At 44.3% G+C, this 57671-nt stretch carries 57 protein-coding genes, 6 tRNA genes and 2 pseudogenes (1 of these 65 running past the window's edge); 57 read left to right on the top strand and 8 right to left on the bottom strand.

Features of this window, described 5'->3' with window-relative positions:
• The 3 genes from BN1234_RS10030 to BN1234_RS10020 form a co-directional block, all read left to right on the top strand.
• Nucleotides 1–265, top strand: the 3' portion of a protein-coding gene (locus tag BN1234_RS10030) for a CopG family ribbon-helix-helix protein (protein ID WP_046681343.1). It extends 17 nt beyond the left edge of the window; the window shows 265 of its 282 coding nt (coding positions 18–282); its start codon lies beyond the left edge, outside the window; it ends in the stop codon at nt 263–265.
• A 3-nt stretch (nt 266–268) separates the two neighbouring features.
• Nucleotides 269–619 (top strand): type II toxin-antitoxin system PemK/MazF family toxin, encoded by a 351-nt coding sequence (locus tag BN1234_RS10025; protein ID WP_054956520.1) that lies wholly within the window; start codon nt 269–271, stop codon nt 617–619.
• A 288-nt stretch (nt 620–907) separates the two neighbouring features.
• Nucleotides 908–3115 carry a Tex family protein gene (locus BN1234_RS10020; protein ID WP_054956519.1) on the top strand — a complete coding sequence of 736 codons (2208 nt, stop codon included), beginning with the start codon at nt 908–910 and terminating at the stop codon, nt 3113–3115.
• A 514-nt stretch (nt 3116–3629) separates the two neighbouring features.
• Here BN1234_RS10020 and cmpA read toward each other — a convergent pair.
• Both cmpA and BN1234_RS10015 read right to left on the bottom strand, forming a co-directional pair.
• Nucleotides 3630–3755: a cortex morphogenetic protein CmpA gene (gene cmpA, locus BN1234_RS22230; protein ID WP_156337189.1), complete on the bottom strand. Its 126-nt coding sequence runs from the start codon at nt 3753–3755 to the stop codon at nt 3630–3632.
• A 79-nt stretch (nt 3756–3834) separates the two neighbouring features.
• Nucleotides 3835–4185: a hypothetical protein gene (locus BN1234_RS10015; protein ID WP_054956518.1), complete on the bottom strand. Its 351-nt coding sequence runs from the start codon at nt 4183–4185 to the stop codon at nt 3835–3837.
• A 205-nt stretch (nt 4186–4390) separates the two neighbouring features.
• On the opposite strand from BN1234_RS10015, the gene BN1234_RS10010 reads away from it, so the two are divergent.
• From BN1234_RS10010 to BN1234_RS09955, 12 genes are all read left to right on the top strand, one after another.
• Nucleotides 4391–4861 (top strand): SprT family protein, encoded by a 471-nt coding sequence (locus BN1234_RS10010; protein WP_170308021.1) that lies wholly within the window; start codon nt 4391–4393, stop codon nt 4859–4861.
• 44 nt (nt 4862–4905) lie between these two features.
• Nucleotides 4906–4981: transfer RNA gene (locus tag BN1234_RS10005), tRNA-Asn, on the top strand.
• A gap of 12 nt (nt 4982–4993) precedes the next feature.
• Nucleotides 4994–5082: transfer RNA gene (locus BN1234_RS10000), tRNA-Ser, on the top strand.
• Nucleotides 5083–5420: 338 nt separating this feature from the next.
• Nucleotides 5421–5495, top strand: a tRNA-Glu gene (locus tag BN1234_RS09995).
• Between the two features lie 311 nt (nt 5496–5806).
• A tRNA-Lys gene (locus tag BN1234_RS09990) sits at nt 5807–5882 on the top strand.
• Nucleotides 5883–5913: 31 nt separating this feature from the next.
• Nucleotides 5914–5996: transfer RNA gene (locus BN1234_RS09985), tRNA-Leu, on the top strand.
• 192 nt (nt 5997–6188) lie between these two features.
• Nucleotides 6189–6521 carry a KGG domain-containing protein gene (locus tag BN1234_RS09980; protein WP_054956516.1) on the top strand — a complete coding sequence of 111 codons (333 nt, stop codon included), beginning with the start codon at nt 6189–6191 and terminating at the stop codon, nt 6519–6521.
• Between the two features lie 452 nt (nt 6522–6973).
• Complete coding sequence (locus BN1234_RS09975) at nt 6974–8434, top strand: AraC family transcriptional regulator (RefSeq protein WP_170308018.1); 1461 nt, start codon at nt 6974–6976, stop codon at nt 8432–8434.
• Between the two features lie 109 nt (nt 8435–8543).
• A complete protein-coding gene (locus BN1234_RS09970; RefSeq protein WP_054956514.1) occupies nt 8544–9527 on the top strand; it encodes an ABC transporter substrate-binding protein in 984 nt (327 codons plus the stop codon).
• A 22-nt stretch (nt 9528–9549) separates the two neighbouring features.
• Complete coding sequence (locus BN1234_RS09965; protein WP_054956513.1) at nt 9550–10557, top strand: FecCD family ABC transporter permease; 1008 nt, start codon at nt 9550–9552, stop codon at nt 10555–10557.
• Nucleotides 10550–11572 (top strand): FecCD family ABC transporter permease, encoded by a 1023-nt coding sequence (locus BN1234_RS09960; protein WP_054956512.1) that lies wholly within the window; start codon nt 10550–10552, stop codon nt 11570–11572. The genes BN1234_RS09965 and BN1234_RS09960 overlap by 8 nt, the downstream gene beginning before the upstream one ends.
• 15 nt (nt 11573–11587) lie before the next feature.
• Nucleotides 11588–13141: an alpha/beta hydrolase gene (locus BN1234_RS09955; RefSeq protein ID WP_054956511.1), complete on the top strand. Its 1554-nt coding sequence runs from the start codon at nt 11588–11590 to the stop codon at nt 13139–13141.
• Nucleotides 13142–13227: 86 nt separating this feature from the next.
• Here the strand turns inward: BN1234_RS09955 and BN1234_RS22745 are convergent, their stop codons facing one another.
• A complete protein-coding gene (locus tag BN1234_RS22745; protein ID WP_245640142.1) occupies nt 13228–13626 on the bottom strand; it encodes a hypothetical protein in 399 nt (132 codons plus the stop codon).
• A 429-nt stretch (nt 13627–14055) separates the two neighbouring features.
• Between BN1234_RS22745 and BN1234_RS09945 the strand changes: the two genes are divergently transcribed.
• From BN1234_RS09945 to BN1234_RS09920, 6 genes are all read left to right on the top strand, one after another.
• Nucleotides 14056–14427 carry a helix-turn-helix domain-containing protein gene (locus BN1234_RS09945; RefSeq protein WP_054956509.1) on the top strand — a complete coding sequence of 124 codons (372 nt, stop codon included), beginning with the start codon at nt 14056–14058 and terminating at the stop codon, nt 14425–14427.
• 119 nt (nt 14428–14546) lie between these two features.
• Nucleotides 14547–14629: transfer RNA gene (locus BN1234_RS09940), tRNA-Leu, on the top strand.
• A gap of 161 nt (nt 14630–14790) precedes the next feature.
• Nucleotides 14791–15210 carry an organic hydroperoxide resistance protein gene (locus BN1234_RS09935; RefSeq protein ID WP_054956508.1) on the top strand — a complete coding sequence of 140 codons (420 nt, stop codon included), beginning with the start codon at nt 14791–14793 and terminating at the stop codon, nt 15208–15210.
• Nucleotides 15211–15339: 129 nt separating this feature from the next.
• Nucleotides 15340–15582, top strand: coding sequence for a zinc ribbon domain-containing protein (locus BN1234_RS09930; RefSeq protein ID WP_054956507.1), 243 nt, complete (start codon nt 15340–15342; stop codon nt 15580–15582).
• 85 nt (nt 15583–15667) lie between these two features.
• A complete protein-coding gene (locus BN1234_RS09925; RefSeq protein WP_054956506.1) occupies nt 15668–15946 on the top strand; it encodes a hypothetical protein in 279 nt (92 codons plus the stop codon).
• A gap of 88 nt (nt 15947–16034) precedes the next feature.
• A complete protein-coding gene (locus tag BN1234_RS09920) occupies nt 16035–16454 on the top strand; it encodes a thiol-disulfide oxidoreductase DCC family protein (protein ID WP_054956505.1) in 420 nt (139 codons plus the stop codon).
• A gap of 4 nt (nt 16455–16458) precedes the next feature.
• On the opposite strand, the gene BN1234_RS09915 is transcribed toward BN1234_RS09920, so the two are convergent.
• Nucleotides 16459–17307: a thermonuclease family protein gene (locus tag BN1234_RS09915; RefSeq protein ID WP_054956504.1), complete on the bottom strand. Its 849-nt coding sequence runs from the start codon at nt 17305–17307 to the stop codon at nt 16459–16461.
• Nucleotides 17308–17621: 314 nt separating this feature from the next.
• Between BN1234_RS09915 and BN1234_RS09910 the strand changes: the two genes are divergently transcribed.
• From BN1234_RS09910 to BN1234_RS09860, 11 genes and pseudogenes are all read left to right on the top strand, one after another.
• The gene (locus BN1234_RS09910) at nt 17622–18779 is read left to right on the top strand and encodes an AAA family ATPase (RefSeq protein ID WP_054956503.1); all 1158 of its coding nucleotides are present in this window, start codon (nt 17622–17624) and stop codon (nt 18777–18779) included.
• Nucleotides 18772–20020 (top strand): annotated as a pseudogene (locus tag BN1234_RS09905) (TadA family conjugal transfer-associated ATPase). Before BN1234_RS09910 ends, BN1234_RS09905 begins: the two are co-directional and overlap by 8 nt.
• A complete protein-coding gene (locus BN1234_RS09900; protein ID WP_054956502.1) occupies nt 20017–20847 on the top strand; it encodes a type II secretion system F family protein in 831 nt (276 codons plus the stop codon). The pseudogene BN1234_RS09905 and the gene BN1234_RS09900 overlap by 4 nt, the downstream one beginning before the upstream one ends.
• A gap of 15 nt (nt 20848–20862) precedes the next feature.
• Nucleotides 20863–21735, top strand: coding sequence for a type II secretion system F family protein (locus BN1234_RS09895; protein WP_054956592.1), 873 nt, complete (start codon nt 20863–20865; stop codon nt 21733–21735).
• Between the two features lie 20 nt (nt 21736–21755).
• Entirely contained in the window at nt 21756–21944 is a 189-nt protein-coding gene (locus BN1234_RS09890) for a Flp1 family type IVb pilin (RefSeq protein WP_054956501.1), read from the top strand.
• The gene (locus tag BN1234_RS09885) at nt 21904–22608 is read left to right on the top strand and encodes a TadE family protein (protein WP_245640141.1); all 705 of its coding nucleotides are present in this window, start codon (nt 21904–21906) and stop codon (nt 22606–22608) included. Before BN1234_RS09890 ends, BN1234_RS09885 begins: the two co-directional genes overlap by 41 nt.
• Nucleotides 22605–24839, top strand: a complete 2235-nt coding sequence (locus tag BN1234_RS09880; protein WP_054956499.1) for a TadE/TadG family type IV pilus assembly protein — start codon at nt 22605–22607, stop codon at nt 24837–24839. The genes BN1234_RS09885 and BN1234_RS09880 overlap by 4 nt, the downstream gene beginning before the upstream one ends.
• 10 nt (nt 24840–24849) lie before the next feature.
• Nucleotides 24850–25836 carry a TadE/TadG family type IV pilus assembly protein gene (locus tag BN1234_RS09875; protein ID WP_245640140.1) on the top strand — a complete coding sequence of 329 codons (987 nt, stop codon included), beginning with the start codon at nt 24850–24852 and terminating at the stop codon, nt 25834–25836.
• A 40-nt stretch (nt 25837–25876) separates the two neighbouring features.
• Nucleotides 25877–26389 (top strand): A24 family peptidase, encoded by a 513-nt coding sequence (locus tag BN1234_RS09870; protein ID WP_054956498.1) that lies wholly within the window; start codon nt 25877–25879, stop codon nt 26387–26389.
• Between the two features lie 12 nt (nt 26390–26401).
• Nucleotides 26402–28171, top strand: coding sequence for a DUF6382 domain-containing protein (locus BN1234_RS09865; protein ID WP_054956497.1), 1770 nt, complete (start codon nt 26402–26404; stop codon nt 28169–28171).
• Nucleotides 28172–28475: 304 nt separating this feature from the next.
• Nucleotides 28476–28769: a hypothetical protein gene (locus BN1234_RS09860; RefSeq protein WP_054956496.1), complete on the top strand. Its 294-nt coding sequence runs from the start codon at nt 28476–28478 to the stop codon at nt 28767–28769.
• A gap of 34 nt (nt 28770–28803) precedes the next feature.
• Here BN1234_RS09860 and BN1234_RS09855 read toward each other — a convergent pair whose 3' ends face one another.
• Entirely contained in the window at nt 28804–29013 is a 210-nt protein-coding gene (locus tag BN1234_RS09855; protein ID WP_054956495.1) for a hypothetical protein, read from the bottom strand.
• A gap of 20 nt (nt 29014–29033) precedes the next feature.
• Nucleotides 29034–29387, bottom strand: a complete 354-nt coding sequence (locus BN1234_RS09850; protein WP_054956494.1) for a hypothetical protein — start codon at nt 29385–29387, stop codon at nt 29034–29036.
• Between the two features lie 870 nt (nt 29388–30257).
• Between BN1234_RS09850 and BN1234_RS09845 the strand changes: the two genes are divergently transcribed.
• The 11 genes and pseudogenes from BN1234_RS09845 to BN1234_RS09800 all read left to right on the top strand — a co-directional run bounded on the left by BN1234_RS09845 (nt 30258) and on the right by BN1234_RS09800 (nt 38069).
• Nucleotides 30258–31124 (top strand): hypothetical protein, encoded by an 867-nt coding sequence (locus BN1234_RS09845; RefSeq protein ID WP_054956493.1) that lies wholly within the window; start codon nt 30258–30260, stop codon nt 31122–31124.
• Nucleotides 31125–31178: 54 nt separating this feature from the next.
• The gene (locus BN1234_RS09840) at nt 31179–31487 is read left to right on the top strand and encodes a hypothetical protein (protein WP_054956492.1); all 309 of its coding nucleotides are present in this window, start codon (nt 31179–31181) and stop codon (nt 31485–31487) included.
• Between the two features lie 264 nt (nt 31488–31751).
• Nucleotides 31752–32621: a hypothetical protein gene (locus BN1234_RS09835; RefSeq protein ID WP_054956491.1), complete on the top strand. Its 870-nt coding sequence runs from the start codon at nt 31752–31754 to the stop codon at nt 32619–32621.
• Nucleotides 32622–32678: 57 nt separating this feature from the next.
• Nucleotides 32679–33386: a hypothetical protein gene (locus tag BN1234_RS09830; RefSeq protein ID WP_054956490.1), complete on the top strand. Its 708-nt coding sequence runs from the start codon at nt 32679–32681 to the stop codon at nt 33384–33386.
• A gap of 53 nt (nt 33387–33439) precedes the next feature.
• Nucleotides 33440–33985 (top strand): hypothetical protein, encoded by a 546-nt coding sequence (locus BN1234_RS09825; RefSeq protein WP_054956489.1) that lies wholly within the window; start codon nt 33440–33442, stop codon nt 33983–33985.
• Between the two features lie 35 nt (nt 33986–34020).
• The gene (locus tag BN1234_RS09820) at nt 34021–34392 is read left to right on the top strand and encodes a DUF2513 domain-containing protein (RefSeq protein ID WP_054956488.1); all 372 of its coding nucleotides are present in this window, start codon (nt 34021–34023) and stop codon (nt 34390–34392) included.
• A 40-nt stretch (nt 34393–34432) separates the two neighbouring features.
• Nucleotides 34433–34687: a helix-turn-helix domain-containing protein gene (locus tag BN1234_RS23080; RefSeq protein ID WP_054956487.1), complete on the top strand. Its 255-nt coding sequence runs from the start codon at nt 34433–34435 to the stop codon at nt 34685–34687.
• A complete protein-coding gene (locus BN1234_RS09810; protein WP_156337187.1) occupies nt 34684–34965 on the top strand; it encodes a hypothetical protein in 282 nt (93 codons plus the stop codon). Before BN1234_RS23080 ends, BN1234_RS09810 begins: the two co-directional genes overlap by 4 nt.
• Before the next feature lie 171 nt (nt 34966–35136).
• Nucleotides 35137–35277 (top strand): annotated as a pseudogene (locus BN1234_RS22740) (recombinase family protein); the annotation flags it as partial.
• Nucleotides 35278–35575: 298 nt separating this feature from the next.
• Nucleotides 35576–36685, top strand: coding sequence for a hypothetical protein (locus BN1234_RS09805; RefSeq protein ID WP_054956485.1), 1110 nt, complete (start codon nt 35576–35578; stop codon nt 36683–36685).
• A gap of 394 nt (nt 36686–37079) precedes the next feature.
• Nucleotides 37080–38069, top strand: coding sequence for a stalk domain-containing protein (locus BN1234_RS09800; protein ID WP_054956484.1), 990 nt, complete (start codon nt 37080–37082; stop codon nt 38067–38069).
• A 353-nt stretch (nt 38070–38422) separates the two neighbouring features.
• On the opposite strand, the gene BN1234_RS09795 is transcribed toward BN1234_RS09800, so the two are convergent.
• Nucleotides 38423–39040 (bottom strand): hypothetical protein, encoded by a 618-nt coding sequence (locus BN1234_RS09795; protein WP_054956483.1) that lies wholly within the window; start codon nt 39038–39040, stop codon nt 38423–38425.
• A gap of 262 nt (nt 39041–39302) precedes the next feature.
• Between BN1234_RS09795 and BN1234_RS23075 the strand changes: the two genes are divergently transcribed.
• From BN1234_RS23075 to BN1234_RS09780, 3 genes are all read left to right on the top strand, one after another.
• The gene (locus BN1234_RS23075) at nt 39303–39497 is read left to right on the top strand and encodes an FHA domain-containing protein (RefSeq protein ID WP_054956482.1); all 195 of its coding nucleotides are present in this window, start codon (nt 39303–39305) and stop codon (nt 39495–39497) included.
• Between the two features lie 117 nt (nt 39498–39614).
• On the top strand, nt 39615–40055 hold the full coding sequence (locus BN1234_RS09785; protein ID WP_054956481.1) for a hypothetical protein: 441 nt from the start codon (nt 39615–39617) through the stop codon (nt 40053–40055).
• 51 nt (nt 40056–40106) lie between these two features.
• Nucleotides 40107–40931, top strand: coding sequence for an MBL fold metallo-hydrolase (locus BN1234_RS09780; RefSeq protein ID WP_054956480.1), 825 nt, complete (start codon nt 40107–40109; stop codon nt 40929–40931).
• Nucleotides 40932–41022: 91 nt separating this feature from the next.
• On the opposite strand, the gene BN1234_RS09775 is transcribed toward BN1234_RS09780, so the two are convergent.
• A complete protein-coding gene (locus tag BN1234_RS09775; protein ID WP_054956479.1) occupies nt 41023–41499 on the bottom strand; it encodes a DUF2621 domain-containing protein in 477 nt (158 codons plus the stop codon).
• A 278-nt stretch (nt 41500–41777) separates the two neighbouring features.
• Between BN1234_RS09775 and mscL the strand changes: the two genes are divergently transcribed.
• The 11 genes from mscL to BN1234_RS09720 all read left to right on the top strand — a co-directional run.
• Complete coding sequence (mscL, locus tag BN1234_RS09770; protein WP_054956590.1) at nt 41778–42275, top strand: large conductance mechanosensitive channel protein MscL; 498 nt, start codon at nt 41778–41780, stop codon at nt 42273–42275.
• 407 nt (nt 42276–42682) lie between these two features.
• Entirely contained in the window at nt 42683–43804 is a 1122-nt protein-coding gene (locus tag BN1234_RS09765; protein ID WP_054956478.1) for a deoxyribonuclease IV, read from the top strand.
• Between the two features lie 64 nt (nt 43805–43868).
• Nucleotides 43869–44765 (top strand): formyltetrahydrofolate deformylase, encoded by an 897-nt coding sequence (gene purU, locus BN1234_RS09760; protein WP_054956477.1) that lies wholly within the window; start codon nt 43869–43871, stop codon nt 44763–44765.
• 246 nt (nt 44766–45011) lie between these two features.
• Nucleotides 45012–47372: a DUF8725 domain-containing protein gene (locus BN1234_RS09755; protein WP_054956476.1), complete on the top strand. Its 2361-nt coding sequence runs from the start codon at nt 45012–45014 to the stop codon at nt 47370–47372.
• Nucleotides 47372–48301 (top strand): ABC transporter ATP-binding protein, encoded by a 930-nt coding sequence (locus BN1234_RS09750; protein WP_054956589.1) that lies wholly within the window; start codon nt 47372–47374, stop codon nt 48299–48301. The genes BN1234_RS09755 and BN1234_RS09750 overlap by 1 nt, the downstream gene beginning before the upstream one ends.
• Complete coding sequence (locus BN1234_RS09745; RefSeq protein WP_054956475.1) at nt 48298–49230, top strand: ABC transporter permease; 933 nt, start codon at nt 48298–48300, stop codon at nt 49228–49230. The genes BN1234_RS09750 and BN1234_RS09745 overlap by 4 nt, the downstream gene beginning before the upstream one ends.
• A 30-nt stretch (nt 49231–49260) precedes the next feature.
• The gene (locus tag BN1234_RS09740) at nt 49261–50952 is read left to right on the top strand and encodes a DUF8809 domain-containing protein (protein WP_054956474.1); all 1692 of its coding nucleotides are present in this window, start codon (nt 49261–49263) and stop codon (nt 50950–50952) included.
• Between the two features lie 42 nt (nt 50953–50994).
• Nucleotides 50995–51984, top strand: a complete 990-nt coding sequence (locus tag BN1234_RS09735) for an AAA family ATPase (protein ID WP_054956473.1) — start codon at nt 50995–50997, stop codon at nt 51982–51984.
• Nucleotides 51981–52949, top strand: coding sequence for a DUF58 domain-containing protein (locus tag BN1234_RS09730; RefSeq protein ID WP_054956472.1), 969 nt, complete (start codon nt 51981–51983; stop codon nt 52947–52949). Before BN1234_RS09735 ends, BN1234_RS09730 begins: the two co-directional genes overlap by 4 nt.
• Before the next feature lie 79 nt (nt 52950–53028).
• Entirely contained in the window at nt 53029–55068 is a 2040-nt protein-coding gene (locus tag BN1234_RS09725) for a vWA domain-containing protein (protein WP_054956471.1), read from the top strand.
• The coding region (locus tag BN1234_RS09720; RefSeq protein WP_054956470.1) for a VWA domain-containing protein at nt 55052–57671 on the top strand (2620 nt) is incomplete at its 3' end. The genes BN1234_RS09725 and BN1234_RS09720, both read left to right, overlap by 17 nt.

Below are 57671 nucleotides of genomic sequence, written 5' to 3'. Positions count from 1 at the left end.
CACCAAACGAATCATGATCAGTTTACCGGATCATCTTTTGCAGGAAGTGGACGGGATCGCTCAGCTGGAAAATTCCAACCGTAGTGAGCTTATCAGGCAGGCCATGAAGCTATATCTGAATGAACGCAAGAAGCGTTACATTCGCGAATCCATGCAGCGGGGTTATATGGAAATGGCTAAGATCAACCTGACAATGGCATCTGAAGCGTTTCACGCGGAGGAAGATGCAGACAGCACTCTGGACCGCTTGGTAAGCGGGGTGTAGACAGTGATCGTAAAACGCGGCGACGTATTTTTTGCGGATCTTTCACCCGTTGTCGGTTCTGAACAGGGCGGTGTAAGGCCGGTCCTCGTCATTCAGAACGATATCGGCAACCGGTTCAGTCCAACAGTAATTGTTGCGGCCATTACCGCTCAAATCCAGAAAGCCAAGCTTCCGACTCATGTGGAAATTGATGCGGCGTCCCATGGATTTGACCGGGATTCCGTGATATTACTGGAGCAGATCCGAACGATTGATAAGCAGCGATTAACCGACAAGATTACCCATCTGGACGATGAAACGATGAATAAGGTAGATGATTCTCTGCAAATCAGTTTGGGTTTGATTGATTTTTAAGTGAGTTAACGATCAATATAGCCGCCCATTTAGGGTGCAAGTGATAGCCCGCCGAGAGCATATCGGCGGGTTATTTGCTGTTTATGTGTATTTTGCAACAAAACATATTAGAATTAAGCTGTATAATTTGTAAATAGTGATTGTTGATGTTCCGCAGCTTGCAGGTCAATAGGGAATCCCGTCCGGACAAGAATATAGGATGTTTCGATGATTGCTGGGCAAGCTGGAAATAATGCCGAAGATTTGGGATAATGGGAATATAGTTTTTTTAAGAGAGAGGGATAAATATTGTCTGAATTAGAAGCTGTCGTGGAAGTGAATGAGGAGCAGATCCGTAAAGAAGAGCATGAAAGGATCGTCAAACAAATCGCCAAGGAGCTTCAGTTGTCAGTCAAGCAGGTCCGCACAACCGTTGATCTGCTGGATGAAGGAAATACGATACCGTTTATTGCGCGCTACCGCAAGGAGATGACAGGAGAGCTGGATGAGAACCGTCTTCGTGATATTGAGGAGCGCTCCAATTATTTGCGTAACCTAGAGGTTCGCAAACGGGAAGTCATCCGGATTATAGATGAGCAAGGTAAATTGACAGATGAACTTAGAGCGTCAATTAATCAAGCTGTAAAACTTCAAGAGGTAGAGGATTTGTACCGGCCATACAAGCAGAAGCGGAAGACTCGGGCAAGCGTTGCTAAGGAAAAGGGCCTTGAACCGCTGGCAGCCTGGATCTGGGATCAACCTAAGGATGGAAATGCGCTTGTGGAAGCTGAAAAATATGTGAGTGAGGAAAAAGGAGTAGCATCTGCGGAAGAAGCGCTTCAGGGTGCTATGGATATTCTGGCGGAGAATATTGCAGATGATGCAGCTGTTCGTTCCTGGGTTCGCCGTTACAGCCTGGATCACGGTATTCTAACCTCTGAAGCCAAGGATAAAGAGGCAGAATCCGTATATGAGAATTATTATGAGTACAGGGAATTAGCCAAGAAAATGCCGCCGCACCGCATTCTGGCGATTAATCGCGGGGAACGGGAAAACATCCTCAAAGTTGGCCTGGACGTTCCGTCTGATTCGATTCATAGTTATATCGGAAAGCAGGTTCTGAAAGGGACATCGGTTGTAACGGAACTATTGAATACAGTGATCGAGGATGCTTACAAACGATTGATTGCGCCTTCCATTGAACGGGAAGTTCGAGGTGAACTGACAGAGAAGGGTGAGAATCAGGCGATTTCTATTTTTGCAGGAAATTTACGCAGCTTGCTGCTTCAGCCGCCAGTAAAAGGTCGCTGTGTTCTCGGCGTTGACCCGGCATATCGTACGGGATGCAAGCTTGCCGTTGTGGATGATACAGGTAAGCTGCTTGAAGTGGCTGTAACGTATCCTACGCCTCCAAACAACAAGAAAAAAGAAGCCGCTGCTAAATTCAAAGAACTGATTTCGAAATACGGAATTCAGCTGATCGTCATCGGTAACGGTACAGCTTCCCGGGAAACGGAGCAGTTCGTGGCAGAGGTGATTTCCGAAATCGGTGACCCTGAGCTAGCGTATTTAATCGTAAATGAGGCGGGAGCAAGTGTGTATTCAGCCTCTAAGCTGGCTCAGGAAGAGTTCCCGGATCTCGATGTAGCGGAACGAAGCGCTGCTTCCATTGCACGCCGTGTACAAGACCCTCTTGCTGAGCTGGTGAAGATTGACCCGAAATCGATCGGAGTAGGCCAGTACCAGCACGATGTATCACAGAAGCATCTGGAGGAAAGCCTGAAAGCAGTTGTCGAATCGGCGGTTAACCATGTCGGCGTTGATGTGAATACAGCTTCACCGCTTCTCTCTTACGTGGCAGGTATTAATGCTACGATTGCAAAGAACATTGTGAAGTACCGTGAAGAAAACGGCAAGTTCATTAGCCGTAAACAATTGCAAAAGGTACCTCGCCTCGGAGCGAAGACCTTTGAGCAGTGTGTTGGGTTTATGCGCATTTCAGATGGCGAGAACACGCTGGACAATACACCAATTCACCCGGAATCCTACCCGGTCGTAGACCGTCTGTTCAAAGAACTGAACGTAAACTCTGATAAAGTTGGCACGAAGGAGTTATCCGAGCTGCTGGACAGTCAGGCACCAGAAGCGCTGGCTGTTAAGCTGGACGTCGGTGTGCCGACGCTGCGGGACATTCTGGACAGTCTTCAGCGCCCGGGACGTGACCCTCGGGAAGAGCTGCCGCTTCCAATTTTCCGTACCGATGTGCTGAAAATTGAAGACCTGATGCCAGGCATGGAGCTTCAGGGAACGGTTCGGAATGTAATCGACTTTGGTGCTTTCGTAGATATCGGCATTAAGAGTGACGGTCTTGTTCATATCTCCCAGCTTAGCGATGGCTATGTGAAGCATCCAATGGATGTTGTGTCCGTCGGTGATAATGTGACGGTATGGGTACTGAACGTTGATCTGAAAAAAGGCCGCGTAGGCTTGACGATGCGTAAGCCTAAAGACCAATAAAATAGGAAGCCCCGATCCAGTAAAGGATCGGGGCTTTTTTGCTGCTTCAGGGAATATGTGCACTTCGGAAGGTTTTTTGCTTTATCAGAAGTGAGTTCGGTATGGTACCGGGATCAAAATGAGCGGCAGGATCTGGATGTGAGGATCGCTTTGTAGATGGTGAAATATATTTTAGATAGTTAGTTAGGTTTACCGAAAGGAGAAAAGACGATGAGCAGCGGAAATAATAAACGTGGTTGTTTCGGACTTATGCTGGATTTTATTCTGACCATTTGTACCGGTGGTTTGTGGCTCCTTTGGATATTGATTCGGTATCTGAGAAACAATAGCTAACGGTTCGGATAAACGGTATATAGCCGATGTTTTGTGCCTTGCTCCAGATGAGCGGGTATGAAATGTGGGCTATTTTTATGAAAAAACTGCACTACCAACGGTTAGAGTGCATCTAACCTTGGAGTGCAGTTCGGTGGGACTTGTTCTTTTACCTATTATGGATTTCATTATGCATTCTTATTTAGGTATCCGGATTTTCACCCGGGGAGCTCCTGTAAAAGAACCAGCATTCGTTCAGCAGTTTGATCTGGCGTCTGTCCTTTTTGCGAAAAGCACGTGTCAATTGATTGCAGAGCCATTGCGGCAAGGGTATCTCCTCCTCTTGCGATCCGTATGTAAGGATAGCATATGGGGAAAACGCCCAAAGCGTGCAGGTCTATTTATTTTTATACGGCTTCTTCTTCATACCACTGTTCCAGTTGCGCTTGAAGAGCGCGAATTTCCGTGAGCAGGGAGATGAGTGGATAATTTGATTCATTCAGAGACGAGAAGTTTCGCTCCAGTTCATTAATGTAGTCCAGACCGCTTATGGTGTGAGACGTTTCCTGAAGCAAATCCAGGTTATCACATTCCGCCACAGCAAGCGGCAGCTCCGGCTTGTCCTGTACCGTAAGCTTGCTGATTTCCTTATTAAGACGAAGATTAAGTGCACTTAGTTGGTAAGCATAATCTGCAGGCATTTCTATGTATTGCAGCTTATCGCTTCGTTGTAAAATTACGTAACGCATATTCGGCATGATTGTAAGTTCTCCCTCCATATTGTGCTGCTTCAATTGTTGATCATTTCATTGAACCGGTTGATGTAAGCCGTTCATTTGCATTATTCTTATTTGAGTGTAGCTTAGAAGGAAGCTAAAATTCAAGTATCTTCCTTGGCGTTTGGATATGTTTGATGAGAAAATGAGATAAGAAAAAGAAAGAAGAGGACAGATTATGCATGAAATGAGCAATGAGGAGCTGCAGGCTTGGGTTGAGGAAATATCAATCCGCAGTTTCCGCGTTCCGTTCAGACACCGTGCCACGTTTAACCGCAGACTTTCCTCCACGGGAGGGCGGTATTTTATGAAAAGCCATAATATAGAGATTAATCCTCATCAGCTTGAGATCCATGGAAAGGAAGAGGTAGAGAGGATTATCAAGCATGAGCTCTGCCATTATCATCTTCATCTGGCTGGACGGGGATATAAGCACAGAGACTCGGATTTCAAACAGCTTCTCCAAGCCGTTGGGGGCAGCCGCTTCTGTAAAGCGATTGTGAAACCGGCAGAAAAAAGACGTAAGCCTGAGCCATATCGCTACATGCTTCGTTGTGTGGATTGCGGGATGGAATATAAACGTAAACGGAAGATGGATCCTGCATGGTATCGGTGTGGTCGGTGTAGTGGAAGTTTACGTCTCCTAATGCTTGACTGATAGCTAAAATCATGATAAATTAATATTCAGTTATTATCCAACGTTCCCTGATAGCTCAGTTGGTAGAGCACTCGACTGTTAATCGAGTTGTCACAGGTTCGAGTCCTGTTCGGGGAGCCATTTCTTTTTTTTGGAGAGATACCCAAGTGGCTATAAGGGGACCCTCTGCTAAGGGGTTAGACTGCGTAAGCGGTGCGAGGGTTCGAATCCCTCTCTCTCCGTTTAGATTAAACGTCGATTAAACAACCTGCCGGACTTCGGCAGGTTGTTTTTTGTGCAAAGGGATGAGAACCCTCAGAAGAGGGTTCGTCGAAGCATAAGCATCGTTAGGAACAGCATCGGAGTCTCGACCGAAGGGAGAGTATCCCTCTCTCTCCGTGCTCCCGTTGTATAAGCGGACGGGAGCATGTTCTGTTATGTCTGCGAAGGGATATGAGACCTCCGAAGAGGGCAGAAAACAAGCATAATTTTACTGCGATTTTTTTCGAAAAAAAGCTTGTCATCAGATTTGCTTTTATGCTATACTCATTCTTGTCGTCACGGAGACATTGATTAATAAGGCCCGTTGGTCAAGGGGTTAAGACACCTCCCTTTCACGGAGGTAACAGGGGTTCGAATCCCCTACGGGTCACCACTTACTTTATTGCTTCCGGGATGAGAACCCCAAAGGTTCGTCGGAGCATAGACATCGTGAGGAATACTTCGCAGTCTCGAACGAAGAGAGAGTATCCCCTACGGGTCACCACTTACTTTATTGCTTCCGGGATGAGAACCCCAAAGGTTCGTCGGAGCATAGACATCGTGAGGAATACTTCGCAGTCTCGAACGAAGAGAGAGTATCCCCTACGGGTCACCACTTACTTTATTGCTTCAGGGGATGAGAACCCCAAAGGTTCGTCGGAGCATTCAGTTTCAGTCTAAGGCAGCAGCTTTGATTGTCATCGAGAGCCATTAGCTCAGTTGGTAGAGCACCTGACTTTTAATCAGGGTGTCGAAGGTTCGAGTCCTTCATGGCTCACCAGTTTTTTTTATAAGTTAGTCCCTTTTATTATGCGGTAGTGGTGGAATGGCAGACACGCTATCTTGAGGGGGTAGTGGGTGTATACCCGTGGAGGTTCGAGTCCTCTCTACCGCATATTAGAAAAAGTCCCTGCATTTGCAGGGGCTTTTTTTTTTGCATTTTTACGCTGAAATAAGGTGATAATTATCGCTTTATTTAAAGCAAAATTTTATTAAAAATTGAAGCACTTGTTTCAGAATGAGCATAACGGTTAATACAATATCGTGGACGAGCAACTTCAAAAATACCTATAAGGAGTGATTCAAGATGGCTAGAAATAACGATGGTAAGATGAGCCGCGAAGAAGCAGGACGATTAGGTGGAGAAGCAACTGCAAAGAACCATGACAAAGAGTTTTATCAGGAAATTGGCCGTAAAGGTGGAGATGCAACTTCGGAGTCTCATGATAAGGATTTCTATCAGGAAATCGGCCAAAAAGGCGGAGAGGCAACTTCGAACTCTCACGATAAGGAGTTTTACCAGGAAATTGGTCAAAAAGGCGGAGAAGCACGTAACAACTCCGATAATGATGGTAAGATGAGCCGCGAGGAAGCAGGCCGTAAAGGCGGTCAAGCTAGAGCTCGGCAGCGTCGCAGCTAAAGCTTTTGCTTCTCATAACAAATCAATATAGAAATTCACTTAGTTGCTTGTTGTATGGGACTTAAATAATTATAAACAGCCGTAGCCGGAATAAAATCCAGGCTATGGCTGTTTGCTGTTCGATGCTGTTTAAGTAAATATTCATGGATAGAAGTTAGTTAGAGGAGCTTATCTTTCTAGACAGAGCGGACAGGATATGCTATTTATATGATAATGATAACCATTCTCATATAAAGGCGGTATTTGTTTTGACATCGAAAAGAGTGAAGAATGCTAAAGGCATAGAACATTCACACAAATGTAGTTCTTTGACAATAAAACTGTGGAATATAGAAATATTGACATTAGAAGGCACGAATGAGGAACAACAGCAACAGCTAACATTACAGCCAGCATTGATGATTCTGCACAAGGGAAAAGCTTCGCTCAGAAGGGGGGTTCAAGAAACACGGATGAGCAGGGACACGGTTTATTTTTGTCCGGCGCATACCACCTTTGGAATCAAAGGGAATGATGAGAATCCGGTAATGGCTGTTGTTTTTTATTTTGGGATATATAAGGAATCAGAGCAGGGCCACAGAAGCCAATTAGAAGAGGTTAGTGCTGACGAACTGCTATGGGATGAGGATCATTTCACCTTAAGTTCACCAGATCGACTGAACCTGACCTGTCGGGTTATATATGATCATTTTCAAAGCGATGATGATTTTAAGAAGTGGAGAGCTCAGGCGGAGTTCCATGAACTGCTAATTGAGATATTATCGGTAAGTTCTTCAAAATCGAAGGGAGAAAAGAAGCAGGGGTTAGAACAAGCGAAAGAATATATGGATACTCATTATAATGAAGAACTATCTATCGATCAGCTTGCAAGGATTGCAGAAGTGAGTCCTAAATATTTCGGGGATATTTTCAAAAAAACATATGGTCAAAGCGTAATGGAGTACTTAGCGCAAGTGAGAATGAGCAGGGCAAAACAACTCATGCTTGGCTCAAGCCGGATTCTAAAAGATGTTGCTCACATGGTCGGATATAAAGATGAATTCTATTTCAGCCGGAAATTTAAGAAGACATTCGGTGTATCTCCTTCAGCCTACATAAAAAAGAAAAAGAATAGGATCGCCATCTATGGTTCAACCTCTCTACTCGGATTTCTTATGCCGCTTAACGTTATCCCATATGCAGCCCCGCTTCATCCTAAATGGTCACGGTATTACTACCATACTCTTGGACCCGATATACCGATCCATCTGGATGCGTACCGTGTGAATCACAATAAAATAGCTAATTTGGAAAAACTTCAGTCATCGGAGCCTGAATTAATCATTTCTGCACAGGGCTTAGAAAATTGGGAAAAAGAGCGATTGCAGCAAATAGCTCCGCTTTATGAACTGCCGCCGGATTCCGAGGGGTGGCAAAAGCAACTTCGCTGGTTAGCTCATCTGCTTAACCGAAATCAAGAAGCGGAACAATGGATTGAATCCTTTCATGCAAGACGCCTGGCTTTCTGCCGCACTAATGCGGAAACAGCAAACGGACGTACATTATTAGCGGTACGACTTTATCATCATCAATTAGAATTACATCGAAGTCCCGGTATGAGTGAAGTCCTGTTCGATTATTTACAATTTAGTTCCCCGAAAATGCTTGAGCACCCTGGAGATGATGTTTCATTATCTGTAGAGAAGATCCAGCAAATCGATACTGACAATATAGTCCTTCTGGTTCGGCAGGATTCAGAGACACTGGAATATTGGCGAAGACTTCAATCTACACCAGATTGGATGTTAATCCCTGCCGTGCGGGAAGGGAAGCTTCATCTATTATCCTCTTATCCATGGAGAGAATATTCTCCGATTGCACTGGAATATATGATGGAAGAGTCGTGCCGGATATTTTCCGGGAATCGTCCATGAAAGATCCGGTGATTGTTCATGGTGTAATGGGTGATTATCTCGTACTATAATTAATAATGATAATCATTATCAATTATATAGAGACTGGCTGAAGGGGGAACAGAAAGAAATGAAAAGAATGAAGTTGTTACTGGGAATCATGGTTGTCATGGCTATGATTTTGTCGGCTTGCGGTGGAGAGAAGCAGGGGAATGAGCAGTCCGTTAATAATGAATCAGCTCCAAATACGAATAAGAGTGATTCCTCAGCAGATACCAAAGTAGTGAAATATCTGGACCAAGAATATACACTTCCAGCAAATACGGATCGAATTGTGATCGTGGGTGCTGTTGAAGCGATGGAGGATGCTATCGTACTGGAAGTTAATCCTGTAGGGGCGATTAGTTTCTCAGGAAAGTTTCCTCCCCTGTTCGAAAGCATAACCAAAAATGCTCAATCGATTGGTGAGAAGATGGAGCCGAATTTTGAAACGATTCTGTCATTGAAGCCTGATGTGATCCTGGGTTCTTCTAAGTTTAAACCAGAGGTGATTGAGAAGCTAAGCAAAATTGCTACAACCATTCCTTATTCACACATCTCGACGAACTGGGAGAGCAACTTAAGATTGCTGGGGGAATTAAGCGGAAAGCAAGAACAGGCAGAGCAGGAAATCGCTAAATATAAGGCGGATCTGACAACGGCTAAATCCCAGATTGGGGATTCATTAAAGGATAAGAAAGTTGTTGCGCTTCGAATTCGGGAAGGAGAATTGTACATTTATCCGGAAACTGTGTTTTTCAATCCGATATTGTACGAGGATCTTGGGATCGCCGTTCCTGCTGAAGTGAAGGCGGCGAAGGCTCAGGAGTTAGTATCGAAAGAGATGCTTGCAGAGATGAATCCGAATTACTTGTTCATTCAGTTCTCTCCAGATGAGAATAGAGATACTCCAAATGCGCTGGAGGAATTTGAGAATGATCCTATCATGAAGAATATTACTGCATTTAAGAATGGACATGCCTTTGTTAATGTTGTTGATCCATTGGCTCAGGGCGGTACGGCCTACAGCAAAATTCAGTTTTTGAAGGAAGCGATCAGTCATCTTACCAAATAGATCAGTATAAGGCGTGTTGCATATGCGTTTCAAAAGTTCGCTTCCGGCGGTGATCCTCGCGATCACTCCGGTAGCGGTTATTCTTCTTATCATAGCTTCCATTTCGTTTGGAGCTAAAAATATTACCGCCCATGTCATATGGGACGCTTTATTTGCATTTGATGAGGATAGTGTAGACCATCAGATTATTTTGACGTCCAGATTACCGAGGGTTGCAGGGGCAATGCTTATCGGCGCTTTTCTTGCCATATCTGGAGCATTAATGCAGGGAATGACAAGGAATTATTTGGCGTCTCCTGCAATCATGGGAGTGTCGGATGGATCTGTTTTTGCAGTTACACTGTTTATGGTGTTTATCCCGTCTGCTGATTCGAACTGGTATATTTTCAGTTCTTTGATAGGATCTGCTGTGGGCACTTCTATAGTGTTCGGTCTGGCATGGATCATCCCGCATGGACTATCTCCGGTTCGACTGGCGATACTCGGTACAATTATCGGTACATTTCTAAGCGGAATGGCTGAGGCGATCGCAACCTACTTTCAAGTTTCCCAAAATATCAGCTTTTGGTATAATGCCAGGCTTCATCAAATGGACCCGGAGTTGATTAAACTTAGCATTCCTTTTGCCGTTGTAGGCTTGATTCTGGCCATCGGGTTATCCAAATCGATATCTATTCTCTCATTAGGGGAAGAGATCGCGACAGGACTGGGGTTGCGTACTTGGATTATAAAAGCACTTGCCATGCTTGCTGTCGTGATTCTTACCGGTATATCTGTAGCGCTCGCAGGAAAGATTGCTTTTGTCGGCTTGATCGTGCCTCATATTGTACGGTTTCTATCCGGCTCCGATTATCGCTGGGTAATTCCTGTTTCCGGGGCACTAGGCGGATTATTTTTGGCTTTATGCGATATCCTGTCACGGTTTATCAATTATCCTTTTGAAACGCCTGTAGGTGTCGTGACGGCTTTAATCGGGGTTCCATTCTTTTTATATTTGATCAAGACCAGAGGAGGAGAGCGACATGCCTAAATCCTCCCCTGTACGACTGGCAGCAGTTCTTTCAGCCGGCATCCTTATTGTAGTGATTGCATTTTATCTCAGTCTGACCAATGGCACCTTTGATATGTCTGTTACAGACGTGTTCCGTACATTATTAAGAGTGAATCCTGAGCCGGAGCATGTGCTTGTTGTGTTCGATTTCCGCCTTCCCCGTATTGTTCTTGGAGCTTTGGTGGGCTTATCTTTGGGAATCGCAGGGGCTGTGATTCAGGGAGTGACAAGGAATGGTCTCGCAGATCCTGGAATTTTAGGCATTAATGCAGGTGCTGGTCTAGCAGTAGTTCTCTTCATGTTTCTTTTTCAAGGAAATATGTCGGTAACAGGCTGGCTTGGAGTAATGATGATGCCCATGTTCGGTCTTGCAGGGGGATTAGCTGCTACAACATTCATCTATATGTTTGCTAGAGAGAACGGCAGTCTGGACCCGCAGCGGCTAATACTGGTTGGCATAGCCATTGCTTCGGGCTTCGGTGCGTTGACGATGTATATTTCACTTAAAATGAACCCGAGGGATTACGAGATGGCTGCTGTGTGGCTGGCCGGAAGTCTCCATAGCGCTATCTGGAAATTTGTTATCACCATGCTTCCCTGGATTTTGATTCTGCCGATCATCATCTGGATCCGGGCACGTGTTCTTGACCTGTTTCAGTTGAGTGAAGCAAGTGCTAAAGGGGTTGGTGTATCTATCGAACGGGAAAAGAATATCTTTTTACTGTGCAGCATCGGATTAGTTAGCGCAAGTGTAGCTGTATCCGGCAGCATTGGGTTTGTGGGCTTGATCGCCCCTCACTTGGCAAAGCAATTGGTGGGGCTTCGGCATAAACATATCATCCCGGTAAGTGGAATTACGGGAATGGCCATGGTCATGATCGGCGATTTTATTGGCAAAACCATATTTGCGCCGGCGGAGCTGGCAGTTGGTATTGTGATATCCATTATTGGTGTGCCTTATTTTATTTTTCTGTTAATTCGAACGAAAGCATAGACCTGGAGGAGAGTTATGAATCGCTTTCATAATCTAACTGTGGGACAGAGAGAGGTTGTCGTATATTTACCGCCTTCTTATGAGAGTTCAGAGCAGCACTACCCTGTTGCCTATGTTCAGGATGGTGGTTTTCTATTTACAGAGTGCTCCAACTATTTAGAGCATCTGTTTGCAAAAGGCGAGCTTCAGGAACTGATTCTAGTTGGTATCGGTACAGATATCCGGAATGATGAATACACCCCATGGCCGGCTGAATCACTTACACCGAATAAACCTCCTTTCGGCGGCAGGGGTAAAGAGTATGTGAATGAAATCACCAATATACTCAAACCTCATATAGACGAGCACTTCCGCACTAGAAAAGAAGCCGGGTATACAGCGATGATCGGTGGATCATTCGGCGGATTAATATCATTGTTCGCGGGTTATTGGCGGCCGGATGTATTTGGCCGATTAGGCCTGTTATCTGCTTCCTTCTGGTATGAAGGGCTCATGGATTATATTCGTAAAGAAGAGGGACTGAGCAAAGAATTACGGATATATATGTCTGCTGGGCTGTGTGAAGGTATCTATAAGCAAAATAAGCAGAAGAATATGGTGCCATATACACAAGAAGCTGTGCGTCTGTTTATTGAAAAAGGATTTCCGGAAGGCTCCCTTCAGATGACCTGGATTCCCGAGGGAACACATGATGATGTCTTTATGGTGAGACAATTTCCTGAGGCGTTAAAATGGTTATTTAATGACCATTCTTCATCCATCGATGAAGTTGACGAAAGCAACCAAAGGTTTAGCATTCCAGGAACCTTCATATGGAATATGCAATCTCAAAATACAGGTCGTACCTATCAGATCTCTATAGTTGAACCGGTTGGAGAACCTCCTGAAGCGGGGTATCCGGTCTTATATACATTGGATGCAAATGCTTCATTTGGAACACTGGCCGAGTCCATACGACTGCAATCCCGCCGTCCTCATGGAATATCTCCTGCAGTGATTGTCGGAATCGGTTACGAATCAAAGGAGCCTATTGTTACGAAGGAACGATTCTATGACTATACGGTATATGCAGACAATACAGAATTACCAGCTCGTCCAGATGGATTCACTTGGCCAGAAACGGGTGGAGCTGATGATTTTCTTGCGTTTATTGAAGAAGAATTGAAGCCGGTTGTTGAAAACCATTGCTTCATAGATCGTTCAAAACAGGCCTTGTTCGGACATTCACTGGGAGGATTTTTTGCATTATATACTTTGTTCACCCGTCCAGAGGTCTTTCAACGTTATATTGCGGCAAGCCCATCAATCTGGTGGGGAAATTACCACCTCCATAAGAAGTGGAATGAACGGAAAGAACAAATGGAGCAGCTTGAAATATATCCGGAGTTATTTATGGCGATAGGAAGTGAAGAAAAACCTTCTATGGTACAAGATGCGTGGGAGTTGTATCGTATTCTCACAGCAGGCAGCCAAAGAATACGTTCGGTTATGCAAGAGATAGAGGGAGAGGGGCATGTCTCACTTATTCCTTCATTAATTAGTTCATTGCTTCGTTTCGTGACGAAGTAAGCATTAATATAATAGAGAAACATAGACACTGATAAATAAACAGCCTTAGATCGAGTATGGATATACGGGCTAAGGCTGTTTCATCTTTATTTACTGTTGTTAGAGGAAGTTTGCGGGTTATCTAGAATAGACGAGTATTTGGGATAAAGCTGGCGAATACAAGCAGGACAAATATCATGTGTAAATTCAATGGTCATGCGGCTTTCCAGATAGCTTTCTACCGGTTCCCATTCTTCCGCAGTCCGGACATGTTTGCATACTGCACAGATAGGAATAAGCTCTTGCAAAGAATGATCATGTGCCAGGGCCCGTTCAAGCCGGTTGATCCGCTGTATGTATCGTGTGATATCGGTAAACGATATAACGATTCCTTGTGTGGTATGATCATTACTGGTGTTAAAAGGATGAGCTTCGCTTAATACCCAAGTAGTCTTACCGATCCAATCAATAGGGTACTCAACGGTATAGTGTTGGTTATTACCCATCAAGACATCCCGAATTGAAGGCAAAAAGGATGTTTGAAAAAAATCCCCGAATAAAGTTCTTCCGAATAAGGAGGGGGGTATTTCGAAAAAAGAGATCCCTTTCCATTCGATATCAGGAGGACCCCCATATTTCACAAGCATATGCCTAAGAGAATCGTTAATATGCTGTATCTTACCATTCGGACAGATAATCATCAGTCCCATGTCTAAGGAATGGACAGCTTGGCACCAGGGTGTGGATGGTGTGTCAGGCAATACACTCGTTCCTCCTTTAATAAAGTCTTTAGTTTTGAGACACCAACTCAATAAAAATGGTATAATTTTGATATGATTCCTCCCATCATAAACTTATATAAGTCATTAATCAAGAGAAATGCGGCGGAAATAAGTAATTATTTTCTAGCGGGATCTGTGGAAGGCGGTTATTTCATGCAGTCTATTTACCAACGAATCGGACATCTCATTGAAAGCCGGGGTATGACGAAGAAAGCTTTTTGTGAAAACCTTAGGATCAGCACAGGGAATTTTGGTGATTGGAAAAGAGGGAAGACAACACCAAGCACCAATAAATTAATTGAAATTGCAGCTTATTTTGAGGTTAGCCTGGATTGGCTTATTGTGGGTAAAGGGGATCCTGTATGGGGTGTGATGGAAGCTAGGGAAGGTTATGAAACAGACAATTACAAGATCGAGATACAGCTTCAAAACACAAGTCTGAGGGAACCTGAGAAGCAATTTATTAAAGAATATTTAGAATTTATTGAATACAGAAAGCTTAGAGAAAAAGGTTTGATTGATTAATGCAAGCGGGTAATCTATTCACCATTTAAGTTGCATCATGTTTAAAAATTCCACTTTACTTCTTAGCAAGTGAGCTATATAATAAGTAATGTTCTCTTGAAGAACGTTCCCTTATATATGCGGTAGTGGTGGAATGGCAGACACGCTATCTTGAGGGGGTAGTGGGTGTATACCCGTGGAGGTTCGAGTCCTCTCTACCGCATCCTGAATTTCAGAAACACTTCTTGCTTCCATAAGCAGGAAGTGTTTTTTTGTTGTATACCCATTCTGCATCTCATTAATATGTATTGATTTCGATTCATTTCCTCCCACAAGTTTAACTGATTACTGAGGAATAAAATTGAAAATAGGAGATGATCGAAGATGAAACCCTTATATACAGCCGATGTGAAAGTAACCGGAGGCCGGACAGGTTCGGTCGAATCATCCGATGGAATTTTGAAACATCAATTAAGCATGCCGAAGGAACTGGGTGGACCCGGTGGTGAGGGAACAAATCCAGAGCAGCTTTTTGCAGCAGGTTATGGGGCTTGTTATGAAAGTGCCCTGGCCAATATTGCGCGTAAAGAAGGCGTTGAACTCAAGGATGTGGAAATTCACTCTCAGGTTATGATTGGCAAGGATGAGGGCTCAGACGGCTTTAAGCTCGCTGTGAAGATGAATATTTCCATGCCTGGCATTGAGCGGAGTCAAGCAGAGGATCTGGCAAAGAAAGCTCATGCTTTCTGTCCTTATTCCAAAGCGACTCGCGGCAATATCGATGTGGAGTTAAACATCGTCTAAAACGCATAAACCTAGGCATAACCTATTAACTGTGATGAGGTCACTTAAAAAAATGTATCAATTAGCGACGTGAATCCCTGTGATCCGTATATATTAAGTATGATCTGTTATGAAAGGGGAAATTCACAAATGCGTATTGAAGAGATGATAGAGGAACGTTTCGTTTGCTCGAAATGTGGCGGAAATCAATGTCAGACTAAAGAGGTGTCCATGTCTGGCGCTGGACTCAGCAAAATGTTTGATATTCAGCATAATCACTTCCTGTTTGTTTCCTGTATGAACTGCGGATATGTGGAAGTATTTAATCCAGATATTTTGGAAGGGAAGAAACGCGGTCAGCTCGGCTCCATATTCGATGTCTTCTTTGGTTGACATCACCCTTAAAAATCTTTATTATGTCTAAGTACTAGAAAGTACAAGGTAATTAAGACGAAATTTAAATAAATGGGTGATGCATGTGTCATACAGACCGCAAATTTCCAACGTGACCAAAGCCGGAAGCAACGTAGAGGAAGGGCTTTACGAGTTCATTATCAGTTTAGCTGATGGAACAGAATGCCGCGTGTTTTACAATCGTTTTCCGGAATGGAAAATGACTAATGTGAGCCGACTTGGAAAAACACCTTGTCCGGTGTGCCGTAAAGATTTCATTTGCAAATGCATGGAGAAGTTTTCGGTTGATCTCGATCAGCAGATGAAAGACGGCGGATGGCTGAACAGCGCAGTTGCTGAGTAACAATCGAAAGTACGATAGAGCGCGGGAGAGTTCTCCCGCGTTTTTTTCTTATATATTAGAACAAAGCTAACGATTGGAGGGAAAGGGCATGAGCATAGATTCAGAACAGCCGGAGAAACATGTTATTGTACTGATTGACGGGGTATGTCATATGTGCCAGGGACTTACCAAGTTCATTATAAAGAGGGACCCGGATGGCGTATTTCGGTTTGCTTCCCAACAATCGGGGATTGGACAGAAGCTGCTATCGCAAGGAGGACTGCAGGAGGATCTGGTTGAGACGGTTGTAGTTATAGAGAATGGCATATACTATACAAAGTCTGCAGCTGCTCTGCGGATTGCCCGGCACTTGCCATTTCCATGGCCGCTGCTGTATGGATTTATTATTGTGCCTCGTGTATTCCGGGATTTCATATATAAGTGGATAGCGAAGAATCGTTATCGCTGGTTTGGAAAAGATGATGAATGCATGATACCGACACCGGAAATCCGGCGCCGGTTCTTGTGATGAATTACTTCGGGGCACGGAAACCGGCTTTCTTGGCTTCGCTTTCGCTGCAGAACCACTGCTCCTGCTTGGTTTTATCATAGTGTGGGGTCCCGGGAAGATGATATATTTTCTCCCCTTTGGAATTGATGTTGCCTTTAATATTGCAAGTATTCTTCGGTTGATCTGTCTCTTTCTTGGAGGTGGTGTTCGCGTTTGAGCTGCTTCCGTTCTTATGCTCTTCAGGGTGAAAGCCGTCATCCTGAGCATAGTTTTCGACACTCCAAATACCAAGTTCCTTCTTGCGGCTGTTCTTCTGGAGATCGTTGAATTTATCGACGTACCGTACATTCGGCTGGTAGATATAAGCTACACGGGCAAGACCCTGCTCAAGAAGAAGCTCCTGAACCATTTTCCCGTCAGCGTATACATAGGCAAGCAATCGGGAATATTTATCACGGCTCGGTCCAATATCGAATTCGAGTTCAAGCTTTTTGGCATTCTCCACAATATCCTTCGTGAAGGCTTTGGCTTCTGGACCAAAGGGCTGAACACCAAGTTGGGGATGGCTCGTTTCCGGAGTGTCCACTAGCAAAAAACGGACCTTTTCTGTTTTTCCTTTATATTTCACGCTGATCGTGTCCCCGTCCACTGCTTTAACAAGGGTGACCGGGACTCTGGCGATGTTAAGGTCATCGGTAGCATAGTGCTTTTGCTTGTTCGATGTTGAAGTGGATGGCTTAATGTTGTTCTGTTCTGTAACGTTGTTAGTTTGGTCTGATGAAGATCCGGTATTCGGTGTGATTCCTGAATTGCTGCAGCCGGATAATAGGAGCATTCCTGCAATCAGAATGGGTAAAATTCGTCTTATCATAAGTTGTCACTCTCCTGGCTAGATGCTGTTTATAATGACTGTAGGAGCTACTATATAGGATGACGTAATATAGAGCACTTCTTCTAAGAACGTTTGTTCCTGAGGTTCCCATTATGAAGGTATTTTTTTATTTTAGCAAGAGGATGAGGGGAATTAAATGAAGAACGAAAAATTACACTTGCTGGTTCGCCGTAATCTATGATATTCTTATGAAAATTATAACAAGACAACGGAAGCACCGTTCAATGACCGCATACAGCGGCTTGGACGGTGCTTTTTTGCGTTGTTTTGACGAAAGAAGGGGTTATCTTACTATGCTACCGGTCAGGATCATACTGGCTGTACAGGATGCGGGGTACGTTGAACCACTCCTTCATTACATACACGGAAGCGAGTATGTGAATAAGGTACAGATTACGGCATTCACCCGGATGGAGACGCTGCTGCAGTACCCGGACTTACCTGATCTGATTGTAGGTGAGGCACATATGCTTGAATCCTGGTTGTCTAAGGAAAGGTCAACTGTTCCATGGGTTGTTCTTAGTGAAGGGGGAGATTTGCCTAGTCTTCATGGAGATGGACTAATCACTGCGAAATATCAGCCTCTGCCGCAGCTGATCGATCTCTGGATTGGCCATGTCAGGGGAAAGCGTGCAGAACGGATGAGTCTATTTAATGGTAGCGCCCAGATCATTGGATTTATGTCTGCTCTTGGAGGGAGCGGGAAGACAACTGCATCAATAAATATGGCGAAACAGCTTGGGATGCTGGGCAAGAAGGTGTTCTATTTAAATTTGGAGATCGTTAATTCTCTGGCATTATTTCCACACGAACAGAGGGGAGGACACGAATCCGTCTTTTCCAGGCTGCTGTATGAGATCAAGTCCTCACAGGATCGGTCAGAACGATCAGAAATAGCCCTTGCACCCTACGTGATCAGGCATGATGTACTGAAGTGTGATGTATTCGAACCGAGCAGTCATCTGAAGGAACTAATGGAAATGACAGAGGATGATGTAGAGATATTAATTGATTTAATTGCAAATTGTGGTCAGTACGATGTCATCGTGATTGACACGGATAACCATTCCCAAGAACGGCTTCATGCGGTGATGGGAAAGTGCAGCATGCTGTTATGGGTACTGCTGGATGACCTGATCAGTATGTATAAGACCGGTGCATGGTTTGCGCATATGGAGAAAGAGGACGCCGTAGAGTTCAACCGGATCATGGCTAAGAGCAGGTTTATTATGAACCGGTTTATAGGCAGTCTGGCTAATCCGCTCCCGCGTAAGGATATAAGAATCGATAGCATGCTTTCGTATGTTCCTTCCTGGAAGCAGGTAAACCAGGAAGATTTGTTATTATGTTCGCCCATATTCCAGCGGGATGTATTGAAACTCTGCAGTGATTCGCTTGATGAGAATGATGAGATTGGAACGGGGATGGGCGGAGGAAGAGCGTATGGATGAGGAGATATTTATTTCTATACGAAATGAAGTGCGTGCAGGACTTGATATTACATCAGCCATTAGTAACCGCGAGCTGATGCAATATATCGAGGAGATTGTGTGGGGGCGGCCAGAGCTACGAGAACTCACAGCTTCGGCAAGACGCATATTGGTACGGAGGGTTTACGACTCCTTTCGGGGCCTGGATGTGCTTCAGCCCTTGGTGGATAATCCTGCAATTACCGAGATTATGATCAACAGCCATAAGGATGTGTTCATTGAACAAGACGGGGAAGTGACGCGCCTCGAGGTTCATTTCGAGTCCCAGAGCAGACTGGAGGATATTATTCAGACTATTGTAGGGACGGTGAACCGGGTCGTCAATGAATCTTCACCGATTGTAGATGCGAGGCTCAAGGATGGATCCCGGGTCAATATTGTTCTTCCTCCTATTGCGCTGAAAGGGCCAACAATGACGATCCGAAAATTCCCGGAATCGCCTATGACGATGGATAATCTGGTGTCCAGAGGAGCATTGAATCAGGAAACAGCAGATTTATTACGAACGCTTGTGATCGGGAAGTATAACATTTTTATCAGCGGGGGGGACTGGCTCAGGCAAGACTACCTTTCTAAATGCCTTGTCCCAGTTCATCCCTGCTGATGAGCGGGTTATTACGATTGAAGATTCTGCAGAATTGAAAATTGTAACGGTACCGAATCTGGTGTCATTGGAGACAAGGAATGCGAATACCGAAGGTCGGGGTGAAATATCGATTCGTGATTTAATTCGTTCTTCCCTTCGGATGAGGCCTAACCGGATTGTGGTGGGTGAGGTGCGCGGCAGCGAGGCGCTGGATATGCTGCAGGCGATGAACACGGGACACGACGGAAGCCTCTCCACTGGGCATTCAAACAGCACCCGAGACATGATCAGCCGTCTTGAGACGATGGTGCTGAGCGGAGCAGATTTGCCGGTGTCTGTCGTTAGGCAGCAGATCAGTTCAGCAATAGATATCTTTGTTCATTTATCGAGGCTTAGGGACCGGTCCCGCCGCATTACAGAAATCAGTGAAGTTGTCGGTATGGACGGAGATCAGGTGTCTATCAATCCGCTGTACCGTTTCCGTGAAAGTGGAGAAACAGACGGGCGTATTCAAGGTCAGCTTGAACCATGTGGAAACCCGCTCATGAATGTAGACAAGCTGAGGATGGCAGGGATTACATCCTGGCCGCTCCAACGTATGGGGGTGGTGACATGAAAGCAGACAGAGCGATACGCGTACCACCTAAAGCTTTAAACAGTAAAGCATCTGTACATTCACCCACTAACACAAGAAATAAACTTCCGGATTACAGGGAATACACCTTATCGAGAAGGCAGCGTCTTAGCTGCATCGCTGTTGGTTGTCTCCTATTTTATGTGATGGGCTATCTGTTTTATCAGCATGTAATTTTGTCTCTGATTCTGGCATGCGGAGGATTAATCGTTCCCCGTTTCTGGCAGCGTCAGCTGCTTGATCGCAGGAGATCCACACTTAATCTACATTTTAAACAGGCTCTTTACTCCTTGTCTTCTTCCTTATCAGCTGGACGCTCTGTGGAGAATGGATTCCGGGATGCCGTTGATGATCTGCTCATGCTTGATCCGGGTGCTCAAAGCGATCTGATATTTGAACTAAAGGTTATTGTGTCACGCCTGGAGTTTGGAGAACCGATTGAATCGGCGCTTCAGGATTTCGCACGTAGAGCTGGAATGGAGGATGTCACGAACTTTGCGGATGTATTTACAACCTGTAAAAGAACGGGCGGAGACTTGGTAGAGGTCATTCGCCGAACATCTTCTGTAATAGGGGAAAAGCTTGATATTCAGCAGGAAATATCCGTCATGATCGCCCAGAAAAAATTTGAATCCAAGGCGTTACTATTATCCCCATTTATGCTCCTGCTGTTTATGAATATGTCGGCAGCAGATTATATGGAGCCTATGCATAACAGCGGTGCAGGGATCGTTATATCAACATTTGCATTATTGGCTCTGACCGGCTGCTTCTGGTGGATTACGAAGATGATGGACATTAGGGTGTAGGAGTTGACTGTGGTGATGCTGATATGGGTATGCGGAATCCTGCTGATTCTGCTGTTGGGTGGCTGGGTGGTGCTGAATCATAAGAACGGAAGACGATATCAGCATTACAGCAGGCTGAAGATGGAAGGGCTGCGGTTAAGAAAACTGTCACCTCCGTTTCTGTTTATCCTGGAACAGAGCAAGGTGTCTACCCGGGCACCCATTCTCTTTTTCCGGATACAGCGATCCGTCCAAAAGATTCATGGCCTTCGCTATAGTGCTGAAATGAGCCTGCTCTTTATGGCGGAGTGTCTTGCTTACAGCTGGATCATTCTGATTGGCGGCTCATTATGGTCTATGGGTACAGCTGATCCGATCGGGGTGCTGGGAGGCGCTTTTCTGAGTGTACTCCTTCCTGTTTCGATGGTGAAGGATCTTAGTAAGAAGGTCATGATACGTGATCAGGATATTGTGATGGAGCTCCCCGAAATGCTGAACAAAATAATCCTGCTGGTCGGTGCCGGGGAAAATGTTCAAAAAGCGATTGTACATTGTGTGGAACGTAAAGCAGAAGACAACCACCCCTTATATGCTGAGCTTCGAAAAATTGTCGGAGATTGGGAAGGTGGACACTCCTTTCAGCAGGCATTTGAACAATTCAGCAGACGCTGCGCGATCCAGGAAGTATCTATTTTTACAACTACGGTGCTGTTGAATTTCCGGCGTGGAGGCAACGACTTTGTTTTGGCGCTGCGTGATTTATCACGTGTACTGTGGGAGAAGCGTAAAGCTATCGCACGCACTAGGGGGGAACAGGCTTCATCGAAACTGATTTTCCCTATGGTCGTTATTTTTATGGTTGTAATTGTATTGGTCGGTGCGCCGGCATTCATGATGATGAATATGTAGAAGGGCAAGGTGTATTGAAGATGATGAGGTTTCTCCGTAATGGAATGAGGTCTTTTTGGAAGGACGAGAAAGGTATTGGAACACTTGAGATGATTTTAATTATTGTGGTAATTCTGATTATTGCTCTTTTCTTTAAAGATGAGCTTTTTAAACTGGTTAAGAGACTCTTTGATAACGTCAACACTAAAGCTAATGATTTCATTAAATAGAAATAGACGCCGGCTATGGAAGAGCAGTGATGGCAGCTTTACCGTTGAGGCCTCCTTTGTTCTTCCGATTGTACTGCTGGTCACGGCAATGCTGTTATTTCTATGCCTGTATGTGTATCAGAAATCCTTTTTGGTACAAGCCTCGTCCGCTGCTTCAGAACGTACGGCATTTATATGGGATAACAGCAAAAAGGATGCACACACCGGAAGGATGGCAGAAGGGAATTATGACCCTCTCTACTGGAGGCTTACTGATGATCGTCTGCTTGCTTCACTATTTAGTCTAGGAAGCGAATCATCTTCACCTACGATAACTATTCCTAATACAGCGTCAGACAGTGACCTCCCGTTCGTGAAAATGACCAAAGGGGCAGAATCTGTGCCTGATGGAATGGAGGGAGAAATGAAGTATGACAATAAAGTATTACTGCGGAAAGTAAGCACGACCTTATCCTGGCCTGCATCGATAGCTCCACTGGAAAAGGTAATATCTGGGGGAGCAGACCTTGAAGTTAGCAGTCACTCTTTTATAGCAGATCCGGTCGAGTTTATTCGAACTGTTGAGCTGATGCGATATTATGGTTCGAAATTTAAGCGTGCAGATGGAAATCGTACCGATGCTGGAACAGCTTCCGAAGTGCTGCAGAGGTATGGAGGTCGATGATCACGATAAATCGGTGCGATAAAAGGGCAGGGAAGAAGTTTAGAGGAGGCTCCACGGATGGAGCTGTTTCCATATTTTTAATTATCGCCTTATCGGCAGTGTTTATATTTGTGGCGGTATTCATTGATTTCGCCAGAGTTGCAGCTATGAAGGTTCAGAGTGAACGACTGGCCCGGGCTGCTGTCCGTTCTGTGATGTCCTCTTATGATCCGCAGCTTCAGCAGGAGTATGGGCTGTTTGCATTCGGGGAGAGCGAAGGAGACTACATCATGGGCAAAATGCTGAATGACAACTTGAGTCCCGGAGAGAGGGGAGATGCATTTCATCTGCTTCCTCTGGAGCTTGACAGCTCGGGACTTACACTGGAGCGTCCTCTTGGCAAGTATGATATTTTCAATCGGCAGATCAGTGAAGATATGAAGTATAAAGCACCGATTGATTTTACGCTGGAGCTTGTGAATAAGTATAAACCGCTGTCTCAGTCGATGAAGGAAGCTTCCAATGCCATGGATGTTTTGAAAAAGCTGAGAAAGTTATATGACAAACGCGAAGCGGCCCTGAATGAAATGCTTGAAAAACAGCGTCAAGCAGGGAAGAACGTGCAGAAGCTGGCTGAACTGGTTATGAACCCGCCGGGATCAAGTATTCAGGATGAATCATTAGGAGGCTCTGTTCGCACTGCGGAAGACGCAGCTGCCCAGTACAATGATTATTTGCTGAAGATGCAGGAGGATGCAGCACGTCCGGCAGATGAGGAAAAGCTGTATACGTTTCTTATAGCGGCCTATCTGGGTGATGTTTCTTCCGTAACATCAGATATGCTCCAAAAAGTCGCGAAGATACAGAAAGAGCAGGACAAGCTGCTTAAAGAAGCTGATGAGCTGCTGGAAGAAGCAAGGGCAATAAATGAAGAAATGAAGCAGGTTATCAAGGATGCAGAAGCCCGATCTGAGACGGAGGGGTATGACCAAGTAACCAATAATCATACACCAGGCTCAGACGGTTCGAATGCCGGGGATGCAGACATCATTCGGTCGATTCGCGGGCAAGCAGAGAAGCTGATTCATACTGACGAAGTATTGAATGGACTTGGGGATGAAATATCGGCTCAACGGAGGGGCTGGGTGCAAGCCAATGAACGAATCTCAAGCTTGCTTTCTTCTATGGGAGGATCCGGTATGAAGGGGGCTGTGATAAGTGCGAGTGATGCGCTCCAGGATTACCTTAGAAAGTATGGAGTCTCTGGAAGCGAGAATATTTTGGACCGAGAGCTTGCTATGTTGGAGCAGTTTCGTTCTTCTGATGCGGAGCGAAAGGAGACGGAGAAGAAGGCTCAGAACCAGCTGAAGGAAGCAGCTAAAATTGTTGAGGCATTAAGCGGAGCAAGCCCAAAGAATCAAGAGATTATGGATCAGTTCCGGGAGCTTCAACGTTATTACGATGAAAGTGTAGCTTTTAACAACGGAGAAACGGGCGTAAGTGAAGGGAGAGCTCTGGAGAGTGATCCCTATGATGCCGGTAAATCCTCGATGGATGACATGGATGATGCATATGGCTCTATGGGGAATCTTTTGTCAGGAATAAGGGACGAGCTTTATCAAAATGAATATGCTGTTCATTATTTTCAGCATTTTGACATTACCCAGTTAGAAAAGGTTCTGAAGGACCCTGCTTCAGCGCAGAATTTAAACCAGGAGTTTGCTGTGGAGAAGCAGGAGGTCGAATACATATTGTACGGATTTCATAATCCCTCAGGTAATATCGCAGCGGCTTACGGAGAGATATTCGCCTCCAGGCTTGCTATCCGGACCATGGAAGGCTTTGTTGTGAATAGTAAAATGGGAAACCCTCTGCTTATTCTGGCGGCAGCTATTCTGTATGGCGTTGAGAAAGCTATAGAGGACATGATTCGGCTGACTCAAGAGGGCTCGATCCAGCTCTCCAAATATATGCCTGTAGAAATATCATACAGGGATCATTTGCGGATGTTCATGTTTATTCATAGCAACAACGAGAAGAAGATGTCCCGTATGTTGGCATTAATCAGGATGCATACAGGCGTGAATCCGGCGGATCGGGGAACGTATGCATCCGGTGAAGTGGTTACGGGAATGAGATTGTGGTTTTTGCCTGGAATAACAAGGATGCTGGGCACGGTTTTGGGTGAGAGCACCGACCAAGTGGAGGGGAACCGTTACTTGATTACTCGTTCAGCGGATTTTTCCTATTAGGAGTTTATTTATGAAGCTATTTGTACATATGGGGATGAACCGAAATCGAAGATCTAAGAAGTCCGAACAGGGCAGTATGGTTGTCGAAGCCTCTATTGTTCTGCCTATGTTTATGTTTTTCGTTATCTTCCTCATTTATATCGTTCAGATGACGCTGATTTCTACTGCGCTTCACAGTACCGTATCCGATGCGGTGAAGACAATTACTTCGCATATTTACCCTGTGTCCATCGCTGTTAATAAAGGAAACGACGTTAACACCGGTAACCCTGATCAGAAAAATCAAAGTTCCCATTGGGAAATACCGAAGCTATCACTTCAGGATTGGGCTTCACATTATAGCTCCTCCATGCCTTCTCCGTTGGATGAGTGGATCATGAAGGCTGCGGCTACCGGCGATGAACCGCTGCAGCAGTTAAAGAACGAGACAGCAGAAGCTATTCTTGATCCTGTGATCAAGCCGATCATAAAACCGTTTATGCCGGAAAGCTTGCTGGATTACGACCGGATTCATGTATCTAATGTTTCTGTTCCTAATTTGAAGAGCGGGAAGCATCCTTACTTTGGAATTGAGGTCAGTTATGAACTGCCGATTAAGGTTCCCTTTCTGAATAAAAAAATAGTCCTGCAGGCGAAATCACAGGAACGGCTGTGGATTGGAGATACGGGAGAAGGTGGGGGAAGCGGTACTGGCGGAGACGAGGGGAAGGAAAGCGGGATTGAGCTGCTGGAAAAGCCGGACCCTGCAATCGCCAGCAAGCAGGCGAAGGTCAAGGTGAAGGTCGAGCCGGGAACGTCCGCTCAAATGTCCGTCTATTATAAATCCGGGAAGAGTACGGCAAAGTATTTAGGCTGGAAGACGGCCGATGAGAACGGTTATATCGAATGGGAGTGGAATGTGGGTTTTAACACAACACCGGGCACGTGGCCTTTTGTCATTGAAACGGCAGACGGCGAACGGATGGAAGTAATGTTTACAGTTGTCGAAAGACAGTAATCAGTGATGGTATCTGCGTGAAGAAGGAGAGCAGTAAGCTATGGAACTTGCCTTGGCGTTATGTGCGGTTTATTTAGGTGCAGCATTTATTATCGATATCCGGTCTATGAAAATTCCAAATCTGCTGACGATGCCGGCGATGCTGCTTGGCTTGATATATCATGGTGCGACAAGCGGATGGGAAGGAATGTTGTTCTCTGTAAAAGGACTGGTTGGTGGTTTTGTTGTTTTATTAATCATGTATTTTATAGGTGCAGTCGGCGCAGGAGATGTTAAGTTATTTGGCGGGATTGGGGCATGGTGCGGACTTTGGTTTACACTACAGGCGGTTGTATACTCCGTTCTGTTTGCAGGATTAATCGGCTTGCTTATTGTGCTGTGGCGTAGAGAAGCACTCAAAAGACTGAGGAAAATAGCAGGCAGTGTTGCAGGCGTGTTTATATTTAGAAACTTAACTCTCTGGAACAATGGTAAAGATGAGCACCTGCGGTTTCCTTTCATGACTGCGGTCCTGCCCGGTACGATTTATACCTATATGAATATTTATCTGTAGGAGGGATGAAGCTTGTTCGGGCTGACTCGGGATTTTGTAGAGCAGGGAGGAACCTTTATGGTTCTGGACCTACCAGAGGGGCTGATGTCCAGCCATCTCAGTCAGGTTCAACTCGGGATGATCCGCTCCTCCCGTATTCCTCATTTTTTACCCATGCATACGAAGGAACTGGATTATAACGTAACACTGCAGTATAACATCACTGGTAAAAGAATGCTCTCTCAAGCTCTTCGAGGCGAGAAGCTGACGCTTACGGAGTTTTATGGACTTCTGCTTCAGGTTGCTGCAGCACTGAATGATTGCTCGATGTATATGCTTAAGCCTACACAGTACATTTTGGAAGAGGACTATATGTTTATCGAGGGCTCCCTCCATCTGGGCAAGCTGTATCTGACCTATGTTCCACTGGATAAGATAGAGTCTCCGCCGGATTCTGTAAGGCAGTCATTTAAGGGCTTTCTGACACGCCTTGTGTCCTTCGTATCAGAATTGAAAGGTAATGGTGTGCAAAGCCTGATGCAATACTGCAATGATGATGGCTTTAATCTGCCAGGTCTGAAACGAATGCTAATTGATTGGTTGGCGAGCGAAGGACAAGAAGGACAAGAAGGACAAGAAGGACAAGAAGGACAAGAGAGACGTGAGATGCTTGAACCTGTACCTGGAAGAGCGACAGATGCAACGAAATCACATTCGGGCAGCGAAAAGACGGTGCGAAGTGAAGCGGCTTTACGGAATGAAGTTGCGGCAGACCGCTCAGAGGAGCCCCCGGATAGACCCTCATTTCTATCCAGGAAGCAGCCGGAATGGCTCATGCCGGCAGATGAGGAGTTACCGGAAAAGGAAAATACATCCCCGCTAAAAACTTACTGGCTTCTAGGTGGACTGCTTGGTTCGGCTCTGGTATGGAGGTTCCTTTATCTGAATAATCCCGGAAGCAGCATGCTGATCATGTCCATTCTTGCTACAGTTGTAATCGTGGGGGTATCCCTAATGGGCTGGAGTGGGAAAATCGGAAGAACATCGGATAGAGCTGAGGATTACTCAGATGCAATGCCGATGTTTGATTCGGGCGAGCTTGAAGTTGAAGGGGGTCAGAATAAGAGTCACAGGTCCTTCCGTTTTCAAGTGGATAAACTGACCGGATGGTTTGGGGGCAAATCAAAGGAAGCGGTTCAGAATGAAGAAATATCTTATGAAGAATGGAGATGGGAGAGGGAGTCCCCTCCACCACTTTCTTCTCTTGATGAAGAGCTTAGACCTCGGAATTTACCAGTGATGGGTCCTGACTCTCAGGATCAAGGCAATCTCAAAGAGTTTCTCCCTTCTTCTAATGATTATTACGAGCAATTACCACAGCGAACAGAAATGTTGTCACCTTCCGGAGATGGAGGAACCGTGCTTCTGAACCCGAAGATGCTGCCGAAGAGTCATGGAGCAGGAGGATCTGTTTCACAGCGGCCCAGTGCATTTTTGGAAGTCGTTCATTCAGAGAAGGGTGTAAGTGGTGTCCCCGAGCGGGTAGAACTGCACCAAGCTTATTTTATAATAGGCCGCTCACCCGAGGTGTCTCAATACGTAACGGAGATTGTAGGCACTTCCCGTGCACATGTCGAAGTCTCCCGGGGAGCGTCTGGTTATAAAATCAAGGATCTTGGTTCCAAGAATGGAACGATTCTCAAGGGGGAACCGATGGTTCCTTATAAAGAGTATCCGCTGCAAGAAGGGGATGTTTTTCAGATTGCAGGCAGTAAGTACATGTTTCGTGCTTCGCCTTCTTAAGCCGCTAATTAGCGGCTTTTTTTAGTTGAAATGATATAAGCGATGTAGAGACTTTGATAATTGACAGGCTCATAAAATAATGTCAGTCTGGAAAGAAACTTACTAGATCGGAGCTGTCATGGACATTCAGGAACTGATCCGAAAAATAGGAATACTAAAGGAGCTTCTCTCTAATATTGATCCGAGTGCACAGGTTAGTTTCGAAATAAATAATAGGGTTTTGCAAATTAGCATCATTTCTTTATCTGGCGAGGCATTAATGACGATATTGTTGTAGGATGTTGATGAATGGCAAGCAGAATATATGCTTATCGCTGAGAACATTGAGCGTAGAGGTGAAGCTGAAAGTGATCCAATGAAGAAAGGTAGAATAGCCACTTTTATCATTGATTATTGGAAGACCAAAGGACTTTATGTTGAAGGGCGTGGTAATAGGCATAATGCCGAATTAAAAACTCAGCGCGATGTAGCGAAGTTACTGCATGAAAATATACGTACTACAAAACGCCTCCTTAAACTAAACTCATTAATCCCTCAGATCCAACAGCTTGCATCATCCGGCAATCTTGGTACAACAGCTGCAGAACAGTTAAATTAAAAAAAGAGGGTCATTTGACCTTCTCTTACATGTTCTAAACATCTTCTTCGTAATCAACTGTAGTGGGATTCAAACCCATATCCTCTACTACCTCTTCAAGGTTAGAGTAGTGCTTCCCAGGGTTAATTTTATATTGGCCAGTCACATCATTATTGTCATCATCTTTAATAGAGATGACTTGAAACATTCCTCCAGCTCCAGCCGACTCACTAGTTTCCCAATCCAAATCAAATTTAAAAGACATAATAAGTACCTCCTTATAATTTAATAAGTTTTTCTCAATGGGTTTATCGCTCTGTTTCTAGGGGGGGGATTCGGTATTGAACGATTGATTACAAGTTTAGGTTGATTCCATGTGTTTGTAATTAAATTTGTTGCTTTGGCTGGAACGTTAATAGAAGCAAAAGACGAAATGACAGTAATAAATAAACTATCATTGTGCTTTAAATAGATACTTAGACGGTCTCTGACTTGAATATCAGTCATATTCGTCTGCACTACCCAAACAGAATATTGTACATGTTCAGCTTTGCCAAGCGTATGCATGCCCATTATCAACTTGTTGTATTGTTCCTCTGACCCATCTTTCAAATCGTAACAAATCTGTATTGTGTTCATAATAATTGACCCCTCTCTATTCGTTATTAGCAGTCGCATCTATTGAGTGCTAATATAATATTATATATGGCAATAAATGAGAATGCAACTGTATTTAGTCGTTGGTTTTCTTATCTGACACTATATATTGTGTTTTTTTGTTGTCGGTGATTTTTCTAGTATTCATATATCAATGCTAAATTCCCTACATTATGGAAATCTTCATTCAATTAAATGCAAAACTGTTTTAGTCTTTAATTAAGGGTAAGGTTAAGAACAATCTACATATTATAAATCCGTATAATGCTGAGTGGTCAAACTTTCTTATAAATTACAATGAATCTGACTAGCCATATGTTAAAGCGGGTGTTTATACCTTGGACGGGAGCTATGTTGTAATTTCTTTGTTCAAACAAAGGAATTGGAGCTTAGAATCGATGTTAGTGATTGGGGTATGGGTTGGGTGTAAGTTAAACTGTTGAATGAGATGTGATAAACCTGCAGATTATGAACCAAAATAAATTAAATGTGCAAAATGTAAATCAGCACAGCTTGCAACTGGTGATAAAGGATTTGGTTTAGGTAAAGCAGCTATAGGAGGCTTAGCTTTAGGGCCTGTTGGAATGCTAGGCGGTGTAATTGGAAGCAAAAAACCATGATCACATGCTTAAATTGTGGGCATAAATGGGAAGCGGGTAAAAGATAGAGTAAGGAGCATCCGAATGGGGGCTTCTTTTTGTGATGAGAAGGTGGAATTAAAAGGGGAATATATGAGCAATGATTTTTCTTGATTTCCCCTAGGGATAATATACCATGTTATCAGCGGTAGGTATTTTATAAGATTTTTGAACTACAAAAATGTGAAACAACAATTTAATGAGGGAGTTACAAATGAATAATCAATGGAATGATCCCTTTAAAGATTTCAGGGAGCAACAGGAGAGAATACGAAACGCACTTATTGGTCCAATTGATGAAATAAGACGGCAACAAGAAGAGTTCAAGAATTTGATTGGGGACCCTTTAAGAGTTTGGAGGGAACATCAACAATATATAGCAGCCATATTGGATGGACCTATACGGCTAATCAAGCAACAACAAGATTTAATGAAAAAGACATTTGGATCATTTTCTGAGCTACTAAAAGAAGCGTCAGAGGACTTTCAGCAATACAAGAAAATAATGGTTATGCTAAACTTCCCACCCCATCATGATATGGATTATACAAACTTCAGAGACATGCATAGATTTAATCAAGAGAACGATGAAGAAACTACAAAGATGGCAATCGAGCATTTAATAATAGAAAATTATCCAGATAAAAAAATCTCTGAGTATTTGGAACAGTGGACTAAAATTGAGTGGTTAAAAAGTAGAGCTAGTATACTCAAAGAAGCAATAATGAATTATTTAGATGGTCGTTACTTCAGCTCAATTTCAACTTTGCTACCCCAAATAGAAGGGGTCATAGTAGAAAGAGGGAACTTAACAGGCTTTGTTTCCCAGGGAGAATTAAAGAGAGTAGCAAGTGAGCTATTGAGTGAAACAGGAAAATTCTCATTAGATGATGCTGTAAAGTTATTTTATTTAGATTGTGTACTCGATTCATTTCAACATGGACAAATTATCAGGTCTCCATTAAGTAGACACGCAATATTGCATGGAGCTGACACTCATTATGGATATAAACTAAATTCTTTAAGATGTATTTTGTTTTTCGACTATCTAATATCTAAACTTATAGTCAGTAAACATTGATATGAAATTTTACTTTTATTCAAGAAAATGAGAGACGAGAAGGGGTGAGGATAAATGCCTAGCTATTTTTATGATTTCAGTAATGCTTACGCATTGCTAGTTAATGTATATGGAGATGGATATTATATCTTCGAAAAAAAAGAAAAGATAGAAGATATAGCAAAAGGCGAATTTATTGTTTACATTGAAAGAGATTATTCATCGAATCACTTTAGGAAAAAGAGCGTTGATTCTGAAATCACAAAAGTTTTTAAGAAGATTAAACTAATGTCTATATTCGATTCTGATCGAGAGAAAAAATTTATTTTTTATAGGCAATTTCACGATAAAAATTATGAAGATATATTTAAGATTAAAAACTAAATGTAGAATTTCAAATTGAAACAATTCTTTCATTTAAAAGGAGGATTTTAATGAAGTATAGAGCATTTAAACGAGCTGATGGTAAATGCAGGATTTTAGATCAGGATAATTGGTCAAACCTTAAAATTAGTGCTTCTAGAAGAACAGTTAGCCACGGAGACATGTGAGCAGTTAAATGATGTTTTTAAAGAAGGATATACAGAAGGTTACAATGACGGTGAAAACATAAAATGAGTCTTTCATTCAGAATGTGAGGACGCTGAGATGCGAAAAAATATTATCCCGATGGAATTTAAAAGCATACATAATTACATTTTTGAACTTCATGATCTTATAGCTTATATTTCATCCGAGGCATCATCGCTTGAAATTAACAGTATGAGTATCAAGTTAAATTCAGATGATGTGATAGATGAGGGCTTGGATGGTGTATTGTTGTGGAACTGGTTAGAATCTAGGGGACATAGCGACCTAATGAAAAAGTATGAGATCAATCAGGTGCTGTTAGCGGTAGCGATTGATTTCTGCCATTTTATCTACGAAGCACTTACATGTTCAGAGAGAGGAAAAATGAATGTAGCATACTCTCTGTTAAGAAAGCCATTCAAAGATAATCTTCTGCTTATGGAATGGATACTTAGTGACCAAGACGACTTTATATCTAACTTTCACAATGAAAATTCCGAGAAGATTGCAATAGACAAAATGAGTGAAGAGAAAAAACGAGACATTATAAAGAAGGCTGAAATTATAGGAGATACCCAGTTAGGACAGCATGATTTCATCTATGAATTAAGATATTCTAAACAAGCCGCACATGGCTTGGAACGAATGTGGAATCGTGCTAACCATATCGTTACAACGATAAAGCACTACAAAACCAAGTCTAATAATTTGAACTTTGTCTTTAATGGGGAGGAAGAACTCTATGAACATTGGGGCAACCTGTATCGCACTTTACCTATACTAATGTATCACTCATCTGAAATAATTATAAAACTCATCGAACGACAATTCCCATCCGTTGACATTGAATACATTACAAACAAAACAAGATGGGAGAGAAAAAATGCATTCGTAGAATTAGTAGGAGAAGTCATGGAACTTAAAAGATTACATTACGCTGAGAAGTAAGTAATAAAATTAGCGAGATGGAGTTGGAGATGGTTGGGATTGGAGGTTGGTATATAAATGACCACACATTTTGGGGTAAAGCTATACAATAAAGAAGGTGGATTTAAACTAACTGTTGATAACTATATTAGCGTAAGTGCTAAGGATGTTACTAGACCTTCTTTTGAAGAATTGGAGAATAAGGTAGGGAAGGTTCTGGCTAAATTTGACCTTAACATGAAATATTTCGAATCATTGTCTCGGGGTGAATTTAAAGAGGAACTAAATAAGTTAGTAGAAGCGGATAACTTCACCGAAATTATAGACCTTAGCTCCGTAAATGGTGTTCCAGGGTATTACATTATGGTTTTAGATCATTATTGTCAAATTTATATTGGAATAGCTCACAATATAAAAGGAAGGATAATACAACATTGGAGTAAACAAGTACCAATAAATCAATTATTGTGGGGCCTGGAAAGTGGACTATTACCAATAGATTGTTTTAGAGCTTTAGATACTACTAGAGTATTTGTTTGCATCGGTAATAAAGATAATTTTTCAGACGATCATATGGTAAATATGATGAATGAAGATCGATTGATATATAAGTTTCCTGTTGATTATTGTTTAAATGTAGCTACTTTTTGGGGGAATAGAGAAACTCGTTTGGAAAGGATTCGAAATTTTGAGTCAAGAGATTTAAAGGTGTTTGGCAAGGGCCATTTAACGACAACGTTAGAACGGATTAACCTGAAAGATTCGAGGGAGCCATCAAACGGGTGACAACATGAATCTAAGTAAAATATGACTTTCTTTGAAAACTGAGGAGCTTTTAAATGGACAAAATTCTTCTAGTCGTAGAAAAGTTCGAAGGAATAATTGGGGCGTTACTTGGCGTAATGATGACGCTAATACTTACAGAAATATTTAAGAAAATGGGTAAACTTAAATTTTACAAAAAATCATTGGATATTGGGTATGAGATACGAGAAAGAGATTCTTGGGGGCAAGAAGTTAATAAAAATGTTGACAACAAATATGGGGCAAACTTCTTTGGAATCGAACTTACCTTAGAAATTTACAACTCATCTGACACCCCAAAAATTCTTAGAGACGTGAAATTAGCATTCTATAATGGTAAACACAAAAAATTGTCGGTAGATCCAGAAGACAAGTCTACTGAAAGATATGCAGCTGCATCAATGTGGAGAGATAAATTTGGTCTTATAAACATCAAGCCAAAAGAAATAATATCTGTGAGTTTGGTTTACCATTGTAATGACCAGGATACGCTTAATCAAATTAAGAAGAGCAACAAAGTTTATTTAGAATCTCGTGACTATAAAAATAAAATAGTAAGTGTTACTCTAACGGATGTTTAGCATGAAACAAATATTTTACCGGAAGCGGTGTTAGTATGAAGCGTGATATGGATTTGATTATCAAGGTCTTAAAGTATATCGAAGAACACAATACAGCAACTAATAGCATCGTTGTGGAAATTGAGGGGTGCGACAGCGAAGAAAAACGCGAAATGGTGCAGTATCAGGTTAAACTTTTGAAGGATGCTGGTTTTGTTGAAGCCACAGGCGGACTAAACCCTTATGAGTTCCATGTAAGAGGCATTACATGGGAGGGGCATGAGTTTCTGGATGCAGCCAGGAATGAAGTTGTTGTTAGTAAGGCTAAGGAAATAGCAAAGAAAAAGGGGATGGACTTTTTAAGTTTGCCGTTTGAATTGACCAAAACCTTATTGATAGAAGTTACTAAGAAAACTTTGTTTGGATAAAGGAAGATAAAACGTACATTTCAGCAAAAGGTGAAAACAGATGCCCAACAACATCGATATTAGATCAATTGTCGCAGCCAATGTCATTGCTTTGAGAAAATCGAAAAACCTCACACAGCAGGAGTTTGGTAAATTACTATCTTTAGGTAAGACGACTATCTCCCAGTGGGAGAATGCATCGAAGTTACCCAACGCAACGAGCATAAACAAATTGATCGAGATGTTTGATCTTAACAGTGAAACTTTGTTTAAAGTGGATGGGATAAGGCTAGATACAAATCGGGAGGAGATATGATGTACTACGAGAAATTTGATACATACATGCCCATCAGATATGCCTATAATGTTGTTATAAGACTTCATGTAACAGAGGCAAATGGACCGGGCGTTACTACTTATACGACAACCGTAATCAGTGATGACGAACTAGCATCTGATGAGGTAATTTCAAGAGCTACGGAAATCATCCAGGAGTTACATGTCAAGGGTGAGGAGTTTCAGCAATACAGTGCTGTTCAAGTGGGAGGCGTAACGATGCTTGGGGCATATGATAGGGAACTACAGAGTGGATAAAATCCCCCTGAAAGGCTGATCAGCATTCTGCATATTTCTTATGTCTAAGCTAAAGTAAAACGAGCATTATGATAATGTTTTAATGTCGTTAATATAGCAGGTAAAATACACGTGACGGCTCATTAAGTTTCTCTATGGATATTGATGAATCTTCGAGGAATTAAGTAAGCCATAAATGAAGACTTCATAAAGGCTTATGATGAGTGGAAGGAAAGTAATATAACAGCAGTAGAAGCCATGAGAAGAGTGGAGATGAAGCCTAACACCTTCTATAGAAGAGTAAAGGAATATGAAGAATCAACAGCAAACTAAGCCCTAGTTAAAGGGCTTTTTTATTTGTCTGTATACCCTAATCTAACGACTTCGCCAAAAAATCCAGCATGGGGGGATAGTTAAAAGTTATAACTGGAAGACAGTTCCATAAAATCAGCGTAGCACATCAATCTCCACACGGAGGTTATATTTCAAGTTACAGCATCTAACAAAGGTTAAACTACGCGAATGTCTGTGTTCCCCTCATTTATATCATAGTTCTTTCATCAAGATATCTCTGTTTAATATTTGTTTAGTATGATACTATATAGCCGTATTCCAAATATTGGAGGTAATTATGAGAAACAGCGTTAGATATTTTCTTGGTCTATTTTTGGTGTTCGCAATCTTTTTTAGTTTTGTTGCACCAACAGATGCAGCAAAAGGACATGATCTTGCGAATTCTTATGCACCACAAGAGACTGCAGTCTTTATTAATGGAAAAATCAAAGTATTGAAGCAAAAGACTTATCTTGCTAATGATGACAATCTGTATGTCCCCGTTCGTTTACTCGATGATTTCGACAATGTTGCAGTTTCTTATGGTAAAAGCATTACTGTTACCTCATCTACAGGAAACTTCTTTTTCGACAAAAAAAACTCCCAAATATACAAAAATTCAACGTACATAACTTTAAAGGAATTCTTAAGTATCACAGGTTATTCGGCTAAATACATTTCAGATGGCTCTTCAGTTTTTATTTGGAATAACAAAAACGGTCAAACAAAGTCCAATAAAATTATCAACAACTTAACTAAAGTTCCTGAAGAACTCAAATACTATCTTGGTTCAAAAGTTTTTATTTACGATACCAACAAAACAGGATGGGTTGTGGATCTTAAATACAGCGGATTTGGATTGACTTATGTTACGATCCAACTGAATGACGGAAAAACAGTAGAAGAAACAGTTTTTGAAATAGAGCCTTCATCTTTCTGTCTTTATATTCAATACGAAGCAGTAAAGGCTAGCTTCGCAGGGAGATATTATTGGGCGAATTCCAACAGACTTCCATACTCAAGTCCATTACACAATATTGAAAAAGTTTATTTTACCTCTTTAGATTTGAAAGATGGAAACTTAGTGATTAAGGTTAAACGTGCAAATGGAAACAGCGCGACTCTTAAACTACCTTTGTATGGATATCCATCATCACCAATACACGACTATTTTTACTCATCAAATCCAAAAGACTCTTATCCAAATTGGCCTAAACAAGTGTGGGACAATATTGCTAACAGTAAAATTTCTATCGGAATGACCAAAGAACAGGTGTTTATGTCTTGGGGAGCTCCCGATGATACAAGTACTTATCGCAGTTCTCGATCTACTTCTGACTCTTGGTATTACAGTCGAGATAGCCTTTTCTTTTACAATGGAGTATTAGAGTCAATTTCTTCGTATTAAGTTGTCTTTATGACCAATTTTTGTATTTAAAATATGTATATTAAGATGGCTTAAAGTTACATTTGATTAAACAGAGATACATAAGACAACAAGCCCATTGTCTGTGAGCAAGGGCTTGTTTTATTTTTCTTAGATGTCATCTGGGTTAAAAGAAGATCCTATTGAATTAATAGATGTTGGTGAATGGCAGGCCGAATATTGCTTATCGCTGAAAATTCAGAACGAAGAGGGGAAGCAGAAAGGATCCAAATTAAGAAAAGGAGATTGTTTGTTTTTTGAGGTCGTAAGCCAAAAAAATATATGGAATAATATTCTATAAAAAGGTAAAATAGACCTACTGACTAAGTCTTTAGACATAAAGAGAACTGTACTTTTAATAAAGGAGATTGAATTCATGAAGAAAAAAGTACTTATTATCACCACTATCCTGCTAGCCCTGGCTTCGTCAACCGTTAGTGCAGATGCCAGAAAAAATGTAGTTATCGATGGTCAAACCGTATCGTTTGACCAAGATCCTGTTTTAAAAAATGGCGTCACACTTGTTCAGTTCACACCGGTCTTCAAGCAGCTTGGCATTAGTTCAACTTGGGATCAACAAAAAAAACAAGTCACTGGTGTTAAGAATGGAACTAAAATCATCCTCACTGTTGGTAACAAAAAAGCTTATGTCAATGGTAACCTAGTCAAATTAGAAGTAGCTCCAATAATAATCGAAGGGAAAATATTTGTACCCTTGAGGTTTGTTATTGAATCCACTGGGGCATCGATGAATGTCAGAAACAGCGGGAATGTCATTGACATTTATAGTAACTCTAATACCAGCTCTAGCTCTAATTCTGTACACACACCTGCACCTGCTCCTACACCTACACCTACGCCTGTTGTAATCACTCCAAAACCAATTACCAAACCCGAACTTGTACCCTCGATTGTCACTAATGAACAAATATCAACTTTCCTCTCCAAAAAATATGGAACTCTAACTAGTACCGATTTAGCATATAGCGTAAATTACACAGTTTCAAATAGAGACTATCTAGCTCTAGCAGTTCACATTGGTCTAGATGAGTTACGTCAAACTCTTGAAATGTCTAAATATGATCGGACACACATTTATAATCTGGTGGAACCTGTAGCAAGCGATCTTCATAATACATTTAATATAGAGGAAATGATAATCATCATCTACCTTGACTTCATTTCCCCGATATATACTGAATCTTTCGGATATAAGAATATTAGCGAATTACCAGATGGATCTTACCAAGTTTTTGCACCTATATACACAAACAGTTTTAACTATAAAGATGGAACGTCAGGGAGTTATATTCTTGACCTAAATGACAGCACCGACCTTACACTTATGTATGAAAAGAATTTATAATTTATTATTGTTGTAAGCGACCTTATAACTTCTGTTTTATTGTGTAACTTATATTTGTTTAAATGTGCATTGGTAAAAATAGAGTTGTTAATCACAAAAAGAAGGATTGCGCCGAATCCATTGGAGGTGCTCTCCTTCTTTGTTCTGGCAAGACTCTTTACCTATCGCTTCATAATCTAATCAATAATTCAGCTATCCCATACCCATTCCCTCAACAACGATTTTAAGCATCAATCTGCTATTAATTAATAATGAATCAGACACATATCTATGCCAGTATGTCCAAACACCTTACCTCAGTATGCCAATCTCATTTTCCTATTAATTAATCAAGGAAACAGAGCAACTATATTTTACTTATATTTCTCCTCCGTTATAATCTCAACATTTCCGTTTTCAGTGAGCATCCAATCTGCAGCAGTTACCCTAAAAAAACCAAATATATTTTCTTTAAAGTGTGCTTTCTGTATGTCAGTTACAGGAGGATTAAGTTTTGTCTCAGGTAATCCAGCATAAGGGAGATTTTTATACCGTTCATCCCCCTTATAATATTCATCACCTACAAGGTTAACCTGTATTCTATGAGCTCCACCCTCAACATACATAATTTCAACTCGTCCCATTTCTCCTTCAAGCATCTCTAAGTAATAAGCGAAGGTTACGGGATATGATTTGAACTCTGGACCCATTTCAAAATCAAACTTCTCAACCTTAACTGGTTCACCCAAAATCTTATCTACTTCTTCTTTAGATTTTCTCGCTATCTGATTAACATCAACATAAGCAGTTAGTTCTTCAGTTTCAACTTCTTCTTTGTCGGTCACAACAGGAGAGCTATCTTGTTTCTCCTGCACAATCACATCGCTTTGACTAACAACATTGGTATCTGTATTTGATGAATCCTCGTCACCAAGCGCCATTCCAACAATAATAAGAACTACGATTCCAGCAACTATAGTTCCCTTTTTCATATTACTTCCTCCTATTAGTAAAATAATTCAACATCTTGATATTCCTCCATCTATATACATCGGTTTCAAGCTTCAAATCTATTAATTAAACAATAGATCAGCGGTATGACTCCCCTCCAAGGTACAAACACCCTACCTTACACTTACCTCTCAGATTCATTGTAATTTAACAGAAAAAAGGACTAACCTTGATGATCCACACGAGCAATTACCACAGCGAACAGAAATGCTGTCACCATCCGGAGATGGAGGAACCGTGCTTTTGAATCCGAAGATGCTGCCGAAGAGTCATGGAGCTGGGGGAGCGTCTGGTTATAAAATCAAGGATCTTGGTTCCAAGAATGGAACGATTCTCAAGGGGGAACCGATGGTTCCTTATAAAGAGTATCCGCTGCAAGAAGGGGATGTTTTTCAGATTGCAGGCAGTAAGTACATGTTTCGTGCTTCGCCTTCTTAAGCCGCTAATTAGCGGCTTTTTTTAGTTGAGTAGATATAGCAATGTAGAGACTTTGATAATTGACAGGCTCATAAAATAATGTCAGTCTGGAAAGAAACTTACTAGATCGGAGCTATCATGGACATTCAGGAACTGGTCAGAAAAATAGGAATACTACAGGAGCTTATCTCTAATATTGATCCGAGTGTGCAGGTTAGTTTCGAAATAATTAATGGGATTTTGCAAATAAGCATCATGTCTTCATTTGGCGAGGCACTAATGCTTGAATTTGAAAACTTTAATAAAGACTATAAAACGAGCTCAGACGGTTTTTTAGTTAGTGAATCTTTTTTTATTGTTCTTAAAGAAATTAAGAAAATTAAAACTGGCGAAAAGTATATAGCAACCTTAATGGAATTTCTGAATGATGCACTTGCTATTGTTATTCTAATTCCTGATGAAAGTTACAATAAGATAGATCAAATTATTATTGATACTATGAGCAAGCAGTATTACCCTGACGGACCTGTTAAATATGATGATATTACTTATGAAGTATTTTCATCGGCAAACGTATGATGATGATCGAGGGGAAGCTTGAAATGAATTACAAAGGAAGGTATTCCTAATATGAAAATTACATCGATTCTCGAAAATACGAAACAAGATCGTAAGTTAACGGCTAAGCATGGTCTATCTCTATATATTGAAACTGATCAAATGAACATTATTTTTGATACAGGACCAGATGGTTCATATATTAAAAATGCAAAGGCTATGGGGATAGATTTAAGCAAAGCGCATGCCGTTGTTATTTCTCATGGCCATTCTGATCATATTGGAGGACTAAGCTATCTTAATGAAGTAAATAAAGAGGCGCAGATTTATTTATCAGAACATTCGTTAGAACCTCATTGGCTTAGATTGGGAGGCTACTATCATAAAGTAGGGGCAAAAAAAGATATCCAGCATAGCTTTAAAGACCGTTTGAATTTTGTTGCAAAGGATATGGAAATAGCAAAAGGAATACATATTATTACGTTAAATCCTGCCAATGAATACACGAAGAATCTTTATAAAGGAAGTAAAAAAGAGTTAGATGATTTTAATCATGAAATTATGTTGGTTATAGAAAATAAAAATGGAATTGTCCTATTTAGTGGATGCAGCCATCATGGGATTATAGATATGGCAAACATAGCACTGGACAAATTCCCTGGTAAGAAAATCGATGTGATCATAGGGGGATTTCATTTAATCGGTATTCCTATTATTAATACACTTGGGAAGTCAAAGGATGAGATCATTTCTATCGGTAATAGCTTAAATGAGATGCCAATTAACTCTATATATTCATGCCATTGTACTGGGGCAAAAGGGTATAAAATCCTTGATTCTGTCTTGAAAGAAAAATTAAACCCTTTTCCAACAGGTAAAGAATTAATTATTTCTTGAAAAAATGATCATTTAGTATGAAAAATGCACTCCTTAGACTTTCACCGGATAGCAAGGTGACCCGATGTTCTAAAGAGTGCATAAGCATACATCACTTATTAATCAAATGCTGATAAGGCGCATAGTCAATGCCCTTTTTATGAAGAAAGGTCATTAGGAATTTATAATCGCGTTTTGGCGTGGCAACGATATAGCCCTTGATGACGTGATCCCGGGTCACTTCACTTGCACCAGACTCTACAGCAATTTTACCGATTTCAGCTGCGATCGAGTGTTTAGCGATGTCCCGGAAAGGGCCAGGTACCGGCATAACAAGCTCACCCAAAAATGCCTTGGAATCCTCTGTCCAGAGTGGGCGGCTGCGTTCGACCCAATAATTCTGCCAATCCAGCTTGGACTTTCCATCTGCCTTCGGCAGTACTTTAAGAAATTTGCGGAACATGAAGAATCCGCCGATGCACATGATCCCCAGCATGACCCATCCCCAAAACGCAATGGAGTTCATGAACCATGACGGTGGCCCGCCGGTTGCAGTTAAAGTCCTAAGGACGGCCGCAGTGTTCAGCATTTTGATATCACCTCTATGATTAATGTCACGTTTTCCTTTTACGAGAATTATAACGTACTTCTATTTATATTTCGAGGGAATAGGCAAATTTAACCTTTAAATGCGAATGAATCGAAATTACCTCTTTATTAAGACCATGATATGAGCCTGTATTACAAGCTTTTTTTATGTAAACTGGCCTTGAAGGTAATTGAGAGGTATCGATATAATTGTTTAAGGAAAAAAAGGCGGGAGGCGAATCTGGGAAGAAGATTGTATGTAGTCATATAAACGGGGGGATTTCATTGAAAGGATTTATTAACGAGTTCAAGGAATTTGCTGTACGGGGAAACGTCATTGATCTGGCTGTGGGGGTTATTATCGGGGGTGCTTTTGGCAAGATTGTCACTTCCATCGTCAATGATATTATTATGCCTCCGATCGGGGTACTGCTTGGTGGAGTAGACTTTAAGGACATCATTATTAAATTGAAACCGGATATGCGTATGCCGGATGGCAGCGAGATTACAACTTTAGCGGACGCTAATGCGGTTGGTGCTCCTGTTCTGGCAATTGGACAATTTATTAACTCGGTTATCGATTTTCTAATCGTTGCTTTCTGTATTTTCCTGCTGGTAAAAGGGATCAACTGGATGAAGCGCAAAGAGCATGAGAAGCCAGTGCCTGAAAAGACGACGAAGGAATGCCCTTACTGTCTCTCTGAAATCCCGGTTGCCGCTACTCGTTGCTCCCAGTGTACATCAATGCTGGACGAGCCAGAAACGGTGAAGTCTTAGAGGATACATAGAAGAATTGTCGTGTAAGTTGGGTCATTTTTTTTATCTAGGGATAGCTATTTAACTTTTGGGTTGGTATCTTGTGTTTTATGTTTTGATTTTTTTCTTTTGTTCTTGAGCTACGAAGCAGCGGAACGGACGAAACAATTCCGGACAAGCGAACGCGGTCGCCTTTGCTCCACCAATTTTAACCTATAAATTCTGATTAAAAAAATTGGGGGAGCAACAGCGATGGTAGGAATGTTTTGTCCGTGGAGCGTCTCACTAGAAATGAATTTATAGAAATCATCATCACGAAAACAAACCTTACTGATGAGCAAGGTTTGTTTTTATTTTTGCCTCTCCTAGATTTATTTCCGCAATCACGCTAAAATAGGTGATAATTGTGAGAAAGAGGGGGATGCCATATGCTGAAAATCGGTTCCCACGTGTCCTTTTCGGGACAGGGGCTGCTGACTGCAGCGACGGAAGCTAGATCCTATGGCTCTAGTTCGTTTATGATATATACTGGCGCACCGCAAAATACGCGCCGCAAGCCAATTGATACGATGTTTTTAGAAGAAGGTAAAGTGATGATGCAAGAGTGCGGGATCGACGAGATTGTCGTTCATGCCCCTTACATTATTAATCTCGGATCGTACAAGCCCAATACATATGAGCTTGCTGTCAGCTTTCTTCAGGAGGAGATCCGCCGGACTCACGCTGTCGGTGTGAAGAACATTGTTCTGCATCCCGGCGCATATACCGATAAAGATGCGATTTATGGCATTGACCGGATTGCCGAAGGCTTGAATGAAGTGCTTGGCGGTACAGATGAGACGGAAGTAAAGATTGCACTGGAGACGATGGCGGGTAAAGGCACTGAAATGGGCCGCACCTTCGAGGAGATCGCCCAGATCATCGACAAGGTGAAATACAATGACCGTCTGGCAATCTGTCTGGATACATGCCACATCCATGATGCTGGTTATGATATCGTGAATGACCTGGATGGCGTGCTGGACGAATTCGATCGTCTGATTGGGCTGGATCGTCTAACCGTGGTTCATATTAACGACAGTAAGAATCCGCGCGGTGCGGCGAAAGACCGTCATACACCGATTGGAACAGGCTGGATTGGATATAAAGCCATTCATAATATCGTTCACAATGAGCGTTTGCAGGGTCGTCCGTTCATTCTGGAGACGCCGTGGATTGGTAAGGATGCGAAAACGCAGCGTCCGATGTATGAGATCGAGATTGCACTGCTTCGCGGTGACGTGGAGTCGCGCTTTGGTTCTGAATTTATGGCTCAGGTTGAAGAGCTGGGACAGTTTTTTGCCCAAGAAGGCATTGAAGGCCGTACATTCGTACTGAATACCTGGGATGTACTGAAGAATGACGCCAAAGCAAAAAAAGCCGATCCTCGCGAGCCGATGGAACGCCTGTACGACATGGTTACAGCTGCGGGGCTGCTGCAGGATTGTAATGAGGAGCAAATCAACCAGCGCATTATCGCTTGGCTGGCTAATCAAGAGCAGCAGGCATAAATTAATTGTTTTAACATGAGAGAGTAGAGACTAGGCAGTAATTAGAGGAGGAACATGGGGCCATATGGATATTCATGTAAAAAAGAATCTGCCCTCCGAGGCGGACCAAAATCTGAATCGTGCCCGCATGCTTATCGCTTGTCCGGATGGACCGGGGATTGTTGCTGCGGTGTCGCAGTTCCTGCACCAGCATGGTGCGAATATCGTTCAGTCTGATCAGTATACGATGGACCCGGATGGCGGCATGTTCTTTATGCGAATCGAATTCGACTTGCCTGAGCTTGCTGAGAAGCTGCATGATCTGGAGAATTCCTTCAGCAGTGTAGCTGAGAAATTCCGGATGGAATGGAGCATGAGTTATGTGGCCCGTAAGAAACGGCTTGCTATTTTCGTATCGAAAGAGGATCACTGTCTGGTAGAGCTGCTCTGGCAGTGGCAGGCAGGCGATCTGGATGCGGATATTGCACTTGTGGTCAGCAACCATCTCGATATGAAGGAATATGTGGAGTCGTTCGGCATTCCATACCACCACATTCCGGTGACTGCAGATACAAAGCAAGAAGCGGAGAAGCGTCAGCTTGAAGTGATCGGCGATGATATTGATGTGATTATCCTGGCTCGTTACATGCAGATTATTTCACCAACATTTATCACCCACTACCGGAATCGCATCATTAATATCCATCATTCCTTCCTTCCGGCATTTGTCGGCGGGAAACCTTACGCTCAGGCTTATAATCGCGGAGTGAAGATCATCGGCGCTACCGCTCACTATGTGACGGAGGAGCTGGATGGCGGACCGATCATTGAGCAGGATGTGCAGCGCGTAAGCCACCGCGATGATGTGAATGAGTTGAAGCGTATCGGACGTACCATTGAACGGGTGGTGCTTGCAAGAGCCGTTAAATGGCATATTGAGGACCGCATCCTTGTTCATCAGAATAAAACCGTTGTTTTTTAAAATGAAGGTATAAACAGCTTTGTTCACCACGTGACTGGAGCAGCCAAGCTAGCTGCAAATGGAACATACATCCCGCTCCCGTTTTTGGAGGCGGGATTTTTTTATCCAAAATATTAAATTAGTTCAAAACTTTTAAACCGGAAAGCTCGTCATAACCTAGGAGAACGATATTGAATCATGAAAAAATCGTCAGATGGTACAGTCATGTGAACATGGCTATTTTTTAAGGGAGAGGGGAATCATCACTTGTCGTTTTATAAAAAAGTAATAGGGACTATGGTATTAACCATGGTGTTGCTGCTTACAGCAGTGCTGCCATACCCGCTGCAGGACGGCACAGCTTATGCTGCCGGCGATCCGAAAATTGAAATCAAATCGGAGATTGGGTACAAGGGCAATATGAAGCAGGATAAATGGAATCCGCTGAAGCTGACACTTACCAGTGATCGCGATATTTCGGGAGATATTGTGCTGCGTATAACCAACACGAACGGTTATGGCCAGCAGGCGGCTTATGTAAAGCATGTTGAACTGCCGAAGGATACGCCGAAAGAGCTGATCATGGGGCTTCCCGGATACTTCTACAATAAAGACAACAATAGTTTGACGTTCTACGAAGGTTCATACAAAAACGGAAAGCAGATCAAATTTGCTGCAGGCAAGAACTATCTCCAGAAATCGCCCATGATGAATGGATTGGTAGGCGTATTGTCAGATGATCCAGACACGATGAACTTTCTTAGTTCCTTAAACGCCAAGGGGAATCCGCTGGCAACTATTCCCTTTAATGAAGAAGATATTCCAACCGACCCTAAGCTGTTAAACGGACTGGATGTTCTGGTCATTAATAATTATGCATCCGATACCCTTTCGAAACAGCAGCAGGAATCGATTAAGACATGGGTGAGATCCGGGGGGTCATTAGTGTTGTCAGGCGGGGCTGGCTACTCGAAGACAGCTGCTCCTTTTGCCGACATCGCCCCGGTTAAAGCCAACGGGACCATGGTTGTTCAGAAGCTTACTGAGCTCCAAAAGCTTGGCGGGAAGACGCTGAAGCTGGATGGCGATTTTACGATTTCAAAAGCTGAACCGGTAGAAGGCGCAAGTGTAGACAGTCAGACAGCAGGGGTGCCTCTCTTTGCTTCACGCAGCATTGAGCAAGGGACCGTCTGGTATGCAGCTTATGATGTGGCGATGGAGCCTGTCAGCTCCTGGGCTGGACATGGAGCGGCATGGGCTTCCGTTCTGCGGAATGATCTTCCTCTGTCCAGCAACATGTACTACGGTTCACCGATAGATAATCTAAGCTACATATTGGATTATTTCCCGTCGCTAAAAATGCCTTCATTTCCAATGCTGATGTGGATGCTTATTGCTTATGCGCTGGTCGTCGCGCCAATCCTCTATTTTGTTCTGAAAAAGGCGGATAAGCGTGAGTGGGCCTGGTTTCTGATTCCACTGATTGCAGTGATCGCGAGCGGGACCGTATATTTGATCGGATCTTCCGATAAAACACAAGAAATGGCCCATACGATTAATATTATGGAGCTGAATGGTGAAGGAAGTGCTGTGAAAACAACAGCTTCTGCCTTCTTTACGCCGAGTAGCGGCGATTATGAACTTGAATTCCCTAAAAACACCTATTTGACGACTCAGCGTTCAGGTGGGGCTTTTGGAGGGGGAATCGAAGATAACAAGAACTTTATTCGGATTGAAGAGGAACAGACGAAGCTCGAGTTAAGAGATATGCCGCAGTGGTCTTTGGCCAAACTGATGGCCGAGAACGCTGGAACCGAGAAGACAGGCCAGCTCGAAATGAATCTGAAGCTGGACAGCAAGGGACAGCTGAGCGGCGAAGTGAAGAATGAAACAATGAATGACCTTAAAGAAGTTGTTCTTGTGGTGGGCGGCAAGGCATATAAGCTGGGGCACATTTCTCAAAAGGACAGTGCAGCCGTACCTGCTTCAGGTAATTCGGTTATGAGGGTTACAGGTGGCGATATAAGTTATCTGCTGTATCCGCATAACAACAATAATGACGAGTATAATCGTCAACGAGGAATATTGGACATGTACACCAACAAAATGAACACAACGAGAAAAAATGCATATATTTTCGGCTGGAGTCAGGATAACTTAACCAGTTATAAACGGAAAGGCAAGGAAGTGCAGAGCGATCAGCTCAACTTCTGGGTTCAGCCGGTGTCGTTCCAATGGAATCAGAATGGTGCGGTTAACATTCCTTACGGATACCTCACACCTGAGATTACACAAGCGAATGCTCCAACATTCTTTGAGAATCCGCACGGAATAGAGCTCGCTCAAGGAACAGTGGTGGCAGAGTTCCCGCTTATATCTGAGATGGACGTGAAGTATTCAGAGTTTTCGATCAAAGGTACGAAGCTAAGCGGAGGCATGACAATGGAAATATGGAATGCCGCTGATGGTGAATGGGAACCAATGCCTGACAATAAAGGCGTCTTTACCGTGAAGGACAACCCGGAGAAGTATATCGTTGATAAGAAAATCCGGTTTTCCGTAACGGCAAAGGATCAGGGAATGTTTCAGATGCCGGAACTGTCGGTGAAGGGGGAAGTTAACCAATGATGATTGAAATCAGAGACTTAAAAAAGAACTACGGAACCTTTCAGGCGTTGAAAGGAATCACGCTGGACATCGAGAAAGGAACGGTATTCGGATTCGTCGGACCGAACGGTGCCGGGAAATCCACAACCATGTCCATCCTTGCAACGCTGGCGCTTCCAAGCTCCGGTACGGCTAAAGTAGGCGGATTTGAAGTGACGGAAAATCCGAAGGAAGTACGCAAGCGGATCGGCTATATGCCGGACTTTTTCGGAGTATATGATCAATTGAAAGCAACGGAGTATCTTCATTTCTATGGAGCGAGCTATGGTATTCCTCGTACGGATCGGGAGAAGCTTATCCCTCAGTTGCTGGAGCTGGTGAACCTGAGTGACAAGGCTGATGCTTATGTGGATAGCCTTTCACGCGGCATGAAGCAGCGTCTCTGTCTGGCGAGATGCCTGGTGCATGATCCGGATGTTCTCATTCTGGATGAGCCGGCTTCTGGCCTCGACCCAAGAGCCCGTATTGAAATGCGGGAAATTCTTAAAGAGCTGAAGCTGATGGGAAAAACGATCATTATCTCCTCACACATCCTGCCGGAGCTTGCCGAGATGGTAGATGAGATCGGTGTTATCGAGCATGGTGAGATGATTGCACAGGGCAAGGTATCCGATATTCAAAACCGTCTGCGGGTGAAAAAAGTCATTCATATTCGCACATTGGGGCAAGAGGATCTTCTCGTCGAGAAGCTGCGTGATGAGCCGTTTATCACCTCGGTCTTGTCCGATAATGCAGGCGTTCACGTTCATTTCAGCGGAGATGACAGCCAGCAGAGTGCTCTTTTGCGTCAAGTCATTTCATGGGGGATACCTGTCGTATCGTTCCAGGAAGCGCAGAGTAACCTTGAAGATGTATTCCTGGAAATTACAAAAGGGGGGAGCCAAGGATGAACTGGAGCAGAAGATTAATTAACCCAGTGATGGATAAGGAGTTCAGACTGCGTATGCGGTCACCGCGCTCCATGCTGTCCGTCCTGTTCTATGTACTAGCACTTGGTGCTATAGCAATGGGATTCATATATATCTTTCTCTACTTGGGACAAAACGGTTCTCAGCGTTTCGATTCGACAAGAAGCCAAATGATGTTCTATGTACTGAGTTTCGCCCAGCTGGTACTCATCGCTTTTATGGCGCCGGCATTGACGGCAGGGGTTATCAGCAGCGAAAGAGAGAAGCAGACGCTCAGCATGCTTCTTACAACTCAGCAAAGCTCGGCTACGATTGTGCTCAGCAAGCTGGTATCTTCTCTTAGTTTCATGACATTGATTATACTCGCAACGCTTCCTATATACAGTATTGTCTTCCTGTATGGAGGGATATCACCGAAACAGTTAATATCGGTATTCTTGTTCTACCTATTTGTGATGCTGCTTCTGGGCGCACTTGGGGTGATGTTCTCTACATTGTTTAAGAAGACGATTGTTGCCATTATTGTGACCTATGGAGCAGGTCTTGTTATTTTCCTCGTCACGGGTCTGTTGTATTTGTTCTTCCTTGGTGTTGAGCAGCGAAATTTTTACTCGTCTGGAGCATCTGTAACTCAATCCTATTCCTGGATCGGCTATGTGCTTGGACTGAATCCGGCGGGAGCGATGGTCAGCCTGTTTGAGCCTTCCTTCTCCAAGACAGCATTCTTTGTTCAGGGAGGAACGCTCAACAGTAAAGCTCCAATTGAGTTATGGCTGGAATTCATTCTTGTATACTCTGTTGTTATCATTATTTCGTTGTGGATTGCGATACGCCGAATTCGTCCGGTGCGAAGAGGGAAGTTATTTGGCAGGAGAAAAGCATCTAAATCTGCCTCGGAAGCTAGTGTATAAGGCTTAGAGGAGCGAAAGGGCAGTACAAAAATGGATAATATTATACGTTTCATAGAAATGGCCCGCCGCAGGCTGCAGCGCTTCCGGATGGCTGCTTATGCATTAACGGGGCTTGCTGCAGGGTTCGCTGCTGCCCTGCTTCTGCTTGTCATCGGGAGATTCGTGCCAATCTTTTGGCTTCGAATGGGTGTCATTATCCTTCCTGCTGCCGGGGTTATTATCGGATTGCTGATTGGATGGGTTCGCCGTGTTCCTGTGAAGGAAGCGGCGTCCGTTATGGATGGAGCGACAGAAGGAACAGAGCGGAGCGATATGATGGTCACCGCTCTCTCCTTCGTGGGAGATGAATCGCTGGCAGCAAGGTTTCAGCGCGATCAGGCAGAGCAGTATGGCAGACAGTTTGCAGCGACCATGAAGCAGCGCTTGCCTGTTCCGAAATGGAAGAAGCAGCTCATCATTTGCAGTGCCGGACTCGCTGCCGTGCTCATTATGGCATTTATTCCGAATCCGATGGATAAGCAGGTGGAGGCCGCCAAGGAGAAGCAGAGCTGGATCAAGCAGCAGGTGAAAGAGACGGAGAAGCTGGCCGAGGAGCTGAAGAAAGAGCTTATCAAGCCAGAGGATAAACAGAAGCTTCATGAGCAGATTGAGGAGCTGAAGAAACAGCTGGAGAAAGCAAAAGAGCCTGAGAAGGCGCTTGAGAAGCTGGAAGAATTGATGAAGCAGCTGGAGAAGACGATGAGGAAGCAGGAAGAGCAGTCCAAGGCTATCTCCGAACTGGCGAAGCAGATGATGAATAATAAAGCCTTGGCGAACGCGGGAAAAAGTCTTCAAGAAGGTAAAGCCGAGCAATTGAAGCAGGAAATGAAGAAGCTGACGGAGCAGGTCAAGAAGATGTCAGACAAGGAGAAGAAAATGCTGTCGGAGGCGTTGAAGCAAATGGCTGCCGAGGCCGCTAAAAACCCTGAAGCTGACAAGCTGAAGGATGCTCTCCAAAAAACAGCGGATGCATTGAAGGACGGAAAGCTGACAAAGGAGCAGGAAGAGGCGCTTAAGAAGCTTGCAGAAGAGCTTGCGAAGGCTGCTGAAGCTAAACAATCATCTGACGACACCTCAAAAGCAGCATCTGATCTTGCTGCAGCACTGGCTTCTCAGGGACTAAATTTGGCTGATCAGATGGCAGCTGCAGGCATGAAGGTGTCCGATACATGGGCGACCGGAGGCAGTGCAGAGGCGCTAGCCCAGGCGGGTCTCTCTGAAGGCTCAAGCGATGGGGAAAGTGAAGGAGAAGGCGAGGATTCTGAAGGGGACGGATCTGGAGGGGAAGGTCAAGGCAAGGGGGCTGGTAAAGGTTCAGGCTCTGGAAGCGGATCTGGCTCTGGATCAGAATTAGGCAGCGGCAGCGGAACGGGAAGAGGCACAGGAACAGGTCACGGAGCCGGCGCCGGTCTGGGTTCTGGCGGGCGTGAGCTTGTCACGACGCCTCGAGACTTGCAAGGAAGCGGAAATGTGAAGAACGATTCCGGTGCGCTGAATGGCAAAGGCGGTGAGGTTCAGAAGGGTGGCGTATCTCCGACCATACCGGGAACTTCCAGGCCTTATGAAGAGGTATACAAGGATTATGCTGCTGAGGCGCGCAAATCACTGGGACGCAATCCATTACCAGAGCAAATGCAGGGATTGGTAGAGGATTATTTCACGCAGATTAATCCCAATCCGTAAGCTTCGAATGGACTATAGAATGATGAAGAGGGGTAACGATCCATGTCTGAAACCACAGTTAGACCGCAGGAATGGGTAGAACATATATCAAATTTGAGAGATCAGATCGGCGAAGTCATTGTCGGCCAGCAGGAAGTGGTAGAGCAGATGCTCTGGTGTATTTTTGCTGGTGGTCATGCACTGCTGGAGGGGATTCCGGGGCTTGGCAAAACGATGCTTGTCCGTACGGTATCCGAGGCACTGGATTTATCCTTCTCAAGGATTCAGTTTACGCCAGATTTAATGCCGAGCGACATTACAGGTACCAATATTCTGTCCTTCGGTCAGACAGGCAGCACAGGGATGTCTTTCCAAAAGGGACCGCTGTTCAGCAGTATTGTGCTTGCTGATGAGATTAACCGCGCAACACCGAAGACCCAGAGCGCGCTGCTGGAGGCGATGCAGGAGAAGACTGTAACCGTCGGAAGTGAAACGCATCAACTCCCGAAACCATTCTTCGTGCTGGCAACGCAGAACCCTCTGGAGAACGAAGGAACATATCCGCTGCCGGAGGCTCAGCTCGACCGGTTTCTCTTGAAGATTGAAGTATCGTATCCGAGTGCGGATGAGCTGAAGGAAATCGTAAGACGAACGACATCAACCCGTGAAACCAAAGTCCAAAGACAGATGACTGCCCAGCAGCTGCTCGAAATTCAGCATGGTGCCAAGGAGGTGCTGGTTGCTGAAGAAATTCTCGACTACGCTGTCAGGCTGTTAATGATGACTCATCCGGAAGAAGCCTCTGCACCTGAAGAGGTGCGCAAATATGTTCGTTTCGGTTCGGGTCCGCGCGGGGTGCAGTCCATTATTTCTGTTGGAAAGGTCCGTGCCCTCTGCAGTGGACGAATGCATTTATCTACCGGAGATATTCGGGCTGTGGCATTACCGGCGCTTCGTCACCGGTTATTCCTGAACTTTGAAGGACAGGCGATGGGGGTAACGACGGATCAAGTGATTCAGGCGGTTCTGAACAAGCTGGAGGGATCAGTGTGAGCGGGTCTGGACATCTGCTTTCGCCTGAGTGGTTGACTCGCCTTGAGCGGCTTAGTCTGGGGGCAAGAACAAGGGTGGCTGGCACACTGCAGGGAAAGCGGAGATCCCGCCGTCTCGGGTCGTCGCTGGAGTTCGCGGATTATCGCCTATATACTCCCGGCGATGATGTGCGAAGATTTGATTGGGGAGTCTATTCCCGAACTGGCAAGGCATTTGTCAGGCAGTTCATGGATGAGCAGGAGCTCATGGTCAGTATTTATGTGGACTGCTCTGCTTCCATGAACGCTGTTACAACGGGAGCTGCCCACGATGCCTCTTCGTTAAACGGTGGTACTAATCATTCTGGTAAAGGGGATGCAGAGGGAACAAAGTGGCTGCTTGCCCGGCAGCTGGCTGCAAGCATCGGCTACATGGCTTTATCTTCTTATGATCGTTTGCAGCTTGCCTGCTACAGTAAAACGCTTGACTCCAGGTTACCTGTACTTCGGGGAAAAAGTGCTGCTCATCGGCTGTTCTCACATCTTCAGCAGGCTCCTGCAGGTGGAGATGGAAGCCTGGCGGCGGCGCTGTCGGTTCCTGGTGCACTGCCAAGACTCCCGGGAATGACGTGGATATTCTCAGACTTCTGGCTCGAAGGCGGAGAAGAGGAATTGTCCAGATCGTTGTCATTGTTAGCCGGCGCCGGCCAGGAAACGGTGCTGGTCCATATCTTGTCACGGGACGAACTTGAACCGAGACTTTCCGGGGACCTGCGGCTGGTGGATAGTGAATATTTGACAGGTAAGGAAGTGGCCGTAACAGGAAGAGTGCTTGAGGCTTACCGGGAGGAACTGGAGAACTATCGTCAGATGCTGGCCCGGGTATGTGCCGAGCGCGGTATGACTTATCTGTTAATTCCTGCGGATATGCCACTGCAAGAAGCCGTGTTCGGTATTCTGGCAGGTGCTGGACTGGTTAAAGGTTAAGGTTCTTCAGGAAACTCATCATTCTCGAGTGATTCTGGAGGCTTTACCCTGGAGCAGGGCTTTTAAGGGGGAGGACTTTTTGGGGATTCAATCATGGCTTAGTCTCTGGTTTGGGCTAGCCTTACCAGCCATTGTGCTGATGTATATGTTCAAACGAAAATATATCGATACAACCGTGCCGAGCCATCTGCTATGGGACCGGGTGCTTCGCAACCTGGAAGCTAACCGGCCATGGCAGAAGCTTCAAAACCGATTGTTATTATGGCTGCAGCTTCTGGCAGCGGCAGTGATCATCTTCGCGCTGATGCAGCCTTTTGTGAAGGTGTCCGGCAGCGGAAGCCAGCATATCGTGATCGTCGCCGACACCTCAGGCAGCATGAGCGCGGAGGCGGAGCCTTCAGACGATTCACCGAACCGGAAGGACGAAGAGGATGCTTACACGCGGCTTGATCTATTGAAGGAACGTATTCATGAATACGTTAAGGATCAAGGAAGGGGCAAGGACATTACACTTCTGACTGTTGGCGAAAGACCGGTTACTGTACTATCTCGTGAAAGCGACCGGGATGTAATTGGGAAGGCCGTTGATCAGATGCTGCCCTACTATGGACAAGCATCCTACAGGGAGACACTTTCGCTGGCGTCAGCTTTAACGCGTGAAGAGACGGATGCCGAGGTGATCGTGTTTACGGACGGACAGTGGAAGGAAGATCCGGTGCAGATGGTATTCAATGCTCCGATTTCTGTTGAGAAAATATCCGGCGGCAGCTTGCCGCTGAATTACGCCATAGAGCAATTCGGCATTTCAAACAAGGATGCGGCAGGAGCAACCAACACGGCTATTGCTGTCCTCAGCAGCAATTCGGCCCAGCCTGTGACCGTAGAAGTGAATCTGTATGGTGATGATAAGCTCCTGACAAGCAGGGAAGCTGAAGTACAGTCCTCAGCGAAGTCAACGTTATCATTTGATAATGTTCCATATGCTGAGGTATACCGTCTGGAGCTTGCCGGAGACGATGAATACGAAGCGGATAACGGGTCGTACGCTTTCGGCACGAAGCTTGGAAGCTCAAGGGTTCTTCTGCTCACCCCAGGTAACATGTTCCTGGAGAAGGCACTGCAGCTCAGCGGAGCTGAGGTAACCAGGGTAACGGTGAGTGCGGAGAGCACGGAAAGCACGAAAGGTACAGGAGGCACGGAAAGTACAGAGCGTGAATCTGGTACCGCCAAAGCTGCAGATCAGGGTAATGAAGTGCCTGTACCAGCGGGAGATTTTGACCTGATCGTCATGGATGGTCCTGTGCCGGATATGTTCCGCAAGGGAGACTGGGCAGCCTTAACAGCTAAAACCCCGCTCTGGACCATAGGCACGCAAGGAACGAAGAAGAAGATTCCTGGTGGGCAACCGGTGATTTCAGCTCATCCGGTCACCTCATACATCACATTATCGGGAGTGTATGTTGGGACTTTCATGGATGAACAGCCGTTATGGGGTGAGCCGATCATCAAGCTGGGAGATACCCCGGTCGTTTATGCAGGCAAGGAAGCGGGGTATCCCCGTCTATCCTTCGGATTTCTGCTGCAGGGCAGCGATCTTCCGCTTTCATCCGAATTTCCGGTGCTTGTGAATAACACGCTGAAATGGATGACAGCAGGAAAAGGAAGCGGACTTGGACGCTATATGGCGGGAGCTGTTGCGGATATTCCAATCGCGGCAGATACCGTGAAGGCTGCCTGGGTCCCTAAAGACGGCTTGGCGCTGAAGACGGGTATTGACCGCCCCGAAGCGCTGCGCACTGAAAAGGGATATTCATCAGCACAAACTGTGCCTGAAATGCCGGGACTGTACGCTTTTGAACAGGAAAATACAGCGGGAGAGAAGATCAGCTATTTGCTTGCTGTAACCGCCGATCCTTTTGAAGGAGAATTGGCCGTTGATCAAGGTCCTGTGCTAAGTCATGCAGGTGATGGCCAGACAGAGGCAAAGGATGGCGAAGGCTCGACGACGCCGGAGAATACGAATGCTCCCGGAATGTCGCTTATACCTTGGCTTGCGGCATTGGCGCTGATTGTGATTGCGGCAGAATGGGGGGTGTACCAGCGTGGGCGTTCAATTTAGTATGCCATGGTTTCTCTTGCTGCTGATTCCGGCTGGAGCATTTCTCTACTATGCTTATAAAACGGATTTTCGGCTTGGAGGCTTCCGTAAAAAGCTGGCATTATTTTTAAGAGCTTGTGTCATTATTCTGCTTATTTTTGTATTATCCGGAATTCATGGCTTTACGGTTCTGCATGATAAACAGGTTGTTTATTTGGCGGATCGCTCGGATAGTATGGGGGATACAGCGAGATTGAGTGAATGGATTCAGTCCTCCTTGCAATCAAAAGGAGAAAAGGACAGCACTGCGTTAGTATCTGCAGGTCTCGAAGGAGCTGTTGAACGCAAGCTTTCTTTATCCGAAGAGGCAGGAGCTTCTCTGAATGCAGCGCTTGAGGGGAAGTTTACGGGTCTGGAATCCGGGCTTCTGCTTGCAGGAAATCTGTTCGAGGGCATGGCGGATTCCCGCATTGTGCTTCTCTCGGACGGGGAAGAGAATGTTGGCAGCATGGCAGGGGCAGGCAGATTGCTGAAGGACCGCGGGATCGCGGTGGATGTGCTCCCTGTTCCTCAGCAGGAAATCAAGGATGCGGCGGTTGAGGAATTGCGGGTGCCGGATAAGCTGTATCAGGCAGAAGCGTTCTATGTTGAAGTGATGATCAAGAGCACCTTTAAGACCGCTGGAGAGCTGCGGATCTATGAAGACAACCGGGAGATTGGACGGGAGCGGGTAGAGCTGTCAGCAGGTGAGAACCGCTTTGCAGTTAAAGGGCTTGCGAAGTCACCGGGACTTCACAGATACAAGGCTGAAATATTTATGGAAGGCGACGAATCGTCTGCGAATAATGCCGGATTTGATTTCACCCGTGTGGATGGCCCGCCGAAGGTGCTGATTGTGGAAGGAACGCCGGGTACGTCAGGAAATATTACCGCTGCGCTGGAATCCGGCATGATCGGGACGGAGGTTATTCCTCCGTACATGCTGCCGCTAGAGCCTGCGAAGTATGCGGTTTATGACAGTATTATTTTTAACAATGTATCCGGCAGTGAAGTTGGCGGGAAGCAGATGGAGATGATCGAGCAGGCGGTTCGAAGCTTCGGGATCGGATTTATGATGGCCGGAGGGGACGACAGCTTCGGCATGGGCGGCTATTTCAAGACTCCGATTGAAAAAGCACTTCCCGTCTCGATGGAGCTGGAAGGCAAGCGTGAAATTCCATCGCTTGGTCTCATTCTGGTTATTGACCGTTCCGGCAGCATGAGCGGCAACAAGATCGAGCTGGCAAAGGAATCGGCTATGCGTACCGTGGAGATGCTGCGTTCCAAGGATACGGTGGGTGTTGTTGCATTTGATGATTCGCCATGGTGGGTCGTTCCGCCTCAGAAGCTGGGTGACAAGAAGGATGTGCTTGAATCGATTCAATCCATTCCGAGTGCAGGAGGAACGAATATTTATCCGGCTGTCGAATCGGCACTGAATGAGATGCTGAACATCAAAGCACAGAGACGGCATATGATTCTCATGACGGATGGGCAATCGGCTCTTCAATCCGGTTATGATGACCTGACGAGCACGATGGTGAAGAACAAAATTACATTATCCTCGGTCGCTGTGGGTGCGGATGCGGACAAGAATTTGTTGCAGTACCTTGCTGATTCGGCCAAGGGCCGTTATTACTACGTAGAGGATGAAACGACTCTGCCCGCCATATTCAGCCGGGAGGCTGTCTTGATGGCGAAGTCCTATATTGTAGATAAACCGTTCATTCCGGCAATTCAAAATGCAGGAGACTGGGCAGCGCTGTTTGATCAAGGTGTTCCCGGATTATACGGATATGTGGCAGCAACACCTAAATCGTCTGCCCAGACGGTGCTTGTCAGTCCGGAACCCGATCCTGTCCTTGCGAGATGGCAGTATGGCTCTGGCCGGACAGTAGCGTGGACGAGTGATTTAAGCGGAAAATGGTCAAAGGAATGGGTGTCTTGGCCTGAATTTGCGGACACGTTGACGGAAATCGTGAAATGGACGTTCCCGCAGTTTATATCATCTCCATATGAAGTGACAACGACCGCAGCGGGCAATCAGGTAAAGCTGCAGGTCGAGGCCACCGGCGATCATCCTCCGGAGAAGCTGACAGCAAAAATTGCAGGCGATGAAGCTGGAGAACAGACGGTGGATCTGGTTCAGGAAGCTCCCGGGCGCTATACAGGACAGGTAAATGTCTCGAAGCCCGGGGCGTTCCTGATGTCGCTTGAGGATGCCAGCGGGGGAGAAGCGGTGCAAGCGGCGCCAAGCACCGGATTTGTTGTTCCTTACTCGCCGGAGTACCGGATTTCCTCCGGAGGGGGGGAGGAAGGATTGAAGAAGCTGGCCGAGCTGACTGGCGGCCGCGTCCTCTCCTGGGATAAGCCGGAGGAGGTATTCGACCGTGAGGCAGCGTCCCGGCGGGTGCTCCATGATTGGAGCTACCCGCTGCTCGTGGCGGCCCTCCTGCTGTGGGTCGCCGACATCGCCGTGCGGCGCCTGGCTCTGCCATGGGCCGCCATCGGCAGTCGCATGGCCGCCCTGCTCCGCAGGCGGCCGGCTCCTGCCGGCGAGGCCGCGCCTGGCGCCGGCCTCGAAC

It is taken from the genome of Paenibacillus dakarensis, from assembly GCF_001373415.1.
Classification (GTDB): Bacteria; Bacillota; Bacilli; order Paenibacillales; family Paenibacillaceae; genus Paenibacillus_AQ; species Paenibacillus_AQ dakarensis.
This window is presented reverse-complemented; position numbering and strand designations above follow the sequence as displayed.

Excerpts from the sequence above, each read along its gene's own strand:
- BN1234_RS09910 (WP_054956503.1), top strand. The coding sequence starts at position 17,622 with ATGCTACCGGTCAGGATCATACTGGCTGTACAGGATGCGGGGTACGTT.
- BN1234_RS09740 (WP_054956474.1), top strand. The coding sequence starts at position 49,261 with ATGGATAATATTATACGTTTCATAGAAATGGCCCGCCGCAGGCTGCAG.
- BN1234_RS09810 (WP_156337187.1), top strand. The coding sequence starts at position 34,684 with ATGATGTACTACGAGAAATTTGATACATACATGCCCATCAGATATGCC.
- BN1234_RS09920 (WP_054956505.1), top strand. The coding sequence starts at position 16,035 with ATGAGCATAGATTCAGAACAGCCGGAGAAACATGTTATTGTACTGATT.
- BN1234_RS09845 (WP_054956493.1), top strand. The coding sequence starts at position 30,258 with ATGAATAATCAATGGAATGATCCCTTTAAAGATTTCAGGGAGCAACAG.
- BN1234_RS09765 (WP_054956478.1), top strand. The coding sequence starts at position 42,683 with ATGCTGAAAATCGGTTCCCACGTGTCCTTTTCGGGACAGGGGCTGCTG.
- BN1234_RS09980 (WP_054956516.1), top strand. The coding sequence starts at position 6,189 with ATGGCTAGAAATAACGATGGTAAGATGAGCCGCGAAGAAGCAGGACGA.
- BN1234_RS09890 (WP_054956501.1), top strand. The coding sequence starts at position 21,756 with ATGATGAGGTTTCTCCGTAATGGAATGAGGTCTTTTTGGAAGGACGAG.
- BN1234_RS09830 (WP_054956490.1), top strand. The coding sequence starts at position 32,679 with ATGACCACACATTTTGGGGTAAAGCTATACAATAAAGAAGGTGGATTT.
- BN1234_RS09840 (WP_054956492.1), top strand. The coding sequence starts at position 31,179 with ATGCCTAGCTATTTTTATGATTTCAGTAATGCTTACGCATTGCTAGTT.
- purU (WP_054956477.1), top strand. The coding sequence starts at position 43,869 with ATGGATATTCATGTAAAAAAGAATCTGCCCTCCGAGGCGGACCAAAAT.
- BN1234_RS09775 (WP_054956479.1), bottom strand. The coding sequence starts at position 41,499 with ATGCTGAACACTGCGGCCGTCCTTAGGACTTTAACTGCAACCGGCGGG.
- BN1234_RS09850 (WP_054956494.1), bottom strand. The coding sequence starts at position 29,387 with ATGAACACAATACAGATTTGTTACGATTTGAAAGATGGGTCAGAGGAA.
- BN1234_RS09935 (WP_054956508.1), top strand. The coding sequence starts at position 14,791 with ATGAAACCCTTATATACAGCCGATGTGAAAGTAACCGGAGGCCGGACA.
- BN1234_RS09895 (WP_054956592.1), top strand. The coding sequence starts at position 20,863 with ATGCTGATATGGGTATGCGGAATCCTGCTGATTCTGCTGTTGGGTGGC.
- BN1234_RS09860 (WP_054956496.1), top strand. The coding sequence starts at position 28,476 with ATGCTTATCGCTGAGAACATTGAGCGTAGAGGTGAAGCTGAAAGTGAT.
- BN1234_RS09900 (WP_054956502.1), top strand. The coding sequence starts at position 20,017 with ATGAAAGCAGACAGAGCGATACGCGTACCACCTAAAGCTTTAAACAGT.
- BN1234_RS09960 (WP_054956512.1), top strand. The coding sequence starts at position 10,550 with ATGCCTAAATCCTCCCCTGTACGACTGGCAGCAGTTCTTTCAGCCGGC.
- BN1234_RS09825 (WP_054956489.1), top strand. The coding sequence starts at position 33,440 with ATGGACAAAATTCTTCTAGTCGTAGAAAAGTTCGAAGGAATAATTGGG.
- BN1234_RS09975 (WP_170308018.1), top strand. The coding sequence starts at position 6,974 with ATGAGCAGGGACACGGTTTATTTTTGTCCGGCGCATACCACCTTTGGA.
- BN1234_RS09970 (WP_054956514.1), top strand. The coding sequence starts at position 8,544 with ATGAAAAGAATGAAGTTGTTACTGGGAATCATGGTTGTCATGGCTATG.
- BN1234_RS09915 (WP_054956504.1), bottom strand. The coding sequence starts at position 17,307 with ATGATAAGACGAATTTTACCCATTCTGATTGCAGGAATGCTCCTATTA.
- BN1234_RS10010 (WP_170308021.1), top strand. The coding sequence starts at position 4,391 with ATGAGCAATGAGGAGCTGCAGGCTTGGGTTGAGGAAATATCAATCCGC.
- BN1234_RS09955 (WP_054956511.1), top strand. The coding sequence starts at position 11,588 with ATGAATCGCTTTCATAATCTAACTGTGGGACAGAGAGAGGTTGTCGTA.
- BN1234_RS09855 (WP_054956495.1), bottom strand. The coding sequence starts at position 29,013 with ATGTCTTTTAAATTTGATTTGGATTGGGAAACTAGTGAGTCGGCTGGA.
- BN1234_RS09800 (WP_054956484.1), top strand. The coding sequence starts at position 37,080 with ATGAAGAAAAAAGTACTTATTATCACCACTATCCTGCTAGCCCTGGCT.
- BN1234_RS09785 (WP_054956481.1), top strand. The coding sequence starts at position 39,615 with ATGGACATTCAGGAACTGGTCAGAAAAATAGGAATACTACAGGAGCTT.
- BN1234_RS09930 (WP_054956507.1), top strand. The coding sequence starts at position 15,340 with ATGCGTATTGAAGAGATGATAGAGGAACGTTTCGTTTGCTCGAAATGT.
- BN1234_RS09750 (WP_054956589.1), top strand. The coding sequence starts at position 47,372 with ATGATTGAAATCAGAGACTTAAAAAAGAACTACGGAACCTTTCAGGCG.
- BN1234_RS09805 (WP_054956485.1), top strand. The coding sequence starts at position 35,576 with ATGAGAAACAGCGTTAGATATTTTCTTGGTCTATTTTTGGTGTTCGCA.
- BN1234_RS09880 (WP_054956499.1), top strand. The coding sequence starts at position 22,605 with ATGATCACGATAAATCGGTGCGATAAAAGGGCAGGGAAGAAGTTTAGA.
- BN1234_RS09745 (WP_054956475.1), top strand. The coding sequence starts at position 48,298 with ATGAACTGGAGCAGAAGATTAATTAACCCAGTGATGGATAAGGAGTTC.
- BN1234_RS09735 (WP_054956473.1), top strand. The coding sequence starts at position 50,995 with ATGTCTGAAACCACAGTTAGACCGCAGGAATGGGTAGAACATATATCA.
- BN1234_RS09870 (WP_054956498.1), top strand. The coding sequence starts at position 25,877 with ATGGAACTTGCCTTGGCGTTATGTGCGGTTTATTTAGGTGCAGCATTT.
- BN1234_RS10015 (WP_054956518.1), bottom strand. The coding sequence starts at position 4,185 with ATGCCGAATATGCGTTACGTAATTTTACAACGAAGCGATAAGCTGCAA.
- BN1234_RS09780 (WP_054956480.1), top strand. The coding sequence starts at position 40,107 with ATGAAAATTACATCGATTCTCGAAAATACGAAACAAGATCGTAAGTTA.
- BN1234_RS09875 (WP_245640140.1), top strand. The coding sequence starts at position 24,850 with ATGAAGCTATTTGTACATATGGGGATGAACCGAAATCGAAGATCTAAG.
- BN1234_RS22745 (WP_245640142.1), bottom strand. The coding sequence starts at position 13,626 with ATGGGTAATAACCAACACTATACCGTTGAGTACCCTATTGATTGGATC.
- BN1234_RS09945 (WP_054956509.1), top strand. The coding sequence starts at position 14,056 with ATGCAGTCTATTTACCAACGAATCGGACATCTCATTGAAAGCCGGGGT.
- BN1234_RS23080 (WP_054956487.1), top strand. The coding sequence starts at position 34,433 with ATGCCCAACAACATCGATATTAGATCAATTGTCGCAGCCAATGTCATT.
- BN1234_RS09795 (WP_054956483.1), bottom strand. The coding sequence starts at position 39,040 with ATGAAAAAGGGAACTATAGTTGCTGGAATCGTAGTTCTTATTATTGTT.
- BN1234_RS09835 (WP_054956491.1), top strand. The coding sequence starts at position 31,752 with ATGCGAAAAAATATTATCCCGATGGAATTTAAAAGCATACATAATTAC.
- BN1234_RS09965 (WP_054956513.1), top strand. The coding sequence starts at position 9,550 with ATGCGTTTCAAAAGTTCGCTTCCGGCGGTGATCCTCGCGATCACTCCG.
- BN1234_RS09820 (WP_054956488.1), top strand. The coding sequence starts at position 34,021 with ATGAAGCGTGATATGGATTTGATTATCAAGGTCTTAAAGTATATCGAA.